This is a genomic window from Rhodanobacter sp. GW835-FHT13D09 (assembly GCF_058793995.1).
The window spans coordinates 91517-143933 of the sequence record NZ_JBXAGL010000001.1; the positions used below are offsets into that span (position 1 = coordinate 91517).

The window sequence follows — 52417 nt, forward strand, 5'->3', positions numbered from 1 at the left end:
ACGGGCTGGGCTGGGCTGGGCTGGGCTGGGCTGGGCTGGGCTGGGCTGGGCTGGGCTGGGCTGGGCTGGGCTGGGCTGGGCTGGGAGAGCTGCGTGGAAACCAATCCGACATACCTGGTTCCACCGCCGTGAGAGATCAGCTTCCAACTCGGAGCATGGTCTGCTTCAAACCCGTTTGCCCGCCAACCGATACACCAACCCCTTGTCGCGCTTGCCAACCGCTATTACTGTGACCACAACGGTCTGGTCGTTGACCTGATAGACCAACCGATAACCGGCGGTGCGCAACTTGATCTTGTAGCAGTCCGGCAAGCCATGCAGGCGTGCCGATGGCACATGGGGGTTTTGCAAGCGCTCGCCTAGCTTGTTTCTCAGCTGGTCGCGAGTGCCGGGGGCAAGTTTGCGCCATTCCTTCAGCGCGGACTCCACAAACTCCAGGCTATAGCTCATCGAGCTTGACCCTGATCCGGCGCTCCTTGGAACGCGAGCGCACCAGTTCAGCCAGTTCAAGATCCTCCAGCCGATCCAACAGGCGCCTGTAGGTCTCCGCAGGCACCAGATAGGCGCTGGGTTTGTTGTGCACCAGCACAGCCACCGATTCGCCGGCGGCAGCCTCAATCACGGCACTGGGATTGCGCTTGAGCTCGGTGATGCTGATGCTCGCGTCGGCAAGAATGGATTCCATATTCGTCTCCAAATTCAGAGCCGAATATAGTACGTAAAGCACATCTTCTCAAGTGCCGTGTGACGCCGGCATGTGCGCCATTAGCCAACGCATCCTCAACTACCCCCGCCGCTCCCAAAGGGGGCTCCTTTCGATTGCTCCGAGAGTGATGGGGAGCGGAAATGGAAAACCCGCCAAACGGCGGGCTCCCCTCACATCAACACAGCACGAAGTGCCTCACCCCATCAACACCCGATTCATCCGCTGCACGAATGCCGCCGGATCCGGCAACTGCGCCCCGGCGGAAATCTCCGCCTGCTCCAGCAGCAACATCGCCAAGTCCCGCGCCTTGCCTTCGTCGGTTTCGCTCTCGACGCGCTTGACCAGCGCATGTTGCGGGTTGACCTCCAGCGTCGGCTTCGACTCCGGCATCTCCTGCCCCGCTTCGCGCAGCAGCCGCGCCAGATGCGGCGCCATCTCGTAATCGGAAAGGGCCAGGCACGACGGCGAATCGGTGAGGCGGGCGGAAACCTTGACCTCGCCCACGCGATCGCCCAGCAGCTCCTTCAGCTTCTTCAGCAGCGGCTCGGCCTCCTGGGTTGCCTCCTCCAGTTTCTTCTTGTCGGCCTCATCGAGCGGCAGGTCGCCCTTGGCCACGCTCCTGAGCTTCTTGCCTTCGTACTCGCTCAAGCTGCCGATCATCCATTCGTCGATGCGGTCGGACATCAGCAGCACTTCGATGCCCTTGGCCTTGAACGCTTCCAGCTGCGGGCTGCCGGCGGCGGCGGCGTAGCTGTCGGCGGTGATGTACCAGATCGCGTCCTGGCCGACGGCCATGCGGCCGATGTAGTCGTCCAGCGAGACGGTCTGCGCGGTGCCTTCGCCCTTGGTGCTGGCGAAACGCAACAGCTTGGCGATGCGCTCGCGGTTGTTGGCGTCCTCGCTGATGCCTTCCTTGAGCGTGTTGCCGAACGCTTTGTAGAAGGTGGCGAACTTTTCCGGCTCGTCCTTGGCCAGCTTCTCGATCAGGTCGAGCACGCGCTTGACGCAGGCGGCCTTGATCCGCTCGAGCTGGCGGTTGTGCTGCAGGATTTCGCGGCTGACGTTGAGCGGCAGGTCGTCGGCGTCGACCACGCCGCGCACGAAGCGCAGGTAGTTCGGCAGCAGCTCCTCGGCGGCGTCCATGATGAAGACACGCTTGATGTAGAGCTTCAGCCCCTTGCGCTCGTCGCGGCCGCCCATCATCAGGTCGAACGGCGGCTGCGACGGCAGGTACAGCAGGGTAGTGAAGCTCTGGCTGCCTTCGACGCGGTTGTGCGTCCACGCCAGCGCGTCGTTGAAGTCGTGGCCGAGCGACTTGTAGAAGCTCTGGTAGTCCGCGTCGCTGATCTCGGACTTCGGCTTGGTCCACAGCGCCGAGGCGGCGTTGATGGTCTCGAACTCGTCGGTCGGCTTGCCGTCCTTCTCCACCGGCATGCGGATCGGAAACGCCACGTGGTCGGAGTAGCGGGTGATCAGCGCGCGCAGCTGCCAGCGACTGAGGAACTCGTCCTCGTCGGCTTTCAGGTGCAGGATGACGGAAGTGCCGCGCCCGGCCAGCTCGACCGGCTCCAGCGAGTATTCGCCCTTGCCGTCGCTCTCCCACTTTACGCCCTCGCCGGCCGGCGCGTCGGCGCGGCGGCTGAGCACGGTGACCTTGTCGGCGACCACGAAGGCGGAATAGAAGCCCACGCCGAACTGGCCGATCAGCCGCGCGTCGGCCTTCTGTTCGCCCGACATCGCCTCCAGGAAACGGCGCGTGCCGGAACTGGCGATGGTGCCGATGTTCGCCACCACCTCGTCGCGGTTCATGCCGATGCCGTTGTCGCGCACGGTGACGGTGCGCGCATCCGGATCCCAGCTCACGTCGATGTGCAGCTCGCTGTCGCCGGCCGACAGCTCGGGCTTCGCGATCGACTCGAAGCGCAGCTTGTCGCAGGCGTCGGAGGCGTTGGAGATCAGCTCGCGCAGGAAGATTTCCTTGTGCGAGTACAGCGAGTGCGTGACCAGGTGCAGCACCTGGGCGACTTCGGCTTCGAACTTGCGGGTTTCGACGGGTGCGTTCATGCGTGGATGTTCCGTTGTTGCGTTGACGATGGAAATGATTCCTCCCCCTGCTTGCGACCGAAGGGAGTCCCTTGGGGCAGGGGGAGGTCAGGAGAGGGTTGGCTTTTGATCTTAGCCTTCCAGACAAGGTCAAGAGCACCCCACCCCAACCCTCCCCTGCTTGCAGGGGAGGGAGCAAAGCGGGAATCAGGTGCCGTTCTGCAGCGCCGCGATGCGCTCCTCCAGCGGCGGATGGCTCATGAACAGCCGCCTGAAGCCGTCGGCCAGCGGGCCGGAGATGCCGAATGCGGCGATCGTCTGCGGCAGCGTGTTCTCCCCATGATTGGCCTGCAGCCGCTGCAGCGCGGAGATCATCGCACCGCGGCCGGCGAACCGGGCGCCCGCCGCGTCGGCGCGGAACTCGCGCCAGCGCGAAAACGCGGCCACGATGACCGAGGCGAACAGGCCGAACACCAGCTGCAGCACCATCACCGTCACGAAATAACCGATGCCGGTGCCCCCTTCGCGGTCGTCGCGGCCGCCCGACATCCAGCTGTCGACCAGCCGCCCGACGATGCGCGCGGCGAGGATCACCAGCGTGTTCAGCACGCCCTGGATCAGGGTCAGGGTAACCATGTCGCCGTTCGCCACGTGGCCGATCTCATGGCCGAGCACGGCGCTGACCTGGTCGCGGTTCATCTGCTGCAGCAGGCCGGAGCTGACCGCCACCAGCGAGCTGTTCTTGGTCATGCCGGTGGCGAACGCGTTCATCTCCGGCGCATCGTAGATGGCCACTTCCGGCATGCCGATGCCGGCGTTCTGCGCATGGCGGCGCACGGTGTCGACCAGCCAGCGCTCGGTCTCGTCCTGCGGCTGCTCGATCACCCGCGCTCCGGTGGACATCTTCGCCATCCACTTGGACATCGCCAGCGAAATGAACGCGCCGCCCATGCCGAACACGGCGGCGTGGGCCAGCAGGCCGCCCATGCCGCCGTAGCCGCGGGCGGCGGCCATCTGGTCGATGCCGAACAGGTGGCAGACGATGCTCAGCAGGAGCAGGACGGCAAGGTTGGTACCGATAAACAATGCGATGCGACGCATGGCTGTCTCTCTATGGCAGTCATGAAGGAAAGGGAGAAACCGTGGCTCAAGATTCGGGGCGCAAGCGGCAGCTTTCAAGGGTTGCCGCGGCGGCGACCGATCACCCGCCGCTACCCTAGAATGCGCCGATGAGCTACCGCGGCCGCTTCGCCCCCTCACCCACGGGACCACTGCACTTCGGCTCGCTGGTCGCCGCGGTGGGCAGCTGGCTGTGCGCGCGGCATGCCGGCGGCGAGTGGCTGCTGCGAGTGGAAGACATCGACCCGCCGCGCGAGGTTCCCGGCTCGGCCGCCAGCATCCTCGCCGCCCTGCCGGCGTTCGGACTGCTCGCCGACGCGCCGGCGCTGCTCCAGTCGCAGCGCCTCGCCGCCTACGACGCGGCGTTCCAACAACTGCGCGAGGCCGGCCAGGTGTTCCCTTGCTGGTGCAGCCGCAGCGAGCTGGCCGGCGCCGGCGGCATCCATCGCGCCGGCCGCTGCGTCGCGCTGCCGCAGCCCAGCCAGGCGCCGGCCTGGCGATTGCGCGTACCGGACATCACCATCGCGTTCGACGACGCCCTGCAGGGACCGCAGCAGCAGAACCTGCGCGACGAGGCGGGCGACTTCGTGATCCGCCGGGTCGAAGGTCTCTATTCCTACCAGCTCGCCTGCGTGGTGGACGACGCCTTCCAGGGCATCACCGAGGTGGTGCGCGGGCTGGACCTGCTCGACTCCACCGCGCGGCAGATCTGGCTGCAGCGCTGCCTCGGCCTGCCCACGCCGGCGTATCGCCACCTGCCGCTGGTGCTGGATGCGCAAGGGCGCAAGCTGTCGAAGTCCGAACAGGCGTTTCCGCTCGACCCGGCCGATCCGCTGCCGGCGCTGCGGCGGGCGCTGGCGTTCCTGCGGGTGCCGGCGCCGCCCATGGCAGCCGATGTCCACGATCTGTTGGCGCAAGCGCTGGCAAGCTTCGATCCGGCGCATTTGCCGCATTGCAGCGGTCACTCTTTCGCCTGAAACGCTATAAATGCAGAACGCACCGAAGTCACGCGACAACGGCATGAAACATGCCTCACCATGCTCCGGCGCGACAGCCCCCGCTTCACCCGCACAGGAGTTCCAAGGACATGACGCAGCGCACGGCATTGGTCACAGGCGGCACCGGCGGCATCGGCAGCGCGATCATCCGCTATCTTGCCGGGCAGGGGCATCGGGTGGCCACCAATTACCGCGACCCGGGCAAGGCCGAAGCCTGGCGCAAGGCCATGGCGGCGGATGGCATCGAGGTGTGCATGGTGCCCGGCGACGTCTCCGACCCCGCCGCCTGCGAGGCGATGATCCGCGCAATCGAGGAGAAGTGCGGCCCGGTCGACATCCTGGTCAACAACGCCGGCATCACCCGCGACACCACCTTCCACAAGATGAACTATCAGCAGTGGACGGACGTGATCAACACCAACCTCAACGCCTGTTTCAACGTCACCCGCCCGGTGATCGATGGCATGCGCGCGCGCAAGTGGGGCCGCATCGTGCAGATCAGCTCGATCAACGGCCAGAAAGGTCAATACGGCCAGGCCAACTACGCCGCTGCCAAGGCCGGCATGCACGGCTTCACCATCTCGCTGGCGCAGGAGAACGCGAAGTTCGGCATCACCGTCAACACCGTCTCGCCCGGCTACGTCGGCACTGACATGGTGATGGCGGTGCCGGAGGAAGTGCGCGAGAAGATCGTGGCGCAGATCCCGGTCGGCCGCCTCGGCCGCCCGGACGAGATCGCCCACGCCGTGGCCTTCTTCACCGGCGAGCAATCCGCCTGGATCACCGGCGCCAACCTGGCGATCAACGGCGGGCATTACATGGGGTGGTGATCGTCCCTACGGGGAAGCCAGCACCTTCTCCAGCACCTTGCCCACGGCCGCGAACGCGAAGGCGCCGGTGACATGGGTGGCGGCGCCCAGGCCGCCGCCGCAGGCCAGGTTCATCGCGTCGCCGCCGGGCGGGCGGGTGCCGCACACCGTGCCGTCGGGCTGCGGGTACTGCACGTTCTGCAGCGAATAGACGGCCGACACGCCGAAGTAGCGGTCCGGGTTGCGCGGGAAGTTGAAGTCGGCGCGGAGCTTCTTGCGGATCAGGCTGAACATCGCGTCGTGCTCGGTTCGCGACAGGTCGCGCACGCGGATCTGGGTGGGGTCGGTGCGTCCGCCGGCGGAGCCCACGCTGACGATCGGCAGCTTGCGCCGGCGGCACCAGGCGATCGTCTCCAGCTTCACCCGGAACGCGTCGCAGGCATCCAGCACCACGTCGTAGCCGCGATCGAGCAGCTCGTCCAGCGTGGACGGGGTGAGAAAGCGCTCGATCGCCTCCAACCGGATCGTCGGATTGATCGCGTGCGCACGCTCCGCCATCACGCCCACCTTCGACTTGCCGTACTCGCCGTCCAGCGCGTGCAGCTGGCGGTTGGTGTTGGATACGCAGACCTCGTCGGCGTCGATCAGGGTGAGCCGGCCCACGCCGCTGCGCGCCAGCGCCTCGACCGCCCACGAACCGACGCCACCGATGCCGACCACGCAGACGTGCGCGCGCGACAGCGTCGCCACGCTGCCGCTGCCGTACAGGCGCTCGACGCCGGCGAAACGCTCGGCCGGAAAGGTCGTCCCGCTCGCGGCACCGCCGAGCGGGTGCGTGGTCGTGTCTGCGTGGGTCACCGGCGGATCCTGCGATGCAAGTGCGCCATTTTATCGTGCCTGCATGGATGCCGTGCACCGGTGCGGGTTATCCTGTGGAATTCCCCTCCCATGGAACCGTCCCGATGCGCGTAGCCCTGATGATCCTGCTCGGCCTGGTGATCGGCGCGATCGGCACAGCCAACGTGATGAATGCGCTGGCCGCGCGCAATCCGATGCCGAAGGCCGTGATGGAGACGATGGACTACCACCTGGGCGAACTGAAGAACGCGATCAAGGCGAAGCAGTGCGACCCGGCCAAGGTCCAGCACCACCTGGCCCGCCTGCAGTCCACCGCCAGCGACATCACGCCGGTGTTCGGGATCGACGAAAAAACCTTCACCGACGACGCCACCCAGTTGCAGGATCACCTGCAGCAGGCGGTGCAGACCGCACCGGCCACCTGCGCGGCGCTGGCCGCGGCGATCAAGCCGGTCGGCGAGACCTGCAAGAGCTGCCACCAGCAATACCGCTGAGGCTGCCGTTCAGAAGCGGATCTTGCCGCGCAGCATCTGGCCGTACATCACCCAGTCGCCCATCAGACTGTACAACGGGTGCTTGAAGGTGGCCGGGCGGTTCCTCTCGAACGCGAAGTGGCCGAGCCAGGCGAAGCCGTAGCCAGCCACCGGCGTCAGCCACAGCCAGCGCAGCTGGCCGCTGGCCAGCGCCAGCACGATCACCGCCAGCACCAGCGTGCTGCCGATGAAGTGCATGCGCCGGCACCTGCGGTTGCCGTGCTCGCTGAGGTAGAACGGATAGAACTCGGCAAAGCTGCTGTAGCCGGACATGTTCCTGCTCCGCGACGGTATGCGCCGATTCTGCCACCCAACCGATCCGTGCGCGCTGTAGGGCGGGCACCGCCCGCCGGCCTTTGCCTTGTTGAAGCCGAGAGCGGCGGACAGGGTCCGCCCTACGAAGCGAGGCAATCCGCGTGCGCCTACTCCGGCAGCGGGATGAATTCCTGCTCGTCGCCGGCGACTTTCGGGAAGCGCCCCTCGCGCCAGTCGGCCTTGGCCTGTTCGATGCGCTCGCGCGTGCTGGCCACGAAGTTCCACCACAGGTGCCGCTCCCCATCCAGCGGCGCGCCGCCGAACAGCATCAGGCGGCTCGCTGCGTGCGCGCGCAGCGCCGGCGCGGCGGGGCCGGCCTGCACCGCCATCTGTTGCGCACCGACTTCAAGTTCGCCCCAGCGGATCGCGCCCTCGAGCACATGCACGCCGCGCTCGGCGTGCTCCGTCGGCAGCGCCAGTTCGATGCCGGCGGCCAGCCGTACCTCGAGGAAGAACATCGGCGCGAACACCTTCACCGGCGAGCGTTCGCCGTAGGCCGTGCCCGCGATCAGCACCGCCTCGGCGCCGGGCCACCGAATCCGCGGCAACGCGTCGCGGTCGTGATGGTGGAACTCCGGCGCCACCTCGGCATCGGCCTGCGGCAGCGCCACCCAGACCTGGATGCCGTGCAACAGCTGGCTGCCCTGGCGCGCCTCCGGTGGCGTGCGCTCGGAGTGGGCGATGCCGCGGCCGGAGGTCATCCAGTTCACTTCGCCGGGGCGGATGTCGGCCAGGCTGCCGAGACTGTCGCGATGGCGGATCACGCCGTCGAACAGCCAGGTCACCGTGGCCAGGCCGATGTGCGGATGCGGCCGCACGTCCATGCCGTTGCCGGCGCCGAACGTGACCGGCCCCATGTGGTCGTAGAACACGAACGGGCCGACGTGGCGCGCCTGCAGCACCGGCAGCATGCGGCGCACCATGAAGCCGTCGCCGAGATCATGCAGGCGGGTACCTTCGACCAGGGTCGGCACGGCTTCCATCACGTTCTCCTCGACGATTCACCAGGCCCGCTGATATTGCACCGGCGCGTCGATCTTCGCACCCAGCCGTTGCGCCGCCCGGCGCGGAAAGTACGGGTCGCGCAGGCTCTCGCGGGCGATCAGCACCACGTCGGCATCGCCGTTGGCGACGATCTGCGCGGCCTGCTCCGCCCCGGTGATCAGGCCCACCGCACCGGTGGCGACACCGGCCTCGCGCCGCACCTGCGCCGCGAACGGCACCTGGTAGCCCGGCCCCAGCGGGATTTTCGCGTGCGGCACCAGGCCGCCGCTGGAGACGTCGACCAGGTCCACGCCCAGCGGCTGCACCTGGCGCGCCAGCTCCACGCTCTCCGCCGCCGTCCAGCCGCCGTCGGCCCAGTCGGTGGCCGAGATGCGCAGCCACAGCGGCAGTTCGGCCGGCCACGCCTCGCGCACCGCGGCAACCACCTCGCGCACCAGCCGGGTGCGGTTCTCGAAGCTGCCGCCGTAGCGGTCGTCGCGCCGGTTGCTCAAGGGCGACAGGAACTGGTGCAGCAGGTAGCCGTGCGCCGCATGCAGCTCGACCAGATTGAAGCCGGCCGCCAGCGCGCGCCGGGTGGCCTCGCGGAAATCAGCGATGGCCGCCTGGATGCCGGCCTCGTCCAACGCCTGCGGCACCTGCCAGTCGCTGTCGAACGGCAGTGCCGATGGTGCCACGGTGCGCCAGTCGCCCTGCCCGGCCGGCACCGGACCGTGCCCCTCCCATGGCCGCAGTGTGCTGGCCTTGCGCCCGGCATGCGCCAGCTGCACGCCGGCCACCGCGCCATGGGCCTTGATGAAGCGGGTGATCGGCTGCCATGCCTCGACCTGGGCCTGGTTCCACAGGCCGGTGTCCTGCGGCGAAATACGGCCCTGTGCGGAGACCGCCGTGGCCTCCGCCACCACCGCTCCTGCGCCGCCCACCGCGCGGCTGCCCAGGTGCACCATGTGCCAGTCGTTCGGCAGGCCGTCGATGGCCGAGTACTCGCACATCGGCGACACCACCAGGCGATTGCGCAGGATCAGGCTGCGCTGGGCGAGCGGTTCGAACAGTTTCATGGGGCGTCCGGATCAGGAGAGTAGAGAGTCCGACGAGATGCAGACGGCTTGCGCCATAATCAAGCCGCGGTGTCGCCGCGCGCGGCAACCGGCGCGGTACGGGCCTCTACCCAGCGGGCAAGCCGCGTGGCGACCGCTGCCGGCGCCTTCATCCAGCCGAAATGGTCGGCGGACAGGCCACCCATGTCCTGCGGCGTGACGACCTCCACCACGCGTTCGGCCGGCCCCAGCTTGCCCAGCAGCCAGGCCAGCGAAGCCGGCGGCCCCAGCCAATCGTCCTGCAGGCGCAGGGCCAGCGACGGCAGTTGCAGGGTGGCCAGCTGTCGCTCGAAATCCTGCGCCATCCCGTCCGCGGCATAACGCCCGGTACGCCCGCTGCGCGCCCAGTCCGCGATCACGCCGCGCGCCTCGTTGCCGCCAAAGCCGATCCGCCGCCCGGGCAGGTAACCGACCAGGCCAGCCAGCAACGGCGCCAGTGCGTACGCCGCGGCGATCAGCCAGCCATGCCGGAAGCGGCGCCAGTAGGGCGCCCCGCTGGCCACCAGCAACAGGCCGGCGAACGCCTGCGGATGCAGGCTGGCGTGGAGCGTGGCCAGTTGCCCGCCCAGGCTGTGTCCGCCCAGCCAGCATCCGGCCCGCGGCCAGCGCGTGTGCACCGCGGCCAGGCCCGCGGGCAGGTCGTCCTGCAACAGCTCGCGATACCCCCAGTTGCAAGTGCGGCCGGCGCGCCGGTTGCTGGAGCCGATGCCGCGCCACTCGTGCACCACCACCGCGATGCCCCGCGCCGCCAGTGCACCGGCCAGCGGCAGGTAGTGCCGGGCCGGGATGCCCATGGCCGGCACCCAGTACAGCAGTTGCTGCCAGTCGCCGCCGGGCTGGATCGCCAGCAGTTCGAAGCTGGCGCCGTCGCCAGCCGCCACCGGGATCACCAGCGGCTCGGTCACCGCAACGGGTTCGGGTGCATGGCCGGAAGGATGGTCGCTCATCCCCACAGGCTAGCGAATCGTCGCGGCCGCGACAAAAAAGAGGCCGGCTTGCGCCGGCCCCCGAAACGAATTCCGCCACCTCGATCAGACGGGGGTGACGTCCTCGGCCTGCAAGCCCTTCTGGCCGTCGACGACCTTGAAGCTCACCTTCTGGCCTTCCTGGAGGCTCTTGAAACCCGTACCGGTAATGGCGCGGAAATGCACGAAAACGTCAGGGCCGTTGTCGCGGCTGATGAAGCCGAAACCCTTGGCGTCGTTGAACCACTTGACAGTACCCACTTCACGATCCGACATGACTCACTCCGATCCTATCCAGACGCTGAGACAAACCGGCTCCTACGAGCCGACGGTTTACTGAGCATGCAGGGTCCGGTGCAACAGTCGGATTCAGGAAATCCCTACCGGGCACGCACGTAGCCAAGCAGACGCAGCGGCGCCAGCATAACGGATTTTCTGACCACAAGTGATTTGTCAAGCCGGTTGTCGCGGACACAATCCGGACAGGGAAAAACCGGGCAGGGTTGCCCGGTTTTTCCCTACATGCACCCCGATCAGGCCGGGGTCACTTCCTCGGCCTGCAGGCCCTTCTGGCCCTGCACCACCTTGAAGGAGACCTGCTGGCCTTCCTGCAGGCTCTTGAAGCCGCTGCCGCTGATGGCGCGGAAATGCACGAACACGTCCGGACCATTGTCGCGGGCGATGAAACCGAAGCCCTTGGCATCGTTGAACCACTTGACGGTACCGATCTGACGATCAGACATAAATTGACCACTCCACAGGTTTATGGGCTCGGCCCACTACAGTGGCAGTGGCCGACTCAACTGGTGTGCAAGGAAACAACCCTGGGGTGAACGATGTGGCAGATCGCGGATCGGCGGCATCGGGTCACAAACTCTGCTGACCCCGGCAAACACAGTGGGCGGATCATAACGGCACGACTGGGTTGAACGGAATGGAGCAGAGTCATCGTTTTTGGTCCATCCGGTGGCGAATTCAGGTTTTCTTGACCTGCGCCATTGTCTAGTGGCGGCAAGTCACCCAATCTGCGACCGTTGCGGCGGCTTAGGCGCGCCGCAACGGTCGTGCTGCCGAGGAGAGCCAACCATGTCCATCCCTTCCCGCCTGACCCTTGCCGCCATGGCCGGCGGCCTGTTGCTGGCCGGCTGCGCCCAGCACGAGGCCGCCAAGACGACCACGTCAACCACGGCCACCACGACCGGCGCCGCCACGACCACCAGGGCCACCACCAGCACCGTGGGCACGACGCACCGGAAGCACGCCGTGACCAGCAGCAGCCCCGCCGACGAGGCCAAATTGCCCGAACAGACCGGCATCCCCGCCTGCGACGACTACCTGTCGAGCTACCTGGCCTGCCATCGCGCGGCGGCGATCTATGCGCCGGGCCAACTGCAGTCGCGCTACGAGGCAATGCGCACCAGCCTGCTGCGCGATTCGCAGAACCCGGACATCCGCCCGCAGCTGGCCACGCGCTGCTATTCGCTGGCCAGCCAGCTGCGCGAGGCGTTGCACGGCAAGTCGTGCGCGGAAAGTCCGGCACCGGCCAGCACGCCGTAGCAGCCGACGGGCCTCACGCCAGTTTCAGCGCGGCGCGCAGCGGCCGGGCCAGCGCCGCCGGCTCGGTGCGGCCCAGCCGGATTTCCGGGGTACCGTGCCAGCGCGCAGTGCCGGTGATTGCCGCGGCCACGGCCTGCACCAGCGAAGGCTCCGGCGCCACGCCCGCCTCAAGGAACAGGGCCTTGACCTCGAACATCCCGATGCCGCGGTGGGCCTTCGCGTCGAGCCGCCCGACCAGGCGGCCGCGGTGCAGGATCGGCAGCACGTAGTAGCCATAGCGGCGCTTCGGCGCCGGCGTGTAGCACTCGATGGTGTACTCGAAATCGAACATCGCCAGCACCCGCGACCGATCCCATACCAGCGGATCGAACGGCGACAGCAGCGCGGTGTGCGTGGCGCGCAGGCGGCCGGACAGCGCCTTGGCCAGCACTTCGGCGTGGTCGCAGTGCACGTAGCCGGGAACATTCCAGCCCTGCACCGGCACCGCCAGCAGCTCGCCGCTGGCCACCAGCGGCGCCAGCTCGCGGTCGCTCACCCTCGGCCGCAGGCGGAAGTAGTCGGCGATCCAGCCGGCCTGGGTCACCCCCAGCGCGCGCACGCCGTCGAGGATGAAGCGCCGGCGCAGTTCCGCCGCGGCGGGCACCACAGCGGGGTCGAACGGCGGGTCGAGCCGGGCCAGCACATTTCCGGCCAGGTCGTAGACGCGCTGGAAATTCTCGCGCCGCGCCACCATCAGCTCACCCAGCGCGAACCACGCCTCCAGCCAGCGCTTCTCCGGTTTCCATTCCCACCATCCCGGCTTGGCGACGCCGTCGCTGCGCGCGAAATCCGCCGCGCGCACCGGCCCGGAGGCGCGGATGCCCTGCAGCAGCGCCTCCATGTCGGCGCGTTGCTCGCGATGCATCCGCGCCGCGCTGCGGTACGCCCAATGGTGGTTGCGATGGCCATGCGTGCCGCGATGCCAGGCCATGTCGGCGGCGCTGACGAAGCAGGCCTCGTGCGCCCAGCATTCAGCCAGCCGGCCCTGCGCCAGCGCCTCGTCCAGCCACGTGGCGGGGTAGTCCCCCAGGCGCGAGTGCAGCACCAGGTACGGGCTGCGCGCCACCACGTGGATGGTATCGATCTGCAGCAGGCGCATGCGCTCGATCGCCGTTACCACATCGCCACGCCGCGGCCGCCGCCGCAACGGTTGCAACAGACCCTGCGCCGACAGCTGCAAGGCACGCGCCTGCCCCAGGCTCAGCACGTGGAGACCACCTGAATCGACGCCCAACGATACATTTTCTTCACGAATTCATGCCACCGATCTTGAGTCGGCATTTACAAAACCCCTGCTAGCGTGAACCTGGATCGGCCGCAACGGAGATCCGCTGCCATGCGGATATCCGCACGAATCCACCCGCATTCTGGCATGGAGTACCGCTGATGAAATTCCACAAGCCACTATTGACCACGTTCGCCGCTGGTGCCCTGTTGTCCGCCAGCAGCCTGCTCGCCCAGCAGGCGTCGGCGCCAGCCCCCGCTTCGGTATCGCCGCCACCCGCCAGCGCGACCAGCCCGCCACCGAATGGCCAGACCGGAACGGCCACCATGAACACGCCGTCCGGCGAACTGGTGGTGCATTCGAGCATGCCGCCGCCCCCGCCGGCGGGACCGGCGCCGAGCTTCGAGCAGCTGTCCGGCGGCGGCAAATACATCACCGAGGAACAGGCCGCAGCCTACCCGCTGCTGGCCAACGACTTCCTCCACGCCGACCGCAACCGGGACGGCCGCATCAGCAAGAGCGAATACGCGCGCTGGCTCTCCAACGAGTAGTTCCTCCCCCGCCAAACGCCGGCCACGGATGCGACCGGCGTTTTCACGCGGCAATCACCGTCAGCGCAAACCGCTCCACTAGACTGGCGTGCCGACCCGCCTGGAACGTTCCTGCATGATGCGATCGATTGCGGCCATCGCCACGATGCTGTGCATCGGTTCGGCAAGTACCCCCTTGCACGCGCAGAATCCGGATCCCACCGACATCCGCGCCTGTACCGCGATCGAAAACGATGCGCAACGACTGGCCTGCTACGACCACGCGACCGGGCGGGTCAACCTGCCGGTGGCGCAGAAGCGGGTAAACCCGGCAACCGCCTCGCCGGGCGTCTTCGGCCGCGACCGCGCGAAGGCCTCCGCCACCGCCGTGGAAACCAACAGCGAGGTGGCCAAGCCGCTGTCGCTGCTCGACAGCCGCTGGGAGCTGTCGCCGGAGAGCAAGCTCGGCACGTTCAACATCCGCGGCTACAAGCCGGTGTACGTGCTGCCCGTGTTCGTCACCAGCAACCAGAACAGCCGCCCGCACAGCCCCAATCCGGACAACACCGTGCCGGGTCCGGGCGAACAGTTGGACAATGCCGAGATGAAGTTCCAGCTCAGCCTGAAGTCCAAGGTGTGGCAGGGCGTGTTCGGCGATGCCGGCGACCTGTGGGTGGGTTACACCCAGTCCTCGCGCTGGCAGGTCTACAACGCGAAGCTGTCGCGCCCGTTCCGCGAAACCAACTACGAACCCGAGGCCATGCTGGTGTTCGATACCCACTACCAGGTGCTCGGCTGGGACGGGCGCCTGCTCGGCATCGGCTTCAACCACCAGTCGAACGGCCGCAGCAACCCGCTGTCGCGCAGCTGGAACCGGGTGATCGCGAACGTCGGCTTCGAGCGCGACGACTGGACCGTGATGCTGAGCCCGTGGTGGCACGTCCCGGAATCGCGACGCACCAACGACAACCCCGACATCGGCGATTACATGGGCCGCGGCGAGGTGCAGATCGTGCACGAATGGCACGGCCAGGAATTCGGCGTGCTGCTGCGCCACTCCCTGCGCGGCGGCAGCCGCAGCCATGGCTCGGCGCGCTTCAGCTGGAGTTTCCCGGTGGCCGGCAACCTGCGCGGTTACCTGGAAGTGTTCAAGGGCTACGGCGAAAGCCTGATCGACTACAACCACAACGCCACCTATCTCGGCCTGGGCGTGTCGCTGCTCGACTGGTATTGAGCAGGTCGCCAACGACGAAGGCCCGGTGCAGGCACCGGGCCTTCGCACGTCTCGCGGAGTGTGGCCGCGCCGCGCAGGCGATCAGTGGTGGTGGCCGCCCGCGCCGTGCACGTGGCCGTGCGCCAGCTCTTCCGCGGTGGCGTCACGCACGTCGGTCACCTCGACGGCGAAGTGCAGGGTCTTGCCGGCCAGCGGGTGGTTGGCATCGATGAACACCACGTCGTTCTCGACCTTGGTGACGGTGACGTTGATCTGCCCCTGCGGGCCATTGCCCTGGAACTGCATGCCGGGCTGGATGTCCTCGACGCCCTGGAACGCCGCACGTGGCACTTCCTGCATCAGCTCGGCGTGATGCACGCCATAGCCTTCCTCCGGCGCCACGTCGGCGGTAAACCTGTCGCCGGCCGAGCGGCCCTCCATCTGCTTCTCCAGGCCCGGCACGATATGGCCGCTGCCGTGCAGGTAGGTCAGCGGTTCGCGGCCCTCGGAGCTGTCGATGACCTGGCCTTCGTCGTCGGTCAGCGTGTAATGGAAGGCGGCAACGGAGTTCTGGGCAATCTGCATGACGTTCTCGCGAATGGGGTCTGGTCTGCCGGCCTGGCGCCGACAGGGGCGGGCAAGGGTAGCAGAACCGCATAGGGACGCCGGGACCGGCGCCGCCGGAACATGGCGTCGGCCGCCTCCCGGGCCGCCGTGCCGCCGTCAACCGCCCAGCCGGGCCAGCGTGTCCCGGCCGATCTTCTCCGGGGTATCGGTGGAAGCGTAGCGTTTCACCACCTGGCCATCCGCGTCGACCAGGAACTTGGTGAAGTTCCACTTGATCGACTCGCTGCCGAGGATGCCCTTGCCCTCGCTCTTCAGCCACTTGTACAGCGGATCGGCGTGCTCGCCGTTGACCTCGATCTTGGCGAACAGCGGGAAGGTCACGTCGTACTGGGTGCTGCAGAAAGTCCTGATCTCGGCCTCGTCGCCGGGCTCCTGGTGGCCGAACTGGTCGCACGGGAAACCCAGCACCACCAGCCCACGATCGCGCTGATCCTGCCACAGCGTTTCCAGCCCCTTGTATTGCGGGGTGAAACCGCATTTGGACGCGACGTTGACGATCAGCAGGGTCTTGCCGCGCCATTCGGCGAGCGGGCGCGGGTTGCCGTCGATATCGCGGACGGTGAAGTCGTACACGCTGGACATGGAAAGTCTCCGTCTCGACAGGTTCATCCGGCAGCATACGCCATCGCCGCCATGGCACGTGGCATAGAATGGCCCACCCACCTGCAGGCCAGGCCCGTCGTGATCCGCTTCGTCGATGTCCACAAGTCCTACCGCGTCGACGGCAGGGACATCCCCGCGCTGCAGCCGTTCAGCCTCGACATCGCCGACGGCGAGGTGTTCGGCATCATCGGCCTGTCCGGCGCCGGCAAGTCGACGCTGATACGGCTGATCAACCTGCTTGAGCGGCCCAGCGGCGGCCGCATCTTCGTGGGCGACACCGAGATGACCGCGCTGGACGAACCGGCGCTGCGCGCGCAGCAGCGCCGGATCGGCATGATCTTCCAGCACTTCAACCTGCTCGCCTCGCAGACGGTAGCGGACAACGTGGCCTTCCCGCTGCGGCTGGCCGGCGAACGCGATGCCGGCGTGCTGCGCGCACGCGTCGACGAACTGCTGGCGCGGGTGGGGTTGAGTGCGCACGCCGACAAGTACCCGTCGCAGCTTTCCGGCGGCCAGAAGCAGCGCGTCGGCATCGCCCGCGCACTGGCCAACCGGCCCACGATCCTGTTGTGCGACGAGGCCACCAGCGCGCTCGATCCGCAGACCACCGCCTCGGTGCTGGAACTGCTGGCCGAGATCAACCGCGAGCTGAAACTCACCATCGTGCTGATCACCCACGAAATGGACGTGGTGCGCCGCGTATGCGATCGCGTGGCGGTGCTCGACGCGGGCGCGATCGTCGAGCGCGGCGCGGTCGCCGACGTGTTCCTGCATCCGCAGCACCCGACCACGAAGCGCTTCGTCAACGAAGCGCTGCCGGAAGAAGCGGCCAGCGAGCTGGCGCCGTTCGCCCGGGTGCCCGGGCGCCTCCTGCGATTGAGCTTCCGCGGCGACGCCACGCTGACGCCGGCGCTGGGCCGCGTGACGCGCGAGACCGGGGTGGAGTTCAACCTGCTCGCCGGTCGCATCGACCGCATCAAGGACCTGCCCTACGGCCAGCTCACCCTGGCCATGCAGGGCGAACGGGTGGACGCCGCGCTGGCCGCGCTGCGCGCGGCCGGCATCGAGATCGAGGAGTTGCGCCGATGAACCCGCTGCAGAAACTCTTTCCGAACATCGACGACTGGGGCGAGATCGGCCGCGCCTGCATCGACACCCTGCTGATGCTGGGCGGCTCGCTGGCCCTCACCGTGCTGATCGGCCTGCCATTGGGCGTGCTGCTGTACCTGACCGGCAAGGGTCAGCTGCGGCCGATGCCGAAGCTCTACGCCGCGACTTCGCTGCTGGTGAACATCCTGCGCTCGGTGCCGTTCATCATCCTGATGATCGTGCTGATGCCGGTCACCTACGCCCTGGTCGGCACCAAGCTGGGCATCCGCGGCGCGATCCCGCCGCTGGTGATCGGCGCCGCGCCGTTCTTCGCGCGGCTGGTGGAGACCGCACTGCGCGAGGTGCAGCAGGGCGTGATCGAGGCCAGCCAGGCGATGGGCGCCAGCCTGTGGCAGATCGTGCGCCACGTGCTGCTGCCCGAAGCCCGCGGCGGCCTGCTCGCCGGCATCACGGTCACCGCGATCGCGCTGGTCGGCTACACCGCGATGGGCGGCGCGATCGGCTCCGGCGGATTGGGCGACCTGGCTTACCGCTACGGCTATCTCAGCTACAAGTCCGACTACATGCTGGTCACCGTAGTGCTGCTGATCCTGCTGGTGCAGGCGCTGCAGATGATCGGCGACCGCATCGTGACGCGTTATAAGCGGCGCTGATTTGGTTATTTGTGCCTGGCGGTATCCGCGGCCTACCTTCGTTGGCCGCCCGTGAGAATCGCCGCCATGAGTTTGCTGCTCTCCGCTGTCGCCGCCGTCCTGGCCCTGCTTCTGTTGGCCGGCTATGCCACGCCGAAGGCCTGACGCGCTGCAGGAAACGCTGTCCCGCCGGTTTGTGCCTGGCGGTATAGACGGCATTATCATTGTGCGTCGCATAAATGGATGTTCCCCATGAGATCGCTGCTTGCCGCCCTCGCCGCCGCCCTGACCCTGCTCCTGCTGACGGGCTGCTCCGCACCGAAGGAGGACGGCCAGGTGCTCCGCGTGGCCGCCACGGCGATTCCGCACGCCGAGATCCTCAAGCAGGCCAAGCCACTGCTGGCGAAGGAAGGCGTGGATCTGCAGATCAAGGTATTCGCGGACTACGTGCAGCCGAACACCCAGCTGGCCGAGAAGGCCATCGACCTGAACTACTTCCAGACCAAGCCCTACCTGGACGCGTTCAACCGCGAGCGCGGCACCCACCTCATCACCATCACCGGCGTGCACATCGAGCCGTTCGGCGCGTACTCGAGGAAATACAGGAACATCGACCAGCTGCCCGATGGCGCCGGCGTGACGCTGCCGAACGACCCCAGCAACAGCGCCCGCGCGCTGCTGTTGCTGGCGAAACATGGCCTGATCACGCTGAAAGATCCGAACAATGAGCTGTCCACGCTGAAGGACATCACCGCGAATCCGAAACACCTGAAGTTCCGCGAGCTGGAGGCAGCGATGCTGCCGCGCACGCTGGACGAGGTCGACCTGTCCCTGATCAACACCAATTACGCCCTCGCCGCCGGACTGAACCCCACGAAAGACGCGCTGCTGATCGAGGACAAGGACTCGCCCTACGTGAACTACCTGGTCGGCCGCCCCGACAACCAGAACGACCCGCGCGTGCAGAAACTGGCCCGGGTACTGAACAGCCCCGAGATCAAGGCGTTCATCGAACAGAAGTACCACGGCGCCGTGCTGCCCGCGTTCTAGGCTCGCGCTCCCTCCCCTGCATCGCAGGCGAGGGTTGAGGAGGAGTGCTCTTGACCTTCCTCGCCGGCCCGGGCAACCCCCACCCAGCCTCCCCCTGCGACCGAAGGAAGTCCCTTTGGGGCAGGCAGGGGGAGGAGCAAGAGCCGTCTACGCGGGAATCTCGAACACCTGCCGCAGGTAGGCCACGTAGGCCTGGTCCTCGCACATGTTCTTGCCGGGCGAGTCGCTCAGCTTGGCCACCGGCTGGTCGTTGCAGCGGATCATCTTGATCACGATGTTGAGCGGCGCCGGCCCCATGTCATTGGTGAGGTTGGTACCCACGCCGAACGCCAGCTGGCAGCGGCCGCGGAAGTAGGCGTACAGCCGCATCACCTTGGGAATGTCCAGCCCGTCGCTGAACACCAGCACCTTGCTGCGTGGATCGACCCGGTTCGCGCTGTAGTGCGCCAGTACCTTCTCGCCCCAGACGAACGGATCGCCGGAGTCGTGGCGGGTGCCGTCGAACAGCTTGCAGAAGTACATGTCGAAGTCGCGCAGGAACGCGTCGAGCCCGTAGACGTCCGACAGTGCGATGCCGAGGTCGCCGCGATACTCCTTCGCCCACGCCTCCAGCGCCGCCACCTGCGAATCGCGCAGGCGCGGCCCCAGCGCCTGATGCGCCTGCAGGTATTCGTGCGCCAGCGTGCCCAGTGGCGTCAGCCCCAGCTTGCGCGCCAGCCACACGTTGCTGGTGCCAGCCAGTTGCTCGCCCAGGCCATCGCGCAGGGCGGTCACCACCTCCTCCTGCCACTCCCGGGAATAGCGCCGGCGCGTGCCGTAGTCGGCCACCTTGCAGTCGGCATAGCCGGGCGTGTCGCGCAGCAGCGCGATCTTCGCCTGCAGCCGCCGGCGCCCCTCGGAAGGGTCGAGGCCCCCGCTGGCACGGCGGAAGTACACCTCGTTGACGATCGCCAGCAGCGGCACCTCGAACAGGATCGTGTGCAGCCATGGTCCGCGGATGCGGATCTCGATCTCGCCGTTGCCGGCCTCGGCCGGCGCGATCTCGACATACTTCTCGTTGAGCTGGAACAGCCCGAGGAAATCGACGAAATCGCTCTTGATGAAGCGCCAGCCGCGCAGGTAGTCCAGTTCGTCCGCCGCGAAACGCAAACGGCACAGCGCCTTCAGTTCGGCGCGGATCTCGTCGAGGCACGGCACCAGGTCGATGTCCGGCGTGCGGCACTTGAAGCGGTACTCGACCTGGGCGGCGGGATACTGGTGCAGCACCACCTGCATCATCGAAAACTTGTACAGGTCGGTGTCGAGCAGCGAATCGATGATCATCAGTCGCCCAGGCGCGAACGGAAGTGAGCCATTATCCACGCTAGGGCGTGTGGCATGCGCATCGGCGGAGTTTTTGCGCAAAAAAAACCCCATCAGCCAGGGGAGGACTGATGGGATTTGTCAGGTGGCATCCAGGGGAGGAAGTGCCGACCCCTCAGTGATGCGATGGATTGCACCACTTCTTGTCGCCGTCACGGCGATACGTGTCCTTAGTGTGGCCGCCCGGGCGTGAGTTCAACGTGCATGCAGGGACTTGTTCAGCTTTCCGACAGGCTTGCGCGGGCGCCCTCGCTGCGTGCATCGTCACGCGTCATCCCACCATCTCCTGCCGGAACCGGCCATGAAGCTGATCGTCCTGTGCCTGATCGCGCTGTGCCTGGCCCGACCCGCGGCGGCGGCCGAGCTGAGGATCGATCTCGGCCACGGCATCGTGACCTATCGGACCGAGGCCCTGCTCGAGCGGGGCGACGCACGCATGATCGAGGTGCCGATGGATGTCGCGTTCCATCGCCCGATGCGCTACCGCGCCGTGCCGCTGACCGCCCTGCTTGGAGGCGTCGCGGCAGGCGACCATCTGCAGTTCGTCGCCGCCGACGGCTTTGCGGCCGAGATCCCCGCCGCGTTGCTGTTGAACAGGCTGGGCAGCGAAGCGTGGCTGGCGGTCGAGGATCCGGCCCGGCCGTGGCCTGCCTTGCCCGGGCACGGCGGCGCTGGGCCGTTCTACGTGGTGTGGACGCGGCCGCAGGCTGCGCGCATCGGCCCGGAACAATGGCCGTATCAGCTGGCGAGCATCCGCCGACTGGGCGGCGTGGCCGAACGCTTTCCGGCGATCCTGCCCGATCCCTCGCTGCCGGGCGGCAGCGAGGTACGACGCGGCTTCGCCGTGTTCCAGCGTACCTGCTTCGCCTGCCACACGCTCAACGGCCAGGGCGATGCCAGGCTCGGCCCGGATCTGAACTTCCCACACAACCCCACCGAATACCTGCGCGCCGACCTGCTGCGCGCGTTCATCCGCGATCCGCAGTCGCTGCGCCAATGGCCGCAAGCGAAGATGCCCGGGCTCGACACGCACGCGCTGTCCGATGCCGACCTCGATGCCGTGCTGGCCTACCTGCGGCACATGGCGGGGCGAAAGCCGGCCCACTGATGCGCGGATCCAGCGGTGGCCGCCGGCCCTTCAGTTCCCGTCGGAACAGTTCCCCGCGCACCATTGCCGCAACGCCTGCTCGCGTTGTGCCGGCGGCTTCCGCGCGAGCTCGCGCACGTCGGCGTAGAACGCCGGCCAGCGCTGCCCGGCATGCCGGAACAGCGCGGCGAACGCCGGCGTCCAGCGGTCGTACAGACCGAACGGCAGCAGCCGCGCGTTGTTGATGGGCCGGGCAACCCAGGCATCGTAGCGGTGTTCACCCGGCCAGTCCCGGTCGCGCCACTTGGCGTAGCGGGCGCGGAACGCCGCGATCTCGCGCTGCTTGCCGGCCTCCATCGACGCGGCGTCCATGCCGCTGGCGTACAGGGTTTTCAGCCGCGCGCGCAAGTCCAGCACCAGCCGGGTGAAGCCGTCGCCCATCGCCTGCGCGTTGCCGTCGCCCGGTGGCAAGCCGCGCGACTGGCGCCATTCACGCAGTCCCTCGTTCTGCACGAAGGTCGCAAAGGATTCGTTGAACGCGGTATCGCCCTTCAGGTAAATCCGCTGGTGTGCCAGCTCGTGGAAGATGGTGCCGTCCAGCTCGTCGTCGTCCCAGCGCAGCATGCTCGACAGGATCGGATCGGCGAACCAGCCCAGGGTGGAATACGCCGGCACGCCGCCGATCCACACGTCATCGCCGCGCGCCTGCAGCCGCGCCGCATCGGCCTTCGCATCGGCTTCCCCGAACCAGCCGCGATAGGCCACGCAGCCGGCCACCGGAAAGCACTGCGGCACCGCCTCCACCGAATAGCGCGGCGCGGCGAACACGTTCCACACCACATACGGCCGGTCCAGCACCACGTAGCCGGTATAGCTGCGGTTGTCCGGCAGGCCAAGCTGTTGCGAGGCGAACTGGCGCGCCTGCTGCGCACGTTGCAGGCGTGCGGCAAGCTGCGGATCGGTGGCCGGATCCTGCAGCAAGGCACTGACCGCACGCCGATGGGCGATCAGCTCGCCCTGTCCGCGCACGGCCTGGGCGTAGTAGCGCAGGCCGCCGCAAGCGCACAGCAAAAGGCCCATCGCCACGATGACGATGAGCCTTGGAAAACGGCGCCGCGACGGCCATCGGAACCGGGGCATCCCTCCGTGGTGTCTCATGCCTCAGCGGTGATCATCGTGGTCGCGATCGCGTCCGCGATGGTTGCTGCGGTCATCGTGGTCGCCGCGGTCCCGGCGGTCACCGTCGCGGCGACCCTGCCACTGGCCGGCATGACCCCGATAGTCACGGTGATCGTCGCGGTAGCCATCCTGGCGATAGCGCGAGCCGCCGTACCATACGCTGCCGACGCCCACGCTGACGCCGGGTGCGTAGCAGCAGCCGTAATATCCGTTGCCGTAGTAGCCGCCGTAATAGCTGTCGTAATAGCCGTCGTAGTAACCCGGCGTCACGACATAGGCACTGCCGCCGTCGCCATAGTAGGCATCGCCGACGTAGCCGGAGCCGCGCACGTAGCTGTAACCCGGATCGTAATAACAGCCCGAGACCACCGCGACGGCAGTGATCAGGGCGAGGCTGGCCAGCAGGCGTTTCATGATCCGCCTCCCTCAGAGGAGTGACGATGCCAAACTAGGGCGCGCAGCTTGAACGCGTACTGAGTTTGCGACGCGTGGCCGTGCGGCATTTACCCGCCAGCCATGTCCCGCCGGGCAGCGATCCGCAAAGCCGCCAGTCAGCCCTTGCGCTTGCCCTGCTCGCCGCGCTGGGCGGCCAGCACGCGTCCATCGGTGCCGCCCGCTTCCATCGACAACGGCGGGTGCAGGTCGGCGCCACCCGAAACCGGCAGCGACGGATTCGCATCCGGCCAGCCCGGCCCCTGCCGGACGCGTTCCTGCCTGGCCCCAAGCAGCGCCTGGATCTTCGCTACCGCATCCTCCTGGCTGATGTGCTGAAGCGGCGCCTGTTGCGGCACAGGCTTCCCGGGCGCAACCGGCCTCTTCGCCGCGATCGCCGATTTGACGGCAGCCTTTGCCGGCGGCCTCTTCGCTGCCTTGGTGGCCGCCGGCTTGCGGGCAGCCGCTTTTTTCGCGACGACTTTCTTTGCAGCCGTTTTCCGGCCAGCGACCTTTTTCGCTGCGCTCTTCCCTGGTGCGGCCTTCCTCGCTGCCTGCTTCTTCGCTACAGGTTTCTTCGTCGCCACCTTCCCTGCCGCGACCTTCCTCGTAGCGACCTTCTTCGCCGCCGCCTTGCGCGACGCGGCCTTCTTCGCCGGGGTTTTCGCGGCGGACGTTTTCTTTGCCGCGGATTTCTTCGCGGCCGACTTGCGGGTCATAGCCATGCGCTCATTCTCCTGCGGTGATCGATGCAACCGCTCCCAGTATGCACGCCCCGACTACGGCGGGCATTGCGCAGCGCGGTAACCGTTCATCCGCGGAAGCCGGGATGGGCCAGTGCATCGAGAAAATGCGGCAGCACGCGCGGCTCCGCCAGCAGGGTGAAGACGATGCCGTACGCCGCGCCCCACAGGTGCGCGCTGTGGTTCACGTTGCCCTGGCCGCGCCGGTCCATGTAGATCGAGTAGCCGGTGTACAGCACCGCGTAGACGATTGCCGGCATCGGTATCACCAGCACGATGATGCGCGACCACGGCGCCAGCAGGATGAAGGCGAACAGTACCGCCGACACCGCGCCGGAGGCGCCGAGGCTGCGGTAGTTCGGGTTGCCGCGGTTCTTCAGGTAGGTCGGCAGGATCGAGACCACCAGGCCGCCGATGTAGAACAGCGCGAAGCCGAGCGTACCCAGCCGCGCGGTGAAAAAACCCTCCATCACCCGGCCGAAGAAGAACAGCGTGATCATGTTGAACAGCAGGTGCCCGAAATCCGCGTGCACCAACCCGTAGGTCACCAGGCGATGGTATTCACGCTGGCGGGCGATCGCCGGCGGCCACAGGATCAGGTCGTTCATCAGGCGGCTGTTGTTGAACGCCATGAACGAGACGATGCAGGTGATGGCGATGATGACCAGGGTGATCGGCATGGGCGGTTCCGCGTCGTGCAGCCAAAGCGGGCATCTTGGCGTCACCGCCGCGGCTTGTCGACTTCCCGGTGCGGTCGCTCATGCCGGCACGGCCGCATGGATATGACGAAAAATCACTGCCCCGGTCGGCGGCAGCCGGCTATCATGCGCCGTTTCATGCGGCCACCGGTCGCCCGATGGATCCCATGACTTCGCTTCGCTACCTGCATCTGGACGTCTTTGCCGCCACTCCGGGCGGCGGCAACCACCTGGGCGTGGTGATCGGCGCCGACGTCTGGAGCACCGAAGCCATGCAGCGCTTCGCACGCTGGACGGCGCTGGTCGAGACCACCTTCCTGCTGCCGCCGACCGATCCGCGGACCAGCTACCGCGTGCGCATCTTCACCCCGCACAAGGAAATCCCGTTCGCCGGCCACCCCAGCATCGGCAGCGCGCACGCCGCGCTCGCCTGTGGCCTGGCCGAACCGCGCGATGGCCTGCTGTGGCAGGAATGCGGCGCCGGCGTGCTGCCGATCCGCATCGTGGGCGATGGCGCCGAGCGCGAATTGCTGCTGCAGTCGCCGGGCGAGCGCGTGCTCGACACCGGCCGCGACGCCCACCCGCTGCTGGCGGCCGCGCTGGCAGGCAGCGGCGGGCTGGGCGTACTGCCGCCGGCGCTGGTCGACGGCGGGCGCCGCTGGTGGCTGGCCGAGCTGGCCGACGAAACCGGCCTGCGCGCGTGGCAACCCGACCATGCGGCGGTCGCCGCGCTGGCGCAGGCCAGCGACAGCATGGGCCTGTGTGCGTTCGCAAGAAGCCGTCAACCTGATTACCAGCTGGTGGTGCGCGCATTCCCAGCAGGCGTGGGCATCGTCGAGGACCCCGCCTCCGGCGCGGCCAACGGCCTGATCGCCGCCTACATCGCCCACGCCGAACCGCACGGCCCGCTGGCCCGCGGCTACAAGGTCAGCCAGGGCCGCGAGATCGGCCACGACGCACAACTGATCGTGCACATCGACGGCAACGCGATCTGGGTCGGCGGACGCAGCCATGCTGTGGTCGACGGCACGCTGGAGTGGCAACCATAGCGGCCGCCCGACAAGGCCACACGATCCGGATGCAGGGTCATCCGCGTTCGTCCAGATGCGCCCGCCGCGCGGCGACCAGCGCCAGCGCCGACCAGTCCAGCTCCTCGTCGCCGGCGGCCAGCGCCTCCAGCATGGCATCGCGCAGCACGCCGGCGAACGGCAGCGGCACGCGCTGCGCGTCTCCCGCCGCCAGCGCCAGCCCCATGTCCTTGCAGCCCAGCGGCAACGCGAACCCGGCCGGCTTGAAGCGCTGCTCGGCGATCAATTTCCCGTAGCCCTGATAGGCCGGCGCGGCGAACAGGGTGCTCGTCATCACCTCGAGGAAATCCGCCGCGCCGACACCGTAGGCACGGGTCAGCGCGGTGGCTTCGGCCATGCTTTCGATGGCACTGGCCAGCATGAAGTTGCCCGCGATCTTCACCACGTTGGCGCGCTCCGGCGCTTCGCCAAGCGGCCACACCCGGCTGCCCATGGCCTCCAGCAACGGGCGTATCCGCTCGACGGCGCCCGGCTTGCCGGCCACCACGACATTCAGCTTGGCCGCGGCAGCCATGTCCGGGCGACCGAACACCGGTGCAGCGACGTACTCCAGTCCGCGTCTGCCGTGTTCCGCGGCCAGCTCCTGCGCCAGCGCGACCGAGATCGTGGCGTGGTTGACGTGCACGATGCCGGGATCCATCGCGTCGAGCAGGCCGCCATCGAGGAACACCTCGCGTACCGCCTGGTCGTTCGCCAGCATGCTGCACAGCACTTCGCCCTGCGCCGCGCGGTCGGCGGTCTTCGCCATCTTCGCGCCCAGCGAGACCAGCGGTTCGGTGGCCGCCACCGAGCGGTTCCACACCGTCAGCGTGTGGCCGGCCGCCAGCAGGTTGCTGGCCATCGCACTGCCCATCGCGCCGAGTCCGATGAATCCGACCTTCATGCGGGTGTTCTCGTGTCGAAACCAGCGCACAGTGAAGCACGCGGGGTATTCAATCCACGCGAAATCCACCGCCTCACGCCACTGTTCCCGCCGCCTGCCCCGAGGCCCACGCCCACTGGAAGTTGTAGCCGCCGAGCCAGCCGGTGACGTCGACCACCTCGCCGATGAAATACAGCCCCGGCACCTGTTTCGACTGCATGGTGCTGGAGGAGAGGCCGTCGGTGTCGACGCCGCCCAGGGTGACCTCGGCGGTGCGGTAGCCTTCGGTGCCGCTGGCGGTGATCGGCCAGGCGTTGAGCTGCGCACCGACCTGTACCAGTTCGGCCGCGCGGTACTGGCGCATCGGCCGATGGTCGAACCATTGTTCGCACAGGCGTTGCGCCAGGCGCTTCGGCAGCACCTCGCCGAGTACGGTCTTCAGTTCGGCCAGCGGCCGCGCCATGCGTTGTTCGACCAGGTACGCGCTGACGTCGAGCTCCGGCAGCAGATCGATGCGCAGGTCGTCGCCCGGCTGCCAGTACGAGGAAATCTGCAGGATCGCCGGGCCACTGATCCCGCGGTGGGTGAACAGCAGGCCGCCGCGGAAGCCCTGCCTGCCGACCCGCGCCTCCACCGCGGGCAGCGCCACGCCGGCGAGGTCCTGGTAATGCTCCTGGTGCTTGCCGCTCAGGGTCAATGGCACCAGGCCCGCGCGCGTGGGCAGCACGGCGTGGCCGAACTGCCGCGCCAGTTCGTAGCCGAAGCCGCTGGCACGCATGCTGGGGATCGACAGGCCACCCGAGGCGACCACCAGCGACCCGGCATGCACCTCGCCGCGCGCGGTGAGCACGCCGAAGCCTTCCGGCGTCCTGCGCACGCGCTGCACGCCGCAGTTCGCTTCCACCACGACACCAGCCGCGACGCACTCGTCCAGCAGCATGCGCACGATCTGCTTCGACGAGTCGTCGCAGAACAGCTGGCCCAGTTCCTTCTCGTGGTAGGCGATGCGATGCTTCTCGACCAGCGCGATGAAATCCCACGGCGTGTAGCGCGCCAGCGCCGACTTGGCGAAATGCGGGTTGGCCGACAGGTAGTTCGCCGGCGTGGCGCCCATGTTGGTGAAATTGCAGCGTCCGCCGCCGGACATCAAGATCTTCTTGCCGATCTTGTTGGCATGGTCGACCAGCAGCACGCGGCGGCCGCGCTGGCCGGCGGCGATCGCACACATCAGGCCCGCGGCGCCTGCGCCGATGATCAACACGTCGGTTTTCAAGAACTCACCATGATTGCACCGCCTTGCCCTTGTTCGTCATTCCGGCGCAGGCCGGAGGCGCTTTACAACAGCGCAGCTGGTCATCCAGCGACTCATCACCGCGCGAAAGGCACTGAGTCCCGGCTTTCGCCGGGATGACGAAAGGAAAGTCGCGCATTATCGCCCAGCCGCATCGCTTACACTCTGGTCTTCAGTTGCCAGCGAGCCGCCGCCATGCCTTCCTTTGACGTGATCTCCGAAGTCGACAAGCACGAGCTGACCAATGCGATCGACCAGGCCAACCGCGAGCTGGCCACACGCTTCGACTTCAAGGGCGTGGACGCGAAGTACGTGCTGGACGACGGCGTGATCACCCAGAGCGCGCCCAGTGAATTCCAGCTGCAGCAGATGCTGGACATCCTGCGCGGCCGGCTGACCGCGCGGAAGATCGACATCCGCGCGCTCGACGCAGGCGATCCGGAAACCAACCTGGGCGGCTCGCGGCAGAAGATCACCGTGAAGCAGGGTATCGAGCAGCCGGTGGCGAAGAAGCTGGTGGCCGAGCTGAAGGCGGCCAAGCTCAAGGTCGAGGCGCAGATCAACGGCGACAAGCTGCGCGTCAGCGGCAAGAAGCGCGACGACCTGCAACTGGCGATGGCGGTGCTGCGCAAGGCCGACGTGGAACTGCCGCTGCAGTTCGACAACTTCCGCGATTGAGCCGGGATTCGGACCAAGCATCACACGCGTCGCGAGCCGCGTAGGGTGGGCACCGCCCGCCGGCTCTTGCCTTGCGACATTGCGACAAACCGGCGGGCATTGCCCGCCCTACGGCAGCCGCGCGACTTCAGGCTTTCGACAGCAGCCGCCCGCCCATCGCGGCGTTTACGGCGACCACCGCGGCCACCGCCAGCGCATGCGTCAACAGGTCGGTGGCGGCCGAATCGTAGGCGTGGCAGATCTCCAGCAGGCTGGCCGAGGCGGCCGCGCTGGCCAGCCCGATCAGCACCGCCGTGAGCACCGGCCGCAGCGGGCAGGCGCGGCGCAGCAGCACGATCAGCGACGCAGACAACGGCACCGAGAAGCCGATGATGAAGAGCAGGCAGTCGGCGGTCTGGTGCAGGCCGGCAATCTGCGTCCCCGGCGCGATCCACGTGCGCAGGCAGCCGAGGCCGCTGGCGCCGATCCACAGCAGGGCGCCGGGCAGCGGCAGCCATGCCCACGCCGCCCGCCGCCCCGGCACGCCCAGCGCGAATGCGGCCCACGCCGCGCAGATCGCGGTGATCGCCGCGCCGATGCCGGCCCAGGCCAGGTCCGGCGTGGCGGCCCAGCGCCGCAGCATCGGGGCCGCGCCGTAATGCAGCAGCAAGCCGGCCGCCAGCGCAAGCACCAGCAGTAGCCAGCCGGCGGTGCGCAGCCATGGCGGCAACAGCCGCCGCACCGGCACCAGCCCGGTGCCGAGACGGTCGATCAGCGCCTCATGGAATGACGGCTCGGGCATCACGTCAGGGTTCTCCATGGAAACGTTCGCGCAACGCCTTCAACGCGCGGTGCAGATTCACTTTCAGCGCGCCGGCGCTGCGCCCGGTCAACTCGGCCGCCTCGCTCAGCGAGCGCTCGCGCAGACCCAACTGTTCCACCGCCTCGCGCTGGCCCGGCGGCAGTTCGGCGATCGCCTCGTGCAGGCGCTGCGCGCGCTGGCCGTTCTCAGCGGCGGCGCTGGCGTCGTCGCCGTCCTGGTGCCGGTCGAGCGCGGAGTCGTCGTGCAGTTCGCGGCTGTCGCGACGGCCGCGGCGGCGCAGTGCGTCGATCGCGCGGCGGCTGGCGATCGCGGTCAGCCACGCATCGTATGAACGGCCCGGGTCGTAGGTATGGCGTACCCGGTGCACGGTGATCAGGGTCTCCTGCACCACGTCGTCCATGCCATCCGGCGCCACGCCCTGGCGCCGCGCGGTGGCGCGGACCAGCGCCACCGAATCGGCCAGCAGCCTCTCGTAGGCGCGCCGGTCACCGGCCTGCGCAGCCGCCATCCACGCCGCCCGGCGCCGCTCGGGCGATGTGCTGTCGTTCGCGGTGGCGACATCGGCTGACACGGTCGGGGCCGGACTCGTCCGCATGGAAAGTCCACTATCTAGACCCATGCAGGCGGTGGCGGTCAAGGCTTGCGACATGCTTCGCTCCACGGCGGAACGCCTGTGGGTTATTCGCCGCATCCGGCCCCGGCGTTACCCCGTACCTGCAGGTAACCGCCGTCGGCACGCCGGCGAATAACCAGACAACCTTCCACGGATACCCACCATGCTCGTGCTGATCCTCGCCTACCTCGGCGGCGTACTGACCATCCTCAGCCCATGCATCCTGCCGGTGCTGCCGTTCGTGTTCGCCCGTTCCGACCGGCCGTTCATGCGCAACGGCCTGCCGATGCTGCTGGGCATGGCGATCACCTTCGCCGCGGTCGCCACGCTGGCCGCGCTGGGCGGCGGCTGGGCGGTGCACGCGAACCAGTACGGCCGCTGGGTGGCGATGGCGGTGCTCGCCTTCCTCGGCCTCACCCTGTTGTCGACCCATCTGGCTGAATGGATCACCCGCCCGTTCGTGGCGCTGGGCAACCGGCTGTCGCAGCGTTCGGCCAGCGACGGCGATTCGATCTGGGGCGCGGCCGGCCTCGGCGTGGCTACCGGCCTGCTGTGGGCACCGTGCGCGGGGCCGATCCTGGGCCTGCTGCTGACCGGCGCGGCGCTGAACGGCGCCAGCGTGCAGACCACCCTGCTGCTGCTCACCTATGCCGCCGGCGCGGCCACCTCGCTGGGCCTGGCGCTGCTGATCGGCGGCAAGGTGTTCGCCTTGATGAAGCGCTCGCTCGGCGCCGGCGAGTGGGTGCGCCGTGCACTCGGCGTGCTGGTGCTGTGCGGCGTGGCCGCGATCGCGCTGGGCCTGGACACCGGCGTGCTCACCCGCGTCTCGCTGGCCAGCACCGGCGGCATCGAGCAGAAGCTGATCAACGCGGTGCGCCCGGCACCGGCACCGCAGCCGGCGCCGAAGGCCGGCGAGCCGTTGCCGGTGGAAGGCACGCTGCCCTCGCTGGCCGGCGCCACGCAGTGGCTGAACAGCCCGCCGCTGAGCGCCGAATCGCTGCGCGGCAAGGTGGTGCTGGTCGATTTCTGGACCTACTCCTGCATCAACTGCATCCGCGCGCTGCCGTACGTGCGCGGCTGGGCCGACAAGTACAGGGAACACGGCCTGGTGGTGATCGGCGTGCATGCACCGGAGTTCGCCTTCGAGAAGGACCCGGCCAACGTCGCCAGGGCGGTGAAGGACCTCGGCGTCGACTATCCGGTCGCGCTCGACAACGACTACGCGATCTGGAAAGGCTTCAACAACGAATACTGGCCGGCGCACTACTTCATCGACACCCAGGGACAGATCCGCCACCACCACTTCGGCGAAGGCGAGTACCGCGAAAGCGAGGACGTGATCCGCCAGCTGCTGGCCGATGCCGGCCAGAACAACCTCCCCGGCGGCTACGTCAGCGACGACCATCGCGGCGTCGAAGCCGCGGCGTCGAACGACCCCACCCGCTCGCCGGAAACCTACGTCGGCTACGCCCGCGCGATGAACTTCGTCGGCGGTCGGGTGGCGCGCGACGACGCACAGGACTACCACGCACCCTCCTCGCTCGCCGCGGACCAGTGGTCGCTCGACGGTCGCTGGACGGTGCACGACGAGAACGCGCAGCTGGACCGGGCCGGCGGCGCCATCGTCTACCGCTTCCGTGGCCGCGACCTGCACCTGGTGCTCGGCCCGGCGGCGGACGGCAAGCCGATCCGCTACCGCGTCAGCATCGACGGCAAGCCGCCCGGCGCCGACCACGGCATGGACACCGACGCGGCCGGCAACGGCACGATCACCGGACAGCGCCTGTACCAGCTGGTACGCCAGGCCAGCGGCAGCGGCGAGCGGCTGTTCGAGATCACCTTCCTCGATCCCGGCGTGCAGGCATACGCGTTCACGTTCGGCTGAACCATCCACCGCTCCACGGAGGTTGCCATGTCACAGCTCGACGAAACCCTCGCGATGGACCGCCGCCGCTTCCTGCGCGCCGCCCTCGGCGGCGGTGCGTTGCTGGCCGTCGGCGGCGACCTGCTGCTGTCGCGCCTGCATGCGACGGCGAACACCCCAGTGGGCACACCGGGCGAGGTATTGCTGGAAATCTTCGACGACGCCGGCCACGACCTCGGCGCGCGCAAGGTGGCGAAGCTGGTGCTGAGCGACGCGCAATGGCGGCACCGGCTGGCGCCGGCGTCGTACGAGATCATGCGCCGCGACGGCACCGAACGCGCGTTCAGCGGCGAGCACGAACGGCCCCCCGTGCCCGGCCTGTTCCGCTGCGTCGCCTGCGCCACCGCGCTGTACGACGCGGCTACCGAGTTCGACTCCGGCACCGGCTGGCCCAGCTTCTGGCAGCCGATCGCCGCCCGCAACGTGATCGAGCGCCACGACAGCATGTTCGGCATGGACCGCATCGCGATCAGCTGCGCCGGCTGCGACAGCCACCTCGGCCACGTCTTCGACGACGGCCCGCGGCCGACCGGCCTGCGCTACTGCATGAACTCGGTGGCGCTGCGCTTCGTGCCGCGCGCGGCAGCCTGACCGCGCAAGCGGCTCAGCGGCCTTCCCGCGACCACGGCCACCAGCCGCGCCCCGTGCGCGCATAGCGGTCGGCGGCGCGTTCGAACGGATTGCGCACGCTGATGCCGCCGCACAACAGGTATAGCGGCAGGAACAGCGGGCCGAGCAGCATGTACTGGCAGACGTGGGCGCGCTCGTGGTCGGCCAGCGATACCGGCGGCTCGATGCAGCGGCTGGCGCGATGCGCGTAGGTGAGGCACGGCACGTCCAGCCGCTCGCCGGTGTGCACGATCACGTTGCCCAGGGTCAGCGCCCCGCCGCCGCACGGCCAGCGCCGCACCACCAGCGCCAGCTCGCGCGGCTGCCAGCGCAGCCGCGCGCCGAAGGGAAGGCCAGCCAGGCCCAGCAGCAGGCCGGCCAGGCTGTTCGGCAACGTCCACAGCATGCCCAGCGCAAGCAGGCTTCGCTGCGGCCAGCGTGAAGCGGATGCGTCGGGACGTCGCGGCATATCGGCTCGCCTTGGTTTCGGCAACGGGCGCCGCCATCTTGTCGGCGTTGGCGCCTGGCGCCCGGCCCGTTACTGGAGTCTGCCATGAGTACACCGCTGGCCATCCCCTGCCCGCACTGCGGCGCGCTGAACCGCGTGCCGGCCGAACGCGTGGGCGAGCATCCGAATTGCGGCCGCTGCAAGCAGGCGCTGTTCGAAGGCCACCCGGTGGAATTGACCGCGGCGAATTTCGACGCCATCGCCGGCCGCGGCGACCTGCCGGTGCTGGTGGACTTCTGGGCGCCGTGGTGCGGGCCGTGCGTGGGTTTCGCGCCGGTGTTCGTGCAGGCCGCGGGCAAGTTCGAACCACGCCTGCGGCTGGCCAAGCTGGATACCGAGGCGCAGCCGCAACTGGCCGGACGCTTCGGCATCCGCAGCATCCCCACCCTGATCATGTTGAAGCAGGGCCGCGAGATCGCGCGGCAATCCGGCGCGCTGAACGCGGCGCAACTCTCGCAGTTCATCGAGGGTGCGCTGGCCCGCGGCTGATCAGCGCGCGCCGGCGCCGGCCGCCGGTGCCGACGGCACGCTGACCGACCCGGCCACCGCGCAGTCGCTGCAGGACTTCATGCTGGCATTCGAGCGCTGGATGGCACACGTGGCGCCACCGCTCGCCAGGCCGGAGCCGGTCGTGGCGGCGCGGCGCTGAGCGCCACCACCCATGCCTTTATGCACACTTCCGCCGCGGCGCCGCCGGTTAAGCTGGCCGCTTTCGTCCGCAAGGAAACCTCGTGCGCAAGTCCCTGCCCTCCGTCCTGCTGGCCGCTTTCGTGCTGGCCGGGTCCAGCCTTGCCCCGGTGCTCGCCGCCGACACCCACAAGCCGGCAGCGGCGGAGTCGGGCGGCAGTGGTGACGGCTTCCAGCTGCCGCCGCTGCCTGCCGATGCGCACGTGACGCAATCGGCCACGGTGGACGGCAAGACGCTCAAGTACACGGTCACCGTCGGTGCGCTGCCGGTGCGCGACGACAAGGGCAAGACCACCGGCGAAGTGGTGTTCACCGCCTACACCATGCCCGGCAAGGACCGGCCGGTGACGTTCGCGCTGAACGGCGGCCCGGGTGCCTCGTCGGTGTACCTCAACCTCGGTGCGATCGGGCCGAAGAAGGTGAACTTCGGCGTCGAGGGCGACAACCCGTCCGACCCGGCGACGCTGCACGACAACCCCGGCACCTGGCTGGGCTTCACCGACCTGGTGTTCATCGATCCCGTCGGCACCGGCTACAGCCGCGCCCTGGTCGACGACAAGGAAGCCACCAGGCAGTTCTACAGCACCGACAGCGACATCAAGTACCTGTCGCGCATCGTCTACGACTGGCTGGTCAAGAACGGCCGCATGGGTTCGCGCAAGTACCTGGTCGGCGAGAGCTATGGCGGCTTCCGCGGCCCGCGCATCACCGAGTACCTGCAGACCCGGCTCGGCGTGGCGATGAAGGGCGTGGTGCTGCTGTCGCCCTACCTCGATCCGGCGGCCTACCACGACGAGAACGTATCGCCGCTGCCGTGGATGCTCACCCTCCCCTCGATCGCCGCCGCGCACCTGGAGCGCGAGCACCGGCTCAGCGCCGAGGCGATGGCGCCAATCATCGAATACACCCGCGGCGAATACGCCAGCGACCTGATGCGCGGCCGCTCCGACCCGCACGCCACCGACCGCGTGGTGAAGAAGGTCACCGAGCTGACCGGGCTCGACCCGCTGTTCGTGAAGCGCTCCGGCGGCCGCATCGAGACCCAGGCCTACCTGCGCGAGGTTTACCGCGCCGAAGGCAAGCTGGGCAGCCGTTACGACTCCAACGTCACCGCCTGGGACCCGTTCCCGTATGCGCCGCATCAGCAGACCGGCGACCCGATCCTCAACGGCATCATCGCTCCCACCACCAGCGCGATGGTCGACTTCGTCACCCGCATCGTGGGCTGGAAAGTCGACGGCCGCTACAACGCGCTCAGCTACGAGGTGAACAAGCTGTGGCACCAGGACGAGGACGCCGACAAGGGCTCGGTGTCGCAGCTGCGCGAAGCGGTCGCCAACGACCCGGGCCTGCGCGTGCTGATCGCGCACGGCTGGGACGACCTGTCCTGCCCGTTCATGGCCTCGGTGCTGATCGTCGACCAGATGCCGCCGATGGGCGACCCGACCCGCGTGCAGGTAAAGAACTACCCCGGTGGCCACATGTTCTACGCGCGTGCCGACAGCCAGTCCGCGCTGACCGCCGACGTGAAGGCCTTGTATGGCGTCCACTGATGGGGTGCATCTCTCCCGCTTCGTAGGGCGGACAATGTCCGCCGCTGCTGCGTCATGGAATCAGAAGCCGGCGGGCGGTGCCCGCCCTGCACAAGGAAGCGGCAGCAAGCGGCTTCGTAGGGCGGACACTGTCCGCCGCTGCTGCGTCACGGAATCGAAAGCCGGCGGGCGGTGCCCGCCCTACACAAAGAAGTGGCGGCAGGCAGTCGCGGCGTCACGCCGACATGCTGGCGCGCACCAGGTACTGCACGCTGAACATCCGTTGCGGGTCGGTCCACACGCGCTGCACGGCCAGCCCGGCGCGGGCGGCCAGCGCGGCGAAATCCTCCAGCGAATACTTGCAGCTGTACTCGACCTGGATCGCCTCGTCGGCGCGGAACGGCACGTTCGCGCGACCCACCTTCACCTGCTGCTCGCGGCGACTGACGAGATGCGTCTCGATGCGCCCGGCCATCGGGTTGTAGTGCGCGCGGTGCGCGAAGGCGGACAGCTCGAAGTTGCTGCCGATCTCGCGGTTCAGCCGCGCCAGCATGTTCAAGGTGAACTCGGCGGTGACGCCGGCGCGGTCGTTGTAGGCCGCCTCGATCAGCGCCGGATCCTTCTTCAGATCCACCCCGATCAGGATGCCGCCGGCGTCGCCCATCTCGTTGCGCATCTTGCGCAGCAGCGCGGCGGCCCCGCGGTTCTCGAAATTGCCGATGGTGGAACCGGGGAAATACAGCACGGTGCGCCGCGGCGCCCGCGGCGGGATCGGCAACCGCAGCGGCCGGCTGAAATCCGCGCACAACGGCTGCAGCGGCAGCCGCGGGAACGCCGCCGCCAGCCGTTCGATGCTTTGCCGCAACGGCTCGGGCGAGATCTCCACCGGCACATAGGTCACCGGCGCATGCAGGTGCTCGAGCAGCATGCGGGTCTTGATCGCGTTGCCGCTGCCGTACTCGACCAGCCGCACCTCGCTGCCCAGTGCATCGGCGATGTCGGCCGCGTGCTCATCCATCAGCGCGATCTCGCAGCGCGTGAGGTAGTACTCCGGCTGCTCGCAGATCCGCTCGAACAGCGCCGAGCCGCGCTCGTCGTAGAACAGCCACGACGGCAGCCGTTTCGGCTTCGCGCCGAGGCCGCGCTGGACGACCTCCAGCAGCTCGCTGCTCGGCGGGCGGCGTTCGTCGTCGCTGATGCCACAGGGTTGCACACTGCTCATCGGTCCTGTCCCAGTCGCAGCCCGGCGAATTGCCAACGGGCCTGGGGTGGAAAGAAATTGCGGTACGAAGCGCGGATATGACCGCGCGGGGTGGCGCAGGAGCCGCCGCGCAATACCCACTGGCCGCACATGAACTTGCCGTTGTACTCGCCCAGCGAACCGGGCAGCGGGCGGAAGCCCGGATAGTTGATGTAGGGCGAGGCGGTCCACTCCCACACGTCGCCGTACAGCTGCAGCAGGTCGGCGCCACCCTGTGTCGCACGCGGCTGGAAGCGTTGCGCGTCCTGCAGGTTGCCGTCGATCGCGACGCACTGCGCCGCCGACTCCCACTCGGCCTCGGTGGGCAGCCGCGCGCCGGCCCAGCGCGCGAACGCCTCGGCCTCGTAATAGCTGAGATGGCACACCGGCTCGCGCGGATCGAGCGCGCGCACGCCGGCCAGGGTGAACTCGCTGGCCAGATCGTCCTGCCAGTAGAGCGGATGCTGCCAGCCCTCTCGCTGCACCGTGGCCCAGCCGTCGGACAGCCACAGTCCGGGTTCGCGGTAGCCGCCCTCGCGCACGAACGCCAGGTACTCCGCATTGGTCACCAGCCGATTGGCCAGCGCGTGCGGCTGCAGCAGGGTGCGGTGGCGCGGAGTCTCGTTGTCGAACGCGAAGCCCTCGCCGCGGTGGCCGATCTCGACGATGCCCTCGCGGCCCGCGACGAAATGCAGCGGCACCGCTTTCGCATCCGCCGCGGCGATCGGTGCGCGATACGCCGGCTGCAGCGGGTTGCACCAGAACGCGTGCTTGATGTCGGTCAGCAACAGTTCCTGGTGCTGTTGTTCGTGCTGCAGGCCCAGCTCGACCAGTTCGAGCAGCCCCGCATCGTCATCGCGGCCGAGCAGTTCGCCCACCGCGTCGTCGATGCGGCGCCGGTAGTCGTGCACTTCGTCCAGCGACGGCCGCGACAGCAGGCCGCGCTGCGGCCGAGCATGCATCGGGCCGACCGACTGGTAGTAGGAGTTGAACAGGTAATGCCAGGCCGGGTCGCGCGGTCGATATGCCGGGTCGCGGCCCAGCACGAACTGCTCGAAGAACCAGCTGGTGTGCGCCAGGTGCCACTTGCCGGGGCTGGCGTCGGGCATCGACTGCAGTTGCAGGTCCTCGGCACTGAGGCCGGCGCACAGCTCCAGCGTGCACCGGCGTACCTGGTGGAATCGCGCCGCGATGCCCGCCACCGCGGACGATTGCCAGGTCGTCATCATCGCCCTTCCGGCACCCGCATGGCGGTCGCGGCGTGGGGCGTTTCGCGATGCGGGTAGTTCAAAAACATGCCCGCCAGCATGCCGCGCCAACCGTTCACTTATTGTGATATGTAGATGGCAGATGCTTTGCAGCGCAGCTCTTCCACCGGCCCCTCGCTGCCCGCTCCGCGCCAGCCGCCGAGGTCACGCCCATGAAAGCGATTCTTCCCGCCCTGCTGTTCGCTCTCGCCGTCGGTAACGTGCACGCGGCCAAGCCAGGCACCGCCCGTTCGCCCTTGCCGGCAAACGAGTGCATCGATACCACGCAGATCAACGAGTGGTACATCGTCGATGCACGCACCGCCATCGTGCACACCGGTCCGAAGCATTACCTGGTGACGCTGCAGAACGACTGCCCGCGACTGGGCACGCCGCCGCCCGGGCTGATCTTCCGGCCCAACCCGTCCAACGCCATCGTCAACCGGGGCCGCATCTGCGGCGAGGTCGGTGAAACGGTGCGCTCGCGCTACCAGCCGCCATGCGCGATCGAGTCGGCCAGCAAGATCGACAAGGCCCGCTTCAAACAGCTCGGCGAACACGCCGCCCGGCACGGCAGCAGCGCCGGGCAGCCGACGGTGGTGCCGGCGCACTGAGATGTCGACCGTCAAGACGCGAAGAGCCCGGACCTGCCGGGCTCTTCATTCTGCGCAGCGATGATCCGGCGCGCCGGATCAATCGTCGTCGTCATCGTCGCCATATCCACCGACATATCGCATCTGGTACGGGTCGCCATACACCACGGTGCGGGTCTCGACCACGCGGCGACGCACGATCGGGGCGTCCTCGTAGATCACTGTGCGCGGCGGCCCGTACACCACTGGTGCCTCGTAATACACCGGCGCCGGGCGCAACGCGTTGCTGACCAGGCCAGCCACGGCACCGGTGACGATGGCGCCGGCGATCCAGTGGCCGCCGCTCCAGTAGCCGTGACGGTAGCCGCCATCGTAGTCGTGATAGCCGCCGTGCCATCCACGATAGTCATCATGGTCATGTGCGGATGCGCTCAACGGCATGGCCACAGCTGCCGCGACCGCCAGGCCGATGACTGCCAGCTTGCTTGCATTACCGAAGCGTTTGGTCATGATCGTTCTCCGTAGTACGGGGCGGATGCTCGTCCGATCACGCTTAATATGCACTGAAGGGTTCATTTTTTGATGTGCGCGGTATCCCAGGGGTTGATCCCGGTCACAGCCTGGCGCCGGCGCAGCAGCCAGCAGCCGTGGATGTCGGCGCGGCGGGCGAAGTCGAACGGGATGCTGGGAGCACTCCAGTCCTCGATCTCGAAGTGCTGCTCCAGCGCCTCGCGGTCCAGCCTGAAGCGGCGGAAGTTGTTGGAGAACACGATCACGCCGTCGCGGGTCAGCCGCGCGTTGCAGGCCTCCAGCAGGGCCACGTGGTCGCGCTGCACGTCGAAATCCTCGGCGCGCTTGGAATTCGAGAAGGTGGGCGGGTCGACATAGATCAGGCCGTAGTGGCCGCGGTCGCGCTGCAGGAATTCCAGCGCGTCGAACTGCATCAGCCGATGGCGTGCCCCGCTGAAACCGTTCAGTGCCAGGTTGCGCGAGGCCCATTCCAGATAGGTAGCCGACAGGTCCACGCTGGTGGTTTCCAGCGCGCCGCCGGCCGCGGCGTACACGCTGGCGGTGGCGGTGTAGGCGAACAGGTTGAGGAAACAGCGGCCCCGTGCCAGCTCGCGCACCTTGGCGCGCACCAGCCGGTGGTCGAGGAACAGGCCGGTATCCAGATAGTCGGTGAGGTTGACCAGGAACTTCAGCGCGCCCTCCTCCACTTCGATGAATTCGCCGCGCTGGTCGAACTGGCCGTACTTGGAACCGCCCTTGCCACGCTCGCGGGTCTTCAGCGCGATGCGCTCGCGCGGCACGCCGAGCACCTCGCCGGCGACGCGGGCGACCTCGCGCAGGCGCAGCCGCGCTACGTCGGCGGGGATGTCGGCCGGGGCACGGTATTCCTGGATGTGCAGGTGATCATCGCCGCTCGTGTCGCCGTAGACGTCGATCGCGGCGGCGTACTCGGGCAGGTCCTGGTCGTAGGCGCGCCAGCCGTGGATGCCCTCGCGGGTGAGCCGCTTGCGCAGGTGCCTGACGTTCTTTTCCAGCCGGTTCTTCAGCATCTGCGCGCCGGCGGACAGCGGCTTCGGCTCGCGCGGTTTCTCCTCGCGCGGCTTCAGGTCGAACGTCAACAGCACGGTTTCCAGCGCGCCGTTGTACAGCGCGTAGCGTTTGTCCGCGTGCAGTTGCATCGCGCGGCCCAATTCCACGTCGCCGGCCAGCACCGCGGCGCGCCAGCCGCCGAAGCGGTTGCGCAAGGCATCGCCCAGCGCGCGATACAGCTTCGGCATCTCGACGCGGTCGCCGAGGCGTTCGCCGTACGGCGGGTTGGTGATGAGCAGGCCGTAGTCGATGCCGGCCGGCGGCGCGGCGTGCGCCACGTCCTGCCGGTCCAGCGTGAAGAAGCCGGCCACGCCCGCTTCCTGCGCGTTGCGTTTGGCCGTCTGCACCATGCGCGGGTCGGCGTCGCTGCCGAAGAAGCACGGGCGCAGCGCGCGCAGGCCGGCCTCGGCGCGCTGCCTCGCCTCGTCCAGCAGACCGCGCCACAACGCGATGTCGTGTTGCTGCCAACCGAGGAACCCGAAGTACTCGCGACGCAAGCCGGGCGCCACGTCGGCCGCCATCAGCGCGCCTTCGATCAGCAGGGTGCCCGAGCCGCACATCGGGTCGAGCAGCGCGCCGCCGGCGGCATACACCGCAGGCCACTGCGCGCGCAGCAGCATCGCGGCGGCAAGGTTCTCCTTCAGCGGGGCCTCGCCCTGCACCTCGCGCCAGCCACGACGGTGCAGCGGCGAGCCGGCCAGGTCCAGCGACACGGTGGCGCGATCGCGGCGCAGGCGCACGTTGATGCGGATGTCCGGCTCGTCGGTATCAATGCCCGGACGCGAGCCATCGCGCTGGCGGAACTGGTCCACCACCGCGTCCTTCACGCGCAGGCCGACGAACTGGCTGTGCGTCAATTTGCTCAGCGCGGTACCGGCATCCACGGCGAAGGTGGCATGCGCCGCCAGGTGGACGCCCCAATCGATTTCCTGCACGCCGCGATAGAGCGCGTCGTCGTCGGCCGCGTCGAACTCGGCCAGCGGCAGCAGGATGCGGCTGGCCAGGCGCGACCACAGACAGGCCTTGTACGCCGTTTCCAGCGTGCCGGAAAAATGCGCACCGGCCAGCGCTTCGCGCACGTCGCCGGCGCCGAGCGCGACCAGTTCGTCGCGCAGCAGGTATTCCATGCCCTTCGGGCAGGTGGCGAAGTAGTGGTTCATGCGGGGGTGAACCGATCCAGCAGCAAGCGGAACTGCGCCGCAATGATGTCCATGCTCGCACCCAGCCGATGATCGTCATCCAGCACCAGCAGCGGCAGCCGGCGCCGGGCGGCGAATGCGTGCGTGCCGGCCAGCGGGCAGACTTCGTCGCGCCAGCCGTGGATCAGCAGCGCAGGCACGCCCTCGCGCAAGTCGAACTTGCGCGCATAGCCGGGGATCTCGCTGGGCGTAGCCAGCAACAGCAGACCGGCCACCGGCACGTCCAGCGAGACCAGGCCGGAGACGAACGCGCCCATGCTGGAGCCGACCAGCAGCGGCGGCGCCTCCAGCGCCTCGACGGTGGCGCGCAGGCGGGCGATCCGCGGCGCCACCGAAGCGGCGTGGCCGCGTGCGTCGTCGGCGCGGTAGTCCGGCCGGTGCGTGCGCCAGCCCAGCGATGCGGCCAGCGCGGCCAGCGCGCTGACCTTGGTGGCGTCCGGACCGGAATCCGAGCCGTGCGAAAGAATGATCTGGCCGCGCATGGCGGGCTCCGTGGAAAGCGGAAAAGGCAGGAGGTGCATGGTAACAGGCAGCGTTTCCGCCCCCGGCCACCGCATGCGAGACTTGGCCGATGGCCCTGACCTTCCGCGACCAGCCGTTACCCTATGTCGACCTGCTGCCCGAACGCCCGGCCGCGGCGGTCGAGCTGGTGGTGATCCACTGCACCGAACTGCCCGACCTGGCCACCGCACGCGAATACGGCGAACGCGTGCTGCACGCCAGCGGCAGCGGCAACAGCGGCCACTACTACGTCGACCGCGACGGCACGGTGCTGCGCTACGTGCCCGGCACCCGCGTGGCGAACCACGTACGCGGGCACAATCCGGACTCGGTCGGCATCGAGCTGGTCAACCGCGGGCGCTATCCGCACTGGTGGGACTCGCGCCATCAGCAGATGACCGAACCGTACGCCGACGCCCAGATCGCCGCACTGGGTGCACTGCTGGCGCAATTGCGCGAGGAGTTCCCCAACCTTCGCCGCATCGCCGGCCATGAGGACCTGGACACCGCGCTGATGCCGGCCAGCGACGACCCCGCGCTGCAGATCCGCCGCAAGCTCGACCCCGGCCCGCTGTTCCCCTGGGACGCCATCGTCCCGGGCTGCGGCCTGCAGCGGCTACGCTAGACTGCAACGCCTCTTCCAAACCGCCGCCATGCCGGAGTTCGACGCCCAGCCGCTGCTGCAATCGGCCACCGTAGCGGTGCACGACGTGTGCTGCCGCGGCGAATGCCGCCACCGCTATACTGGCGAATCCCCGCAAGGACATGCCATGAGCGAAGACCACGTCGCCGAACTCGTCGAGCTGCTGCAGCTGGAGCGGCTGGAAGACAACCTGTTCCGCGGCCAGAGCCGCGACATCGGCACGCGTTTCGTGTTCGGCGGCCAGGTGCTGGGGCAGGCGCTGGCGGCGGCACAGAAGACGGTCGACCCCTCACGCGAGGCGCATTCGCTGCATGCCTACTTCCTGCGCGCCGGCGACATCGAGGCGCCGATCGTCTACAGCGTGGAGCGCACCCGCGACGGCGGCACGTTCTCCTCGCGCCGGGTGGTGGCGATCCAGCACGGCCAGCCGATCCTGAACGGCTCGATCTCGTTCCAGGCGCCCGAACCGGGCGTGGAACACCAGACCGGCATGCCGAAGGTGCCGGTGCCGGAAGACATCGAGCCGCTGCACCCGCTGCCGCCCGACGAACTGGCGCGGCTGCCGGTGAAACTGCAGCGCTGGCTGGGCATCGACGGTCCGTTCGAGTTCCGCCAGGTGTGGCCGCGCGACGAGCTGCACCCGGTCAAGCGCCCGCCGATCCAGCACATCTGGTTCCGGCTGACCTCGCCGATCGACGATTCGGTGATCCTGCACCGCGCACTGCTGGCGTACGCCTCGGATTTCCACCTGATCGGCACCGCCACGCTGCCGCACGGCATCTCGTACATGACCCACAATGTGCAGATGGCCAGCCTCGACCACGCATTGTGGTTCCACCGCCCGTTCCGCGTCGATGAGTGGCTGCTGTACTCGTTCGACAGCCCCACTGCGCAGGGTGGCCGCGGCCTGGCGCGCGGGCAGATCTTCAGCCGCGATGGCCGGCTGGTCGCCTCCACCGCGCAGGAAGGCCTGATCCGCGTGCGCGGCGAGTGAGTAAACTGCAGCCATGCGCCAGATCTATACCTCGCCCCGCCCGGAAAACATCGACACCGTGGTCGCCCTGATGGCTGAACACGGCATCGCGGCCACCGTGGAAAACCGCTCCAACTACAACCGCCCGAGCTGGCAGCGCTTCAGTTACTCGCAACGTCAGGACGACCGCAGCAGTTGGGCGCAGGTGTGGATCACTCACGCCGACGACTACGCCCGGGCCCGTGCGCTGCTGCGCGAGATCGGCATCGAGCCGACGATTCGCTACGGTGAGGAATTGGCCGCCGCGCGCAACCCCAGCCCGCTGGAACGGCGCAACCGCGCGGTGACCCGCGTGCGCCGCATCGTGATCCTGGTCGTGCTGGCGGTGCTCGCTGTGGCGATGCTGCGCTTCCTGCGCGTGTGACCTGAACCCCGGGTGCGCCACCGTCGGGGGCGGCATAGAATCCGGCCATGCGCCGCTCCGACCAAGTCCGCCTGTTCCAGACCCTGCCCCATGCCTGCGGCTATTACGCCGACCGCACGGCGCAGAACCTGGTGCTGGACCCGGCTGCGCCGAACCTCGACAAGCTGTACGGCCCGGCGCTGGAACGCGGGTTCCGTCGCGCCGGCGGCCACCTGTATTTTCCGAATTGCCCGCAATGCCATGCCTGCACGCCGTGCCGCATCGACGTGGCCAACTTCCAGCCGGACCGCGCGCAGCGGCGCTGCCTGAAACGCAATGCCGATCTGGATCTGAGCGAGTCGATTCCCGGCTACAACCGCGAACGCCACGCGCTGTACGAGCGCTACCTGCAGAGTCGCCACGCCGGCGGCGGCATGGACGACGCCGAGGCCAGCGACTTCCGCCGCTTCCTCACCGCACCGTGGAGTCCCACCCTGTTCCTGGAGCTGCGCCTGGGCGAACGCCTGCTCGCGGTGGCGGTCACCGACATCTGCCTCAACGGCATCTCGGCCGTCTACACGTTCTATGATCCCGACGAAGCCGTGCGCGGGCTCGGTACCTACGCGATCCTGCAGCAAGTGGCGCTGGCCCGCCGCCGCGGCCTGCCGTGGCTGTACCTGGGCTTCTGGATCGACGGCCACCCGAAGATGGACTACAAGCGGCGCTTCAAGCCGATGCAGATCCGCACCACAGCTGGCTGGGTCGCGATGCCGTAGGGCGGACAGTGCCCGCCGCTCCACGCGAACCAGCGGCGGGCACTGCCCGCCCTACCGGAATTCCCGCGCCGGGTTCTGCGCCTGCGGATACGGAAACAGCTTCTCCAGCGGGATCGACAGGCCGTCGTCGCCCACGACGCGGCAATGGCTGCGGTTGAGCTGGCGCGGTTCGCTGACGCCGCAGCTGTGCGCGATGATGCCGACCTCGTGCATCACGTTCTTCGCATAGTGGAACACCCGCTCGCTCTTGTCGCTGACCACCAGGCCGCGTTGCAGCTTCGGGTCCTGCGTGGTGATGCCGGTGGGACAGGTGTTGCGGTTGCACTGCAGCGACTGGATGCAGCCCAACGCCAGCATGAAGCCGCGCGCCGAGTTGACGAAGTCCGCCCCCAGCGACAGTGCCCACGCCACATCGTAGGCGGTGATGCACTTGCCCGAGCAGACCACCTTGATGCGCTGGCGCAGGCCCTTGACGATCAGCATGTCGAGCAGCGCCGGCAGCGCCTCGTGCAGCGGCAGGCCGACGCCTTCCATCAGGGTCTGCGGCGCCGCGCCGGTGCCGCCCTCGGAGCCGTCGACGATGATGAAGTCCGGCGCGCTCTCGATGCCGCGCCGCCACACCTCGTCGCACAGCTCGCCGATCCACTCCACGCCGCCCAGCACCGCCTTGAAGCCGACCGGCTTGCCGGTGAGTTCGCGGATATGCCCGATGCTGTCCATCAGTTGCGCAACGTTGCCGATGTCGAGGTGCCGGTTCGGGCTCTGCGAATCCTCGCCGACCGGGATGCCGCGGATCGCTGCGATCTCGGCGGTGACCTTGGCGCCGGGCAGCAGGCCGCCCATGCCGGGCTTGGCGCCCTGGCCCAGCTTGATGCTGACCATCTTCACCTGCGGGTGCGCGCAGATCGCCAGCAGCTTGTCGTCGTCGAGCTTGCCCTCCGGCGTGCGCACGCCGTACTTGGCGGTACCGATCTCGAAGACGATGTCGCAGCCGCCTTCCAGGTGGTACGGCGCCAGGCCACCCTCGCCGGTGTCCATCCAGATGCCCGCCTTGGCCGCGCCGCGCGACAGCGCGCGCACCGCCGGCGCCGACAACGCGCCGAAGCTCATCGCCGAGATGTTGAAGAACGCCGCATGGCTGTACGGCTCGCGTGCATAGGGACCGATCGTCACCGGCACCGGCTCGACGTGGTCCATGCCCAGGTCGGGGAACGGCGCGTTGACGAAGAACGGCACGCCCTCGGCACGCAGGTCGCGGCTGGAACCGAATGCATTGGTGTTGTCCACGTTCTTCGCGGCGCGATAGACCCAGGTGCGCTGGGCGCGGTTGAACGGCATCTCCTCGCGGTCGCTGGAATACAGGTACTGGCGGAAGAACTCGCCCAGGTGCAGGAACCAGTAGCGGAAGTGGCCGACCACCGGGAAGTTGCGCAGCACCGCGTTGCCGGTCTGGTTGCGGTCGACCACCCAGGTCACCGCCAGCACCACGATCACCAGCGCCAGCAGCAGCAGGGCAAAGGTCGTGACCAGTTCGACCAGCACGACCAGCCAGTGCGCAAACCCGGTTGACTCCATTCCGCCTCTCCTCTGTCGATCGGTGGTTGCCGTTGCCGACGGCTGCCCTGTGCCGGCGCCAACGCCATCCCCCCAAGCCTAGCGCATCAGGTTTGCGCGGGCGCCGGACTCACAACTCGATACGCAGATGTCCCGCCGCGCGCACCGCCTTGCCGACCGCCGCCTCCAGCGTGCCGGCGCGCGCCAGCGTCACCGCCATGCGCCGGCGGCCCTTCACTTCGGGCTTGCCGAAGATACGCAGCTGGGTATCCGGCTCGACCAGCGCCGCGGCCACGCCGTGGTAGCGCGGCGCCGCGCCCTCGCCCTCGACCAGCACCGCGCACGACGCCGCCGGCCCGTACTGGTGGATCACCGGGATCGGCAGGCCGAGGATCGCCCGCGCATGCAGCGCGAACTCGGAGAACTCCTGCGAGATCAGGGTGACCAGGCCGGTGTCGTGCGGCCGCGGGCTGACCTCGGAGAAGATCACCGCATCGCCCTTCACGAAGAACTCCACGCCGAACACGCCCCAGCCGCCCAGTGCACCGGTGACCGCGGCGGCCTGCCGCTGCGCCTCGGCCAGCGCGGCGTCGCTCATCGGCTGCGGCTGCCACGACTCGCGATAGTCGCCCTCTTCCTGGCGGTGGCCGATCGGCGCGCAGAAGCTGACGCCGTCGACGTGCCGCACGGTGAGCATGGTGATCTCGTAGTCGAAGTCGACGAAGCCCTCGACGATCACCCGGCCCTTGCCGGCGCGCCCGCCGGACTGCGCGTAATCCCACGCGCGCTGCAGCGCGTCGGCGCTGCGCACCACGCTCTGGCCCTTGCCCGACGAACTCATCACCGGCTTGATCACGAACGGGTAGCCGATCGTGGCGGCGGCCTCGCGGTATTGCGCCTCGTCGTCGCAGAAGCGGTAGGGCGAGGTGGGCAGCCTGAGTTCCTCGGCGGCCAGCCGGCGGATGCCCTCGCGATCCATGGTCAGCCACGCCGCGCGGGCGGTGGGGATCACCCGCTGCCCTTCCTTCTCCAGCTCGATCAGGGTCGGCGTGTGGATCGCCTCGATCTCCGGCACCACCAGGTCGGGCTTCTCCCGCTCGATCACCGCGCGCAGCGCCTTGCCGTCCAGCATGTCGATCACATGGCTGCGATGGGCCACCTGCATCGCCGGCGCATTCGCGTAGCGATCCACTGCGATCACTTCCACCGCGTAGCGCTGCAGCTCGATCGCCACCTCCTTGCCCAGCTCGCCGGCGCCCAGCAGCAGCACGCGCAGCGCATGGTCGGAATGGGGGGTGCCGATTGGCTTCATCGGGTTCTCCGGTGCGGGCAAACCGACATTGTATGCGGCCGGGCACGAGGCGGCCTGCCCGGCATGGATGCGATGCACCGCGCTCACTTTAACTTGATATCATATTGATATCTAATCATCCAACCTCAGGGAGATGACACATGAACGAACGCCATGGTTTTTCCGTCGCCGGCATCCCTTTTGTCGGACTGTGCATCGTGCTGGCCGCGATCGGCGTCGCACTGGTGCTGCCGGCCGCGCAGGGGCAGCCGGCACCGCCGGCGATCGCCGGCGTGATCCTGCTGGCCATCGACGGCTTCATGCTGAAAGGCTTTTTCCAGGTCGCGCCGAACGAAGGCCAGGTACTGCAGCTGTTCGGCAAGTACGCCGGAACGGTGCGCCACGAAGGCTTGCGCTGGACCAATCCGTTCTGCAGCCGTCGCCGCATCTCGCTGCGCGTGCGCAACTTCGAGAGCGGCAAGCTGAAGGTCAACGACAACGACGGCAACCCGATCGAGATCGGCGCGGTGGTGGTGTGGCAGGTGCTGGACACGGCCGAGGCGGTGTTCTGCGTCGACGACTACGAGAATTTCGTGCACATCCAGAGCGAATCGGCGCTGCGGCAGATGGCGCAGAGCTATCCGTACGACGCCCACGACGACGGCAAGCCGTCGCTGCGCAGCCACGGCGACGTGATCAACTCGCACCTGCGCGACGAGATCCAGACCCGCCTCGGCAAGGCCGGCGTGCAGGTGGTCGAGGCGCGCATCAGCCACCTCGCCTACGCCCAGGAAATCGCCCAGGCGATGCTGCAGCGGCAGCAGGCCGGCGCGATCATCGCCGCCCGCACGAAGATCGTCGAGGGCGCGGTGAGCATGGTCGAGATGGCGCTGGACCAGCTCAGCCGTCGCGGCGTGGTGAACCTGGACGAGGAGCGCAAGGCGGCAATGGTCAGCAACCTGCTGGTGGTGCTGTGCGGCGAGCGCGGCAGCCAGCCGGTGCTGAATACCGGCACGCTGTACTGATCCGTCGCGATGGCCGGCGAGAAAAAAGCGTACCCGCTGCGCATCAGCGCCACCGTGCTGGAGGCCGTGCAGCGCTGGTCGGACGACGAGTTGCGCAGCCTCAATGCACAGATCGAGTACGTGCTGCGCGAGGCGTTGCGCAAGGCGGGCCGACTGAAGGCCAGCCCGGGCAAACCCGCGGCCGACGACGACACGGATGGATCCGCCCCCGGAAAGAAATGACCTATGACCGATGACACGCTCAGCGGCCGTCGATGGCGACCGCCCGCAGTTCCGGCAACTCCAGCCGGCGCACCGTCCGGGGCTGCGCGCCCGCCACCAACAGCCCGTGCCCCTGCGGCGCGATCGACTGCACGTCCGGCAGCCCGTCGTCCGCACCGAGCCGCTCCAGCGGACGACCGTCGACGGCGTCGTAGACCACCAGCTCGCGGGTCGCCGGGTCGACCACCAGCAGCCAGTCATGGTCCGCGTCCTGCCAGTGCACCAGTTGGTTGGCCGACGTTCCGCTCGTCACCTTCCGGGCGGCTGGCTGCCACGACCACAGCAGGCACGCCGCCACCGCGCACAGGGCGATACCGAAAAGACGCAGGCCGCGACCGGACCACCCCGCAGCAGGGGGCCGCTCACAAAGGGCGATCCGGGTGTCCATGCCGGCAGCATCGCCGGCAGGCATGACCGCAGGATGACACCGCGGAAATCACTCCCGGCGCATGCACAGCGTCCAGCCGAGCGCCAGCCAGCCGGCGACGAAGGCCAGACCGCCGAACGGCGTGATGATCCCGACCCAGTGCGATGCCCCCAGCGCCAAGGCATACAGGCTGCCGCTGAACAGCACGATGCCGACCGCGAATGCGACCATCGCCAGCCGTCTGCTGCGCCCGCGCCCGAGCCCGGCCGTCGTGGCCAGCGCCAGCGCATGCCACATCTGGTAGTTCACCGCCGTGTGCCACAGCTCGAGGCCACGGGCATCGAGCACGGCACGCAGCGCGTGCGCACCGAAGGCGCCCAGCAGCACCGCGCTGGCGCCGGCGATGCCGACCAGCAGGCCGATACGGGGGCTGACGGATTGCCGCATGGTGACCGAATCCCCTGCTGGTGGACCCGGCCAAGCGGCCGGTGTCGTATGCTTGAACCAATGAAGACCCCGGATTCTCGCATGAAGCCCCGCCGCACGCGGCCCCTTCTCCTGCTCTTGCTGCTGCTCGCCACCGGCCTGCTGCTGGGCGGTTGTGGTGGCACGCCGTTGCCGTTCCGGCTGACCAACATCAGCGGGCACATGCCCGACCTCGACTTCCGGCTCACCGACGACAGTGGCAAGCCGGTGACCGGCGCCGACTACCGCGGCAAGGTGGTGCTGCTGTACTTCGGCTATACCCACTGCCCCGACGTCTGCCCGCTGACCCTGGCGCAGTTGCACGTGGTGATGCAGCGGCTGGGGCCCCTGGCCGACGGCGCGCGGATCCTGTTCGTCAGCGTCGACCCGGCCCGCGACACGCCGGCGATCATGCATGCCTACGTCAACGCGTTCGACAAGCGGGCCGTGGGCCTGGTCGGGGATGCGCGCAGCGTCGAGGCCCTGAGCAAGCGCTATCGCTCCGCCTTCACCCGCGAGCCCAGTTCGGCCGACGGGAGCTACGAAGTCAGCCACAGCTCGGCGATCTACGTCTTCGACAACTATGGCCGCGCCCGCGTGCTGGCCACGCCCTCCGCCCCGCAGGACGATCTCGTGCACGACCTGCACCTGCTGCTCGACCCAGGAATCAACCCATGAAGCCAGCCCGTCTTTCGCTGCTGCTCGCCGGCCTGCTGCTGGCCGGCGGCGTGCACGCCGCAGCCGCCGACCATGTCCGCGCCAGCCACGCCTGGATCCGCGTGCTGCCCGGCGCCCTGCCCGCCGGCGCCTATGTCACGCTGGAAAACGACGGCGACCAGCCGGTCGCGCTCAGCGGTGCCGAAAGCACGGTGTATGCCGACGTGATGCTGCACCGGAGCTCGACCGCGGGCGGCATGAGCCGCATGAGCATGGTCGACTCGCTGGAGGTGCCGGCACACGGCAAGGCGGTGCTGGCGCCGGCCGGCTACCACCTGATGCTGATGCAGCCGAAGGCGCCGGTCAAAGCCGGCGACACGGTCCGGCTGACGCTGAAGTTCACCGACGGCAGCACGCTGGCCACCGACTTCGTCGCGCGGCCGGCGAATGCGCTGGACGATACCGGACACTGAAACGCTCCGCAGGGCGGGCATTGCCCGCCGCTCTGCGTCAAGCACAAGACAAATGCAAAGGCTGGCGGGCATTGCCCGCCCTACAAAAGCGGCGCCGCGGTCGAAGCCGGACGATGACGCGGCGTGCGCGGCAAGCGGCCGTTGCGCGACAGCCGCAGCCACAGGCGCAGCGCCATCAGGCCGCCGATCGACTCCACCAGCGCCGACGGCACCCAGATGATCACGCCGCCGATCAGCTGGCCGGTCAGCACATTGAAAGTGAACGCGCGGCCGCAGATCTCGAAGATCGGATACAGGTCGGACTTGGAGAACGTGACGATCGCTCCGGCGATGATCTGCGGTGTCATGGTGATCGCCGGCGACAGCACGCGCAGCCCCGCGGTCATCCGCCCCGGCGGATGCGGCCGGTGGTCCAGCACCAGCGACCAGTAGGCGAAGCCGCTGACCAGCATGCTCCAGTTCATGAAACGGTAGATGCGCCAGTCCAGCATTGCCAGCGTCTGCATGGACGGAATCAGCCAGACCAGGATGAAGGCGACGAACAGCAGCGTCGCCACCGTTGGATTGAGCAGCACGGCGCTGACCACCCGCCAAGGCCACGAACGCTGCAGCGGCCGCAGCAGCCGCACCCGCCACGCCAGCGGCAGGCCGGCGCGCAGCACCGTGGCCGGATATGCGGTGACGATCAGCAGTGGCGCGATGTGGTGCAGCAGCAGCTGCTGGATGCGATGCATGAAGAACTCATGCTCGGCGTAGTAGTCCAGGTAGGTGTGCAGCGACAGGTAAATGATCGCCATGCCGACCCAGAACGCCAGCTTGCGGCCGAAGCTCGGCGGCCACCGGCGGCTGCCGCGCAGGTACAGCACGCAGGCCGTCACGAAGCACGCGAGCAGGACCCACGAGAACTCCCACGGCACGATCCATTTCAGCAAGCTAGCGGTCACTGCACCGGCACTTCAGTCTGCGCCGGCGACGGCCGGCGACCACCCAGCATAATGCCGCGCGCCGGCAGAGTCAGCCGCGGGCTTGCGGCAGATTGCCGCCTTCACCGCCGCCGGCGGCTGTAGCGGGTGCGGCGCCAGCCGTACAGCAGGCCGATCAGCACCACCAGCGCCGGCACCAGCACGATGTTGATGAACTTGACGCGCAGGCCCAGCGAGTCGATCTCGGCGTTGAGCTGGTGCTGCACGTCGCGCAATTCCTTGTTGATCGCCAGCTGGCGCTGGCGGAACTGCTCGATCTCGCGCCGCTGCTCGGCGGTGGCGGCGCTGCCGTGGCTGCCCTTGGCCGGCTGCAGTTCGTCCAGCCGCCGCCGGGTATCGGCCAGCTCCTGCTCCAGCTCGTGTTCCTTCTGCAGGAATTTCTGGTCGGCCACGTTGCGCAGTGCCTGCACCCTGGTGAACGGCCGCTGCGAGGTGGAGCGGCCGCGAATCGACAGCAGCGCCGAGGAGCCGCTGAGGTTGTCCACCAGGTTGGTGACGAAATCCCCGTTGTTGGCGAACACCCGCATCATCGTCTGGCCGAGGATGGTCTGCGGCTCCACCCACAGCCGGTCGCTGAGCAGGTCGGTGTCGGCAACCAGGATCACTTCCGCATCCGGCGCCGACCTGGCCCGATGGCCGGGTGTGGCGGCACGCTCGGGGAAGGCGCTGTCGAACGTGCCGCGCAGGCGCGCTGCCAGCACGTAGTGGGCGTTGTCCGGCTTGTAGCCCTGCAGCAGCGAGCTGGGATCGCTGCTCGCGTCCAGCACCCGCTGGGTCGGCACCACCTCGGCTTCGGCACTGCTCTGCAGCAGCGGGATCAGCCGTGCGTGCGCATCCGCTGCCAGGTCGAAGTAGCCGGCGGTGGACACGTTGATCCGCTGCAGGCTGGCGGTGACGGCGTCGTTGCGATTGAGCTCCTGCGCGCCAAGGTCGAGCATCGCCGGGTGGTTGAGGCTGGTGCCGCCCAGTTCGATCTGCAGCGCGCGGGCGCGGTCCAGCACGATCTTGTGCGGGTCGTATGCCACGCCCCAGGCCTTGAAC

At 68.3% G+C, this 52417-nt stretch carries 61 protein-coding genes (1 of these 61 only partly in view); 26 read left to right on the forward strand and 35 right to left on the reverse strand.

What is annotated here, in order from left to right; genetic code table 11:
- Window positions 1-165: 165 nt before the first annotated feature.
- The 4 genes from AC1Q5A_RS00430 to htpX form a co-directional block, all read right to left on the reverse strand.
- Window positions 166-450: a type II toxin-antitoxin system RelE family toxin gene (locus AC1Q5A_RS00430; RefSeq protein ID WP_492697140.1), complete on the reverse strand. Its 285-nt coding sequence runs from the start codon at window positions 448-450 to the stop codon at window positions 166-168.
- Entirely contained in the window at window positions 440-685 is a 246-nt protein-coding gene (locus AC1Q5A_RS00435) for a type II toxin-antitoxin system prevent-host-death family antitoxin (protein WP_492697142.1), read from the reverse strand. The genes AC1Q5A_RS00430 and AC1Q5A_RS00435 overlap by 11 nt, the downstream gene beginning before the upstream one ends.
- Window positions 686-901: 216 nt before the next feature.
- A complete protein-coding gene (gene htpG / locus AC1Q5A_RS00440) occupies window positions 902-2770 on the reverse strand; it encodes a molecular chaperone HtpG (RefSeq protein ID WP_492697144.1) in 1869 nt (622 codons plus the stop codon).
- Between the two features lie 186 nt (window positions 2771-2956).
- Entirely contained in the window at window positions 2957-3850 is an 894-nt protein-coding gene (htpX, locus tag AC1Q5A_RS00445) for a protease HtpX (RefSeq protein ID WP_492697146.1), read from the reverse strand.
- Window positions 3851-3978: 128 nt separating this feature from the next.
- Here htpX and gluQRS point away from each other — a divergent pair, with 128 nt between their 5' ends.
- Window positions 3979-4845 (forward strand): tRNA glutamyl-Q(34) synthetase GluQRS, encoded by an 867-nt coding sequence (gene gluQRS, locus AC1Q5A_RS00450; protein WP_492697148.1) that lies wholly within the window; start codon window positions 3979-3981, stop codon window positions 4843-4845.
- 110 nt (window positions 4846-4955) lie between these two features.
- Complete coding sequence (phbB, locus tag AC1Q5A_RS00455; RefSeq protein WP_492697150.1) at window positions 4956-5696, forward strand: acetoacetyl-CoA reductase; 741 nt, start codon at window positions 4956-4958, stop codon at window positions 5694-5696.
- 6 nt (window positions 5697-5702) lie between these two features.
- Here the strand turns inward: phbB and AC1Q5A_RS00460 are convergent, their stop codons facing one another.
- Complete coding sequence (locus AC1Q5A_RS00460; protein WP_492697151.1) at window positions 5703-6533, reverse strand: tRNA threonylcarbamoyladenosine dehydratase; 831 nt, start codon at window positions 6531-6533, stop codon at window positions 5703-5705.
- Between the two features lie 104 nt (window positions 6534-6637).
- Between AC1Q5A_RS00460 and AC1Q5A_RS00465 the strand changes: the two genes are divergently transcribed.
- Window positions 6638-7027 (forward strand): cytochrome c, encoded by a 390-nt coding sequence (locus tag AC1Q5A_RS00465; protein WP_492697153.1) that lies wholly within the window; start codon window positions 6638-6640, stop codon window positions 7025-7027.
- Between the two features lie 9 nt (window positions 7028-7036).
- On the opposite strand, the gene AC1Q5A_RS00470 is transcribed toward AC1Q5A_RS00465, so the two are convergent.
- The 6 genes from AC1Q5A_RS00470 to AC1Q5A_RS00495 all read right to left on the reverse strand — a co-directional run bounded on the left by AC1Q5A_RS00470 (window position 7037) and on the right by AC1Q5A_RS00495 (window position 11188).
- On the reverse strand, window positions 7037-7339 hold the full coding sequence (locus AC1Q5A_RS00470; RefSeq protein ID WP_492697154.1) for an Mpo1-like protein: 303 nt from the start codon (window positions 7337-7339) through the stop codon (window positions 7037-7039).
- 149 nt (window positions 7340-7488) lie between these two features.
- Window positions 7489-8364: a pirin family protein gene (locus tag AC1Q5A_RS00475; RefSeq protein ID WP_492697156.1), complete on the reverse strand. Its 876-nt coding sequence runs from the start codon at window positions 8362-8364 to the stop codon at window positions 7489-7491.
- An 18-nt stretch (window positions 8365-8382) separates the two neighbouring features.
- Window positions 8383-9441, reverse strand: a complete 1059-nt coding sequence (locus AC1Q5A_RS00480; protein WP_492697158.1) for an NADH:flavin oxidoreductase/NADH oxidase — start codon at window positions 9439-9441, stop codon at window positions 8383-8385.
- A 59-nt stretch (window positions 9442-9500) separates the two neighbouring features.
- Window positions 9501-10427, reverse strand: coding sequence for an alpha/beta hydrolase family protein (locus tag AC1Q5A_RS00485; protein ID WP_492697160.1), 927 nt, complete (start codon window positions 10425-10427; stop codon window positions 9501-9503).
- Window positions 10428-10511: 84 nt separating this feature from the next.
- Window positions 10512-10721: a cold-shock protein gene (locus AC1Q5A_RS00490; RefSeq protein ID WP_068096862.1), complete on the reverse strand. Its 210-nt coding sequence runs from the start codon at window positions 10719-10721 to the stop codon at window positions 10512-10514.
- Between the two features lie 257 nt (window positions 10722-10978).
- Window positions 10979-11188, reverse strand: coding sequence for a cold-shock protein (locus AC1Q5A_RS00495; RefSeq protein ID WP_114341702.1), 210 nt, complete (start codon window positions 11186-11188; stop codon window positions 10979-10981).
- A gap of 343 nt (window positions 11189-11531) precedes the next feature.
- On the opposite strand from AC1Q5A_RS00495, the gene AC1Q5A_RS00500 reads away from it, so the two are divergent.
- On the forward strand, window positions 11532-12002 hold the full coding sequence (locus AC1Q5A_RS00500; RefSeq protein WP_492697161.1) for a hypothetical protein: 471 nt from the start codon (window positions 11532-11534) through the stop codon (window positions 12000-12002).
- A 13-nt stretch (window positions 12003-12015) separates the two neighbouring features.
- On the opposite strand, the gene AC1Q5A_RS00505 is transcribed toward AC1Q5A_RS00500, so the two are convergent.
- The gene (locus AC1Q5A_RS00505; protein WP_492698070.1) at window positions 12016-13248 is read right to left on the reverse strand and encodes a winged helix-turn-helix domain-containing protein; all 1233 of its coding nucleotides are present in this window, start codon (window positions 13246-13248) and stop codon (window positions 12016-12018) included.
- A 179-nt stretch (window positions 13249-13427) separates the two neighbouring features.
- Here AC1Q5A_RS00505 and AC1Q5A_RS00510 point away from each other — a divergent pair, with 179 nt between their 5' ends.
- On the forward strand, window positions 13428-13817 hold the full coding sequence (locus AC1Q5A_RS00510; protein ID WP_492697163.1) for a hypothetical protein: 390 nt from the start codon (window positions 13428-13430) through the stop codon (window positions 13815-13817).
- A 115-nt stretch (window positions 13818-13932) separates the two neighbouring features.
- The gene (locus AC1Q5A_RS00515) at window positions 13933-15030 is read left to right on the forward strand and encodes a phospholipase A (protein WP_492697165.1); all 1098 of its coding nucleotides are present in this window, start codon (window positions 13933-13935) and stop codon (window positions 15028-15030) included.
- An 81-nt stretch (window positions 15031-15111) separates the two neighbouring features.
- On the opposite strand, the gene AC1Q5A_RS00520 is transcribed toward AC1Q5A_RS00515, so the two are convergent.
- Together AC1Q5A_RS00520 and AC1Q5A_RS00525 are read right to left on the reverse strand one after the other, a co-directional pair.
- Window positions 15112-15594, reverse strand: coding sequence for an FKBP-type peptidyl-prolyl cis-trans isomerase (locus AC1Q5A_RS00520; RefSeq protein ID WP_114341607.1), 483 nt, complete (start codon window positions 15592-15594; stop codon window positions 15112-15114).
- A gap of 138 nt (window positions 15595-15732) precedes the next feature.
- Window positions 15733-16218, reverse strand: a complete 486-nt coding sequence (locus tag AC1Q5A_RS00525) for a glutathione peroxidase (protein WP_492697167.1) — start codon at window positions 16216-16218, stop codon at window positions 15733-15735.
- A gap of 99 nt (window positions 16219-16317) precedes the next feature.
- Here AC1Q5A_RS00525 and AC1Q5A_RS00530 point away from each other — a divergent pair, with 99 nt between their 5' ends.
- The 3 genes from AC1Q5A_RS00530 (at window position 16318) to AC1Q5A_RS00540 (ending at window position 19031) form a co-directional block, all read left to right on the forward strand.
- A complete protein-coding gene (locus AC1Q5A_RS00530) occupies window positions 16318-17328 on the forward strand; it encodes a methionine ABC transporter ATP-binding protein (protein WP_492698072.1) in 1011 nt (336 codons plus the stop codon).
- Window positions 17325-18002, forward strand: a complete 678-nt coding sequence (locus tag AC1Q5A_RS00535) for a methionine ABC transporter permease (protein ID WP_492697169.1) — start codon at window positions 17325-17327, stop codon at window positions 18000-18002. The genes AC1Q5A_RS00530 and AC1Q5A_RS00535 overlap by 4 nt, the downstream gene beginning before the upstream one ends.
- Window positions 18003-18233: 231 nt before the next feature.
- Complete coding sequence (locus tag AC1Q5A_RS00540) at window positions 18234-19031, forward strand: MetQ/NlpA family ABC transporter substrate-binding protein (protein WP_492697171.1); 798 nt, start codon at window positions 18234-18236, stop codon at window positions 19029-19031.
- A gap of 147 nt (window positions 19032-19178) precedes the next feature.
- Here the strand turns inward: AC1Q5A_RS00540 and pncB are convergent, their stop codons facing one another.
- On the reverse strand, window positions 19179-20354 hold the full coding sequence (gene pncB / locus AC1Q5A_RS00545; RefSeq protein WP_492697174.1) for a nicotinate phosphoribosyltransferase: 1176 nt from the start codon (window positions 20352-20354) through the stop codon (window positions 19179-19181).
- Window positions 20355-20694: 340 nt separating this feature from the next.
- Here pncB and AC1Q5A_RS00550 point away from each other — a divergent pair, with 340 nt between their 5' ends.
- The gene (locus tag AC1Q5A_RS00550) at window positions 20695-21501 is read left to right on the forward strand and encodes a cytochrome c (RefSeq protein WP_492697177.1); all 807 of its coding nucleotides are present in this window, start codon (window positions 20695-20697) and stop codon (window positions 21499-21501) included.
- A 30-nt stretch (window positions 21502-21531) separates the two neighbouring features.
- On the opposite strand, the gene AC1Q5A_RS00555 is transcribed toward AC1Q5A_RS00550, so the two are convergent.
- The 4 genes from AC1Q5A_RS00555 to AC1Q5A_RS00570 form a co-directional block, all read right to left on the reverse strand.
- Window positions 21532-22560 carry an aminopeptidase gene (locus tag AC1Q5A_RS00555; protein ID WP_492698074.1) on the reverse strand — a complete coding sequence of 343 codons (1029 nt, stop codon included), beginning with the start codon at window positions 22558-22560 and terminating at the stop codon, window positions 21532-21534.
- A gap of 81 nt (window positions 22561-22641) precedes the next feature.
- Window positions 22642-23073 carry a hypothetical protein gene (locus AC1Q5A_RS00560; protein WP_492697181.1) on the reverse strand — a complete coding sequence of 144 codons (432 nt, stop codon included), beginning with the start codon at window positions 23071-23073 and terminating at the stop codon, window positions 22642-22644.
- 137 nt (window positions 23074-23210) lie between these two features.
- Entirely contained in the window at window positions 23211-23816 is a 606-nt protein-coding gene (locus AC1Q5A_RS00565) for a histone H1-like repetitive region-containing protein (RefSeq protein ID WP_492697183.1), read from the reverse strand.
- 86 nt (window positions 23817-23902) lie between these two features.
- A complete protein-coding gene (locus AC1Q5A_RS00570; RefSeq protein WP_492697186.1) occupies window positions 23903-24514 on the reverse strand; it encodes a rhomboid family intramembrane serine protease in 612 nt (203 codons plus the stop codon).
- A 185-nt stretch (window positions 24515-24699) separates the two neighbouring features.
- On the opposite strand from AC1Q5A_RS00570, the gene AC1Q5A_RS00575 reads away from it, so the two are divergent.
- Window positions 24700-25581 carry a PhzF family phenazine biosynthesis protein gene (locus AC1Q5A_RS00575; protein ID WP_492697187.1) on the forward strand — a complete coding sequence of 294 codons (882 nt, stop codon included), beginning with the start codon at window positions 24700-24702 and terminating at the stop codon, window positions 25579-25581.
- Window positions 25582-25618: 37 nt separating this feature from the next.
- Here AC1Q5A_RS00575 and AC1Q5A_RS00580 read toward each other — a convergent pair whose 3' ends face one another.
- On the reverse strand, window positions 25619-26533 hold the full coding sequence (locus tag AC1Q5A_RS00580; protein WP_492697189.1) for an NAD(P)-dependent oxidoreductase: 915 nt from the start codon (window positions 26531-26533) through the stop codon (window positions 25619-25621).
- Between the two features lie 43 nt (window positions 26534-26576).
- Window positions 26577-27755: a BaiN/RdsA family NAD(P)/FAD-dependent oxidoreductase gene (locus AC1Q5A_RS00585; protein ID WP_492697191.1), complete on the reverse strand. Its 1179-nt coding sequence runs from the start codon at window positions 27753-27755 to the stop codon at window positions 26577-26579.
- A 213-nt stretch (window positions 27756-27968) separates the two neighbouring features.
- Between AC1Q5A_RS00585 and AC1Q5A_RS00590 the strand changes: the two genes are divergently transcribed.
- A complete protein-coding gene (locus AC1Q5A_RS00590) occupies window positions 27969-28451 on the forward strand; it encodes a YajQ family cyclic di-GMP-binding protein (RefSeq protein ID WP_492697193.1) in 483 nt (160 codons plus the stop codon).
- A 127-nt stretch (window positions 28452-28578) separates the two neighbouring features.
- On the opposite strand, the gene AC1Q5A_RS00595 is transcribed toward AC1Q5A_RS00590, so the two are convergent.
- Both AC1Q5A_RS00595 and AC1Q5A_RS00600 read right to left on the reverse strand, forming a co-directional pair.
- Window positions 28579-29232: an NrsF family protein gene (locus AC1Q5A_RS00595; RefSeq protein WP_492698075.1), complete on the reverse strand. Its 654-nt coding sequence runs from the start codon at window positions 29230-29232 to the stop codon at window positions 28579-28581.
- Window positions 29233-29236: 4 nt separating this feature from the next.
- Window positions 29237-29824 (reverse strand): RNA polymerase sigma factor, encoded by a 588-nt coding sequence (locus tag AC1Q5A_RS00600; protein ID WP_492697195.1) that lies wholly within the window; start codon window positions 29822-29824, stop codon window positions 29237-29239.
- A 205-nt stretch (window positions 29825-30029) separates the two neighbouring features.
- Here AC1Q5A_RS00600 and AC1Q5A_RS00605 point away from each other — a divergent pair, with 205 nt between their 5' ends.
- Both AC1Q5A_RS00605 and msrB read left to right on the forward strand, forming a co-directional pair.
- Window positions 30030-31751 carry a cytochrome c biogenesis protein DipZ gene (locus tag AC1Q5A_RS00605; protein ID WP_492697198.1) on the forward strand — a complete coding sequence of 574 codons (1722 nt, stop codon included), beginning with the start codon at window positions 30030-30032 and terminating at the stop codon, window positions 31749-31751.
- Window positions 31752-31778: 27 nt separating this feature from the next.
- Window positions 31779-32381 carry a peptide-methionine (R)-S-oxide reductase MsrB gene (gene msrB / locus AC1Q5A_RS00610; RefSeq protein WP_492697201.1) on the forward strand — a complete coding sequence of 201 codons (603 nt, stop codon included), beginning with the start codon at window positions 31779-31781 and terminating at the stop codon, window positions 32379-32381.
- A 13-nt stretch (window positions 32382-32394) separates the two neighbouring features.
- Here msrB and AC1Q5A_RS00615 read toward each other — a convergent pair whose 3' ends face one another.
- Window positions 32395-32868: a hypothetical protein gene (locus tag AC1Q5A_RS00615; protein ID WP_492697204.1), complete on the reverse strand. Its 474-nt coding sequence runs from the start codon at window positions 32866-32868 to the stop codon at window positions 32395-32397.
- A gap of 84 nt (window positions 32869-32952) precedes the next feature.
- Here AC1Q5A_RS00615 and trxC point away from each other — a divergent pair, with 84 nt between their 5' ends.
- From trxC to AC1Q5A_RS00630, 3 genes are all read left to right on the forward strand, one after another.
- The gene (trxC, locus tag AC1Q5A_RS00620) at window positions 32953-33396 is read left to right on the forward strand and encodes a thioredoxin TrxC (protein ID WP_492697206.1); all 444 of its coding nucleotides are present in this window, start codon (window positions 32953-32955) and stop codon (window positions 33394-33396) included.
- Window positions 33377-33556 carry a hypothetical protein gene (locus tag AC1Q5A_RS00625; RefSeq protein ID WP_492697208.1) on the forward strand — a complete coding sequence of 60 codons (180 nt, stop codon included), beginning with the start codon at window positions 33377-33379 and terminating at the stop codon, window positions 33554-33556. The genes trxC and AC1Q5A_RS00625 overlap by 20 nt, the downstream gene beginning before the upstream one ends.
- An 82-nt stretch (window positions 33557-33638) precedes the next feature.
- Window positions 33639-35147, forward strand: a complete 1509-nt coding sequence (locus AC1Q5A_RS00630) for a S10 family peptidase (RefSeq protein ID WP_492697210.1) — start codon at window positions 33639-33641, stop codon at window positions 35145-35147.
- A 214-nt stretch (window positions 35148-35361) separates the two neighbouring features.
- Here the strand turns inward: AC1Q5A_RS00630 and egtD are convergent, their stop codons facing one another.
- On the reverse strand, window positions 35362-36348 hold the full coding sequence (gene egtD, locus AC1Q5A_RS00635) for an L-histidine N(alpha)-methyltransferase (RefSeq protein ID WP_492697213.1): 987 nt from the start codon (window positions 36346-36348) through the stop codon (window positions 35362-35364).
- Window positions 36345-37592, reverse strand: a complete 1248-nt coding sequence (gene egtB / locus AC1Q5A_RS00640) for an ergothioneine biosynthesis protein EgtB (protein ID WP_492697215.1) — start codon at window positions 37590-37592, stop codon at window positions 36345-36347. Before egtB ends, egtD begins: the two co-directional genes overlap by 4 nt.
- Before the next feature lie 194 nt (window positions 37593-37786).
- Between egtB and AC1Q5A_RS00645 the strand changes: the two genes are divergently transcribed.
- On the forward strand, window positions 37787-38227 hold the full coding sequence (locus tag AC1Q5A_RS00645; protein ID WP_492697217.1) for a DUF6491 family protein: 441 nt from the start codon (window positions 37787-37789) through the stop codon (window positions 38225-38227).
- A gap of 78 nt (window positions 38228-38305) precedes the next feature.
- Here AC1Q5A_RS00645 and AC1Q5A_RS00650 read toward each other — a convergent pair whose 3' ends face one another.
- The 3 genes from AC1Q5A_RS00650 to AC1Q5A_RS00660 form a co-directional block, all read right to left on the reverse strand.
- On the reverse strand, window positions 38306-38716 hold the full coding sequence (locus tag AC1Q5A_RS00650; protein WP_492697219.1) for a hypothetical protein: 411 nt from the start codon (window positions 38714-38716) through the stop codon (window positions 38306-38308).
- A 62-nt stretch (window positions 38717-38778) separates the two neighbouring features.
- Window positions 38779-40965, reverse strand: coding sequence for a bifunctional 23S rRNA (guanine(2069)-N(7))-methyltransferase RlmK/23S rRNA (guanine(2445)-N(2))-methyltransferase RlmL (gene rlmKL, locus AC1Q5A_RS00655; RefSeq protein WP_492697221.1), 2187 nt, complete (start codon window positions 40963-40965; stop codon window positions 38779-38781).
- The gene (locus tag AC1Q5A_RS00660) at window positions 40962-41486 is read right to left on the reverse strand and encodes an alpha/beta fold hydrolase (RefSeq protein WP_492697223.1); all 525 of its coding nucleotides are present in this window, start codon (window positions 41484-41486) and stop codon (window positions 40962-40964) included. Before AC1Q5A_RS00660 ends, rlmKL begins: the two co-directional genes overlap by 4 nt.
- Before the next feature lie 89 nt (window positions 41487-41575).
- Between AC1Q5A_RS00660 and AC1Q5A_RS00665 the strand changes: the two genes are divergently transcribed.
- The 4 genes from AC1Q5A_RS00665 (at window position 41576) to AC1Q5A_RS00680 (ending at window position 44300) form a co-directional block, all read left to right on the forward strand.
- Entirely contained in the window at window positions 41576-42130 is a 555-nt protein-coding gene (locus AC1Q5A_RS00665; RefSeq protein ID WP_492697225.1) for an N-acetylmuramoyl-L-alanine amidase, read from the forward strand.
- Between the two features lie 145 nt (window positions 42131-42275).
- The gene (locus tag AC1Q5A_RS00670) at window positions 42276-43142 is read left to right on the forward strand and encodes an acyl-CoA thioesterase (protein ID WP_492697227.1); all 867 of its coding nucleotides are present in this window, start codon (window positions 42276-42278) and stop codon (window positions 43140-43142) included.
- A gap of 13 nt (window positions 43143-43155) precedes the next feature.
- On the forward strand, window positions 43156-43545 hold the full coding sequence (locus AC1Q5A_RS00675; protein WP_114341527.1) for a DUF2007 domain-containing protein: 390 nt from the start codon (window positions 43156-43158) through the stop codon (window positions 43543-43545).
- A gap of 47 nt (window positions 43546-43592) precedes the next feature.
- The gene (locus AC1Q5A_RS00680) at window positions 43593-44300 is read left to right on the forward strand and encodes an arginyltransferase (protein ID WP_492697229.1); all 708 of its coding nucleotides are present in this window, start codon (window positions 43593-43595) and stop codon (window positions 44298-44300) included.
- A gap of 51 nt (window positions 44301-44351) precedes the next feature.
- Here AC1Q5A_RS00680 and AC1Q5A_RS00685 read toward each other — a convergent pair whose 3' ends face one another.
- The gene (locus tag AC1Q5A_RS00685) at window positions 44352-45875 is read right to left on the reverse strand and encodes an FMN-binding glutamate synthase family protein (RefSeq protein WP_492697231.1); all 1524 of its coding nucleotides are present in this window, start codon (window positions 45873-45875) and stop codon (window positions 44352-44354) included.
- Window positions 45876-45984: 109 nt separating this feature from the next.
- The gene (gene purT / locus AC1Q5A_RS00690; protein ID WP_492697233.1) at window positions 45985-47166 is read right to left on the reverse strand and encodes a formate-dependent phosphoribosylglycinamide formyltransferase; all 1182 of its coding nucleotides are present in this window, start codon (window positions 47164-47166) and stop codon (window positions 45985-45987) included.
- 140 nt (window positions 47167-47306) lie between these two features.
- Between purT and AC1Q5A_RS00695 the strand changes: the two genes are divergently transcribed.
- Together AC1Q5A_RS00695 and AC1Q5A_RS00700 are read left to right on the forward strand one after the other, a co-directional pair.
- The gene (locus AC1Q5A_RS00695) at window positions 47307-48170 is read left to right on the forward strand and encodes an SPFH domain-containing protein (RefSeq protein WP_492697234.1); all 864 of its coding nucleotides are present in this window, start codon (window positions 47307-47309) and stop codon (window positions 48168-48170) included.
- Between the two features lie 9 nt (window positions 48171-48179).
- Window positions 48180-48392: a type II toxin-antitoxin system antitoxin gene (locus AC1Q5A_RS00700; RefSeq protein ID WP_492697236.1), complete on the forward strand. Its 213-nt coding sequence runs from the start codon at window positions 48180-48182 to the stop codon at window positions 48390-48392.
- 19 nt (window positions 48393-48411) lie between these two features.
- Here AC1Q5A_RS00700 and AC1Q5A_RS00705 read toward each other — a convergent pair whose 3' ends face one another.
- Together AC1Q5A_RS00705 and AC1Q5A_RS00710 are read right to left on the reverse strand one after the other, a co-directional pair.
- Window positions 48412-48819, reverse strand: coding sequence for a hypothetical protein (locus AC1Q5A_RS00705; RefSeq protein WP_492697238.1), 408 nt, complete (start codon window positions 48817-48819; stop codon window positions 48412-48414).
- Window positions 48820-48867: 48 nt separating this feature from the next.
- Window positions 48868-49245: a DUF423 domain-containing protein gene (locus AC1Q5A_RS00710; protein WP_492697240.1), complete on the reverse strand. Its 378-nt coding sequence runs from the start codon at window positions 49243-49245 to the stop codon at window positions 48868-48870.
- Between the two features lie 81 nt (window positions 49246-49326).
- On the opposite strand from AC1Q5A_RS00710, the gene AC1Q5A_RS00715 reads away from it, so the two are divergent.
- Window positions 49327-49941 (forward strand): SCO family protein, encoded by a 615-nt coding sequence (locus AC1Q5A_RS00715; RefSeq protein ID WP_492697242.1) that lies wholly within the window; start codon window positions 49327-49329, stop codon window positions 49939-49941.
- On the forward strand, window positions 49938-50393 hold the full coding sequence (locus tag AC1Q5A_RS00720; protein WP_492697244.1) for a copper chaperone PCu(A)C: 456 nt from the start codon (window positions 49938-49940) through the stop codon (window positions 50391-50393). The genes AC1Q5A_RS00715 and AC1Q5A_RS00720 overlap by 4 nt, the downstream gene beginning before the upstream one ends.
- Before the next feature lie 80 nt (window positions 50394-50473).
- Here the strand turns inward: AC1Q5A_RS00720 and AC1Q5A_RS00725 are convergent, their stop codons facing one another.
- The gene (locus tag AC1Q5A_RS00725; RefSeq protein WP_492697246.1) at window positions 50474-51337 is read right to left on the reverse strand and encodes a cytochrome c oxidase assembly protein; all 864 of its coding nucleotides are present in this window, start codon (window positions 51335-51337) and stop codon (window positions 50474-50476) included.
- Between the two features lie 101 nt (window positions 51338-51438).
- Window positions 51439-52417, reverse strand: partial view of a GldG family protein gene (locus AC1Q5A_RS00730; protein WP_492697248.1) — the 3' portion only. It continues 932 nt past the right edge of the window; 979 of the gene's 1911 nt are visible here — the last part of the coding sequence; its start codon lies beyond the right edge, outside the window; the stop codon is at window positions 51439-51441.

What these genes read in the sequence shown, in the direction of transcription:
- AC1Q5A_RS00430 (WP_492697140.1), bottom strand. Translation starts at nt 450, where the DNA reads ATGAGCTATAGCCTGGAGTTTGTGGAGTCCGCGCTGAAGGAATGGCGC.
- AC1Q5A_RS00435 (WP_492697142.1), bottom strand. Translation starts at nt 685, where the DNA reads ATGGAATCCATTCTTGCCGACGCGAGCATCAGCATCACCGAGCTCAAG.
- htpG (WP_492697144.1), bottom strand. Translation starts at nt 2,770, where the DNA reads ATGAACGCACCCGTCGAAACCCGCAAGTTCGAAGCCGAAGTCGCCCAG.
- htpX (WP_492697146.1), bottom strand. Translation starts at nt 3,850, where the DNA reads ATGCGTCGCATCGCATTGTTTATCGGTACCAACCTTGCCGTCCTGCTC.
- gluQRS (WP_492697148.1), top strand. Translation starts at nt 3,979, where the DNA reads ATGAGCTACCGCGGCCGCTTCGCCCCCTCACCCACGGGACCACTGCAC.
- phbB (WP_492697150.1), top strand. Translation starts at nt 4,956, where the DNA reads ATGACGCAGCGCACGGCATTGGTCACAGGCGGCACCGGCGGCATCGGC.
- AC1Q5A_RS00465 (WP_492697153.1), top strand. Translation starts at nt 6,638, where the DNA reads ATGCGCGTAGCCCTGATGATCCTGCTCGGCCTGGTGATCGGCGCGATC.
- AC1Q5A_RS00470 (WP_492697154.1), bottom strand. Translation starts at nt 7,339, where the DNA reads ATGTCCGGCTACAGCAGCTTTGCCGAGTTCTATCCGTTCTACCTCAGC.
- AC1Q5A_RS00475 (WP_492697156.1), bottom strand. Translation starts at nt 8,364, where the DNA reads ATGGAAGCCGTGCCGACCCTGGTCGAAGGTACCCGCCTGCATGATCTC.
- AC1Q5A_RS00480 (WP_492697158.1), bottom strand. Translation starts at nt 9,441, where the DNA reads ATGAAACTGTTCGAACCGCTCGCCCAGCGCAGCCTGATCCTGCGCAAT.
- AC1Q5A_RS00485 (WP_492697160.1), bottom strand. Translation starts at nt 10,427, where the DNA reads ATGAGCGACCATCCTTCCGGCCATGCACCCGAACCCGTTGCGGTGACC.
- AC1Q5A_RS00490 (WP_068096862.1), bottom strand. Translation starts at nt 10,721, where the DNA reads ATGTCGGATCGTGAAGTGGGTACTGTCAAGTGGTTCAACGACGCCAAG.
- AC1Q5A_RS00495 (WP_114341702.1), bottom strand. Translation starts at nt 11,188, where the DNA reads ATGTCTGATCGTCAGATCGGTACCGTCAAGTGGTTCAACGATGCCAAG.
- AC1Q5A_RS00500 (WP_492697161.1), top strand. Translation starts at nt 11,532, where the DNA reads ATGTCCATCCCTTCCCGCCTGACCCTTGCCGCCATGGCCGGCGGCCTG.
- AC1Q5A_RS00510 (WP_492697163.1), top strand. Translation starts at nt 13,428, where the DNA reads ATGAAATTCCACAAGCCACTATTGACCACGTTCGCCGCTGGTGCCCTG.
- AC1Q5A_RS00515 (WP_492697165.1), top strand. Translation starts at nt 13,933, where the DNA reads ATGATGCGATCGATTGCGGCCATCGCCACGATGCTGTGCATCGGTTCG.
- AC1Q5A_RS00520 (WP_114341607.1), bottom strand. Translation starts at nt 15,594, where the DNA reads ATGCAGATTGCCCAGAACTCCGTTGCCGCCTTCCATTACACGCTGACC.
- AC1Q5A_RS00525 (WP_492697167.1), bottom strand. Translation starts at nt 16,218, where the DNA reads ATGTCCAGCGTGTACGACTTCACCGTCCGCGATATCGACGGCAACCCG.
- AC1Q5A_RS00535 (WP_492697169.1), top strand. Translation starts at nt 17,325, where the DNA reads ATGAACCCGCTGCAGAAACTCTTTCCGAACATCGACGACTGGGGCGAG.
- AC1Q5A_RS00540 (WP_492697171.1), top strand. Translation starts at nt 18,234, where the DNA reads ATGAGATCGCTGCTTGCCGCCCTCGCCGCCGCCCTGACCCTGCTCCTG.
- pncB (WP_492697174.1), bottom strand. Translation starts at nt 20,354, where the DNA reads ATGATCATCGATTCGCTGCTCGACACCGACCTGTACAAGTTTTCGATG.
- AC1Q5A_RS00550 (WP_492697177.1), top strand. Translation starts at nt 20,695, where the DNA reads ATGAAGCTGATCGTCCTGTGCCTGATCGCGCTGTGCCTGGCCCGACCC.
- AC1Q5A_RS00555 (WP_492698074.1), bottom strand. Translation starts at nt 22,560, where the DNA reads ATGGGCCTTTTGCTGTGCGCTTGCGGCGGCCTGCGCTACTACGCCCAG.
- AC1Q5A_RS00560 (WP_492697181.1), bottom strand. Translation starts at nt 23,073, where the DNA reads ATGAAACGCCTGCTGGCCAGCCTCGCCCTGATCACTGCCGTCGCGGTG.
- AC1Q5A_RS00565 (WP_492697183.1), bottom strand. Translation starts at nt 23,816, where the DNA reads ATGGCTATGACCCGCAAGTCGGCCGCGAAGAAATCCGCGGCAAAGAAA.
- AC1Q5A_RS00570 (WP_492697186.1), bottom strand. Translation starts at nt 24,514, where the DNA reads ATGCCGATCACCCTGGTCATCATCGCCATCACCTGCATCGTCTCGTTC.
- AC1Q5A_RS00575 (WP_492697187.1), top strand. Translation starts at nt 24,700, where the DNA reads ATGACTTCGCTTCGCTACCTGCATCTGGACGTCTTTGCCGCCACTCCG.
- AC1Q5A_RS00590 (WP_492697193.1), top strand. Translation starts at nt 27,969, where the DNA reads ATGCCTTCCTTTGACGTGATCTCCGAAGTCGACAAGCACGAGCTGACC.
- AC1Q5A_RS00595 (WP_492698075.1), bottom strand. Translation starts at nt 29,232, where the DNA reads ATGCCCGAGCCGTCATTCCATGAGGCGCTGATCGACCGTCTCGGCACC.
- AC1Q5A_RS00605 (WP_492697198.1), top strand. Translation starts at nt 30,030, where the DNA reads ATGCTCGTGCTGATCCTCGCCTACCTCGGCGGCGTACTGACCATCCTC.
- msrB (WP_492697201.1), top strand. Translation starts at nt 31,779, where the DNA reads ATGTCACAGCTCGACGAAACCCTCGCGATGGACCGCCGCCGCTTCCTG.
- AC1Q5A_RS00615 (WP_492697204.1), bottom strand. Translation starts at nt 32,868, where the DNA reads ATGCCGCGACGTCCCGACGCATCCGCTTCACGCTGGCCGCAGCGAAGC.
- trxC (WP_492697206.1), top strand. Translation starts at nt 32,953, where the DNA reads ATGAGTACACCGCTGGCCATCCCCTGCCCGCACTGCGGCGCGCTGAAC.
- egtD (WP_492697213.1), bottom strand. Translation starts at nt 36,348, where the DNA reads ATGAGCAGTGTGCAACCCTGTGGCATCAGCGACGACGAACGCCGCCCG.
- egtB (WP_492697215.1), bottom strand. Translation starts at nt 37,592, where the DNA reads ATGACGACCTGGCAATCGTCCGCGGTGGCGGGCATCGCGGCGCGATTC.
- AC1Q5A_RS00645 (WP_492697217.1), top strand. Translation starts at nt 37,787, where the DNA reads ATGAAAGCGATTCTTCCCGCCCTGCTGTTCGCTCTCGCCGTCGGTAAC.
- AC1Q5A_RS00650 (WP_492697219.1), bottom strand. Translation starts at nt 38,716, where the DNA reads ATGACCAAACGCTTCGGTAATGCAAGCAAGCTGGCAGTCATCGGCCTG.
- rlmKL (WP_492697221.1), bottom strand. Translation starts at nt 40,965, where the DNA reads ATGAACCACTACTTCGCCACCTGCCCGAAGGGCATGGAATACCTGCTG.
- AC1Q5A_RS00660 (WP_492697223.1), bottom strand. Translation starts at nt 41,486, where the DNA reads ATGCGCGGCCAGATCATTCTTTCGCACGGCTCGGATTCCGGTCCGGAC.
- AC1Q5A_RS00665 (WP_492697225.1), top strand. Translation starts at nt 41,576, where the DNA reads ATGGCCCTGACCTTCCGCGACCAGCCGTTACCCTATGTCGACCTGCTG.
- AC1Q5A_RS00670 (WP_492697227.1), top strand. Translation starts at nt 42,276, where the DNA reads ATGAGCGAAGACCACGTCGCCGAACTCGTCGAGCTGCTGCAGCTGGAG.
- AC1Q5A_RS00675 (WP_114341527.1), top strand. Translation starts at nt 43,156, where the DNA reads ATGCGCCAGATCTATACCTCGCCCCGCCCGGAAAACATCGACACCGTG.
- AC1Q5A_RS00680 (WP_492697229.1), top strand. Translation starts at nt 43,593, where the DNA reads ATGCGCCGCTCCGACCAAGTCCGCCTGTTCCAGACCCTGCCCCATGCC.
- AC1Q5A_RS00685 (WP_492697231.1), bottom strand. Translation starts at nt 45,875, where the DNA reads ATGGAGTCAACCGGGTTTGCGCACTGGCTGGTCGTGCTGGTCGAACTG.
- purT (WP_492697233.1), bottom strand. Translation starts at nt 47,166, where the DNA reads ATGAAGCCAATCGGCACCCCCCATTCCGACCATGCGCTGCGCGTGCTG.
- AC1Q5A_RS00695 (WP_492697234.1), top strand. Translation starts at nt 47,307, where the DNA reads ATGAACGAACGCCATGGTTTTTCCGTCGCCGGCATCCCTTTTGTCGGA.
- AC1Q5A_RS00700 (WP_492697236.1), top strand. Translation starts at nt 48,180, where the DNA reads ATGGCCGGCGAGAAAAAAGCGTACCCGCTGCGCATCAGCGCCACCGTG.
- AC1Q5A_RS00705 (WP_492697238.1), bottom strand. Translation starts at nt 48,819, where the DNA reads ATGGACACCCGGATCGCCCTTTGTGAGCGGCCCCCTGCTGCGGGGTGG.
- AC1Q5A_RS00710 (WP_492697240.1), bottom strand. Translation starts at nt 49,245, where the DNA reads ATGCGGCAATCCGTCAGCCCCCGTATCGGCCTGCTGGTCGGCATCGCC.
- AC1Q5A_RS00715 (WP_492697242.1), top strand. Translation starts at nt 49,327, where the DNA reads ATGAAGCCCCGCCGCACGCGGCCCCTTCTCCTGCTCTTGCTGCTGCTC.
- AC1Q5A_RS00720 (WP_492697244.1), top strand. Translation starts at nt 49,938, where the DNA reads ATGAAGCCAGCCCGTCTTTCGCTGCTGCTCGCCGGCCTGCTGCTGGCC.